The following is a 57,671-nucleotide window of genomic DNA, read 5'->3' as shown; positions in this document are numbered from 1 at the left end:
ATTGAGGAAATTGTACGTTTGCGCCGGAATGAATTAACTTTTGAAGAAATTGCAGCAACACTTCGTGGTTTTGGTCATGATGTTTCAAAAGCAACTGTACATCGAAGGTATGTAGAATATACAAAGCAATTGCTTGATAAAGAGGACTAACTATTGTATGATAATAATCAGTTTTGAGTAGAAGGGGGATTCGAGATGCCAAGTCAAGAACTCATTGAACGCATTAACTTCTTAGCGAAAAAAGCAAAAGCTGAAGGCTTAACTGAAGAAGAACAACGTGAGCGCCAATCGCTTCGTGAACAATATTTAAAAGGATTTCGTCAAAATATGTTAAACGAATTAAAAGGAATTAAAGTCGTTAACGAAGAAGGCACGGACGTTACACCGGCGAAATTAAAAGCTTTAAAAAAGCAGGATAATGCAAAATTAAATTAAAAGATGGGCATAGCCCATCTTTTTTTATTTGTTAAAATTGTTATTTAATAACTTTCCAGTTTTCATTTTTCGTTGCTTCTATCCTTTTATGCTTCAATATATAGTTAGCGATAAGTTCAGACATATCTGTTGGTATGTCTTTTACTACTGGTTTATTTTGAAACATAAAGAAGTTCCCGCCACCGCTTGCACGATAATTATTCATAACAACGTCATATTCTTCATTCATATTAAGAGGAGCGCCTTTATACTGCAAAGACTCTACTCTCTCTCCAATTGGTTTTGAAATGTTTAATACATACGAAATCCCTTCCCACATATCGTAATTATAGTGTTGTGGTTTTGGTTCTATATAGGTAGGGTTTACGATGATGGTTCCATCTGCTTTTAATGTGAAATAAGAAGCAGAGAGTTCGAGAGCATTTTTTATATCCGCTCCGGTTATTCTAATTACTTTTAATGTATTTGGATAAATATAATTAGAAACGATGTCACGCATTGTTACATGTTTAGGGAAACCTGGAGATGTATTATGAAACAAACTTGTACAAGAAATTGAAACATTAGCTATATCCATCTGTATTTTATTTATGAATTCAATAAAAGGATGGTCTTGCAAACGTGTTTGCATAGCATCGGAAATTTGCATATCCCCATAAATTATTCCAATAGGTTTATCAAGCCAATTTTGTGTTTTCTCTTCATAATTGGCAACCAAGGAAAGAACATCTTGGTCTGCCGCAATTCCTTGTACGGGCAATAACTCTGAATAACTCTCTTTTTTCACCCATTTTTGTTCTGCTTTTTCGAATGTTACTGTTACTTTTCCAACTGAGTGTCCATTGCATCCGGTCTGTAAAATTGTTACACCATTAATCACGGTGTGAGCGATTTCTCGGTGTTGGTGGCCTGTTAGTAAAATATCTATGCCTTCAATTTCATGGCACATTGCATATCCTTGGTTTTCACCTGTTAAAACTTCAGTCGGTACTCCGGTTTGTAAATCACGTTCAAATCCCCCGTGATAGGCTACGACTAGTAAATCTGGTTTTTCATGTTTACGGATGTAAGAAACCCATTTTTTTGTTGTTTCAAATGCATCTTCAAATTGTAAATCTTTAATATGATGTGCTTGTTCCCAATGGGGGATGTAATGCGTTGTCACCCCTAAAATAGCAATTTTTATGTTTGATTCAATATGTTTTATTATATATGGTTTTCCGAAATAAGGTTCTTTTCTGTTTTTATCTAAAATGTTTGCTGATAGATAAGGGGAATTTGCAGTAGCCACAGCATTATTTAATATATCCATTCCGTAATTAAATTCATGATTTCCGATAATTGCAATGTCATACTCTAAGTAGTTGGCTAATAAGGACATTGGGTTTTCCATATCTTTTTCGTATGTAGCGTAATGATAAGTAAATGGTGTTCCTTGAATGAAGTCCCCGTTATCAATCAGAAGAACGTTTGCATTTTGAGAACGTTCTTTTTTTATGAGAGTAGAAATTTTAGCTAAACCAATTTCTGCTTTGGAGTTATCTTGGTAGTGAATTGGATACACAGTACCATGTACATCGCTTGTTAATAAAATATTTAAAGTTACAATTTGATTTTGATTCAACGCCATTCACCTTTTCTATAGTTATCTTTCAATTAATCATATCAAATATATGAAAAGAATTTTAATGTGAATGTATAGAATGTGTAAAGATTCTGTAAATAAGCAATTATTTGTAAAAATATGTGATATATTTCTTCATGTTTATGGAAGGTTATTTTATAACAACGAAAAATGGAGGCATTAACATGTTGAAAAAAGTTTTTGCAATGAGCACAACAGTTGTACTAGCAGCGGGATTATTAAGTGGATGTGGAACGAAGGAATCAAGTGCAAGTAAAAATGAAGATACGAAAAAAGGTTATGTACCGAAGACACTAAATGTTCAATTTGTTCCTTCTCAAAATGCAGATACGTTAGAGGCGAAGGCAAAACCATTGGAAAAGCTATTAAGTGATAAATTAAACATTCCGGTAAAAGTTAGTATTTCAACGAATTACAATACAATTGTAGAAGCGATGGCATCTAAGCAAGTAGATGTAGGCTTTTTACCTCCAACAGCGTATGTGTTAGCGCATGAGAAAAAGGCTGCAAACGTAATTTTACAGGCGCAACGTTTTGGGGTAGATGATGAAACTGGAGCTCCCACAAAGGATTTAGTAGATGTTTATAAATCAGAGTTTGTTGTTAAGAAAGATTCTAATATTAATAGTGTAAAAGATTTAAAAGGTAAAAAAATTGGCTATCAAGATGTAACATCATCAGCGGGTTATGTATGGCCTGCGGCTGTATTGTTAAAAGAGGGAATCGATCCGTTGAAAGATGTGAAACCTGTTACATTAAAAGGTCATGATCAGTCACTTATTGCTCTTTTAAATGGTGATGTAGATGCAGCTGTTGTATTCCAAGATGCTCGTAATATTGTAAAAAAAGATTATCCGAATATATTCGATCAAACGAAAATAGTAAAATTTACGGAGAAAATTCCAAACGATACGATTTCTGTACGTTCTGATTTAGATGCAGAGTGGAGCAAGAAATTACAGGATGCTTTCATTGAAATAGGAAAGAATGAGGAAGGGCACAAAATCATTAAAGAAGTATACTCACATGAAGGATACGTTAAATCTGATGATAGTAAATTTGATATCGTTCGTGAATATGGAAAGAAAGTGAAAACGCAATAATACATATGGAAATGGCGACTAACTGGAAAGTGTGTGATTTCAGTTAGTTTGCCGTTTTTCAGTTATTGATAATACATAGAAGGTAGGTAAGATGTGTGATAGAGTTTCGAAATGTTTCCAAAGTGTATCCGAATGGTACAAAAGGATTGAATAATATAAACTTGAAAATTCAAAAAGGTGAGTTTGTTGTAATGGTCGGGCTATCCGGTGCTGGAAAATCAACACTTCTTAGATCGGTAAATCGCCTTCATGAAATCACAGAAGGAGAAATCATTATTGAAGGGGAGTCTATTACTGCTGCAAAAGGAAAAGGATTACGACGCATGCGCCGAGATATTGGTATGATTTTTCAAAGCTTTAACCTTGTGAAGCGATCAACGGTACTGAAGAATGTATTAGCTGGGCGGGTTGGATATCATTCTACATTGCGTACAACGTTAGGTCTGTTTCCGAAAGAGGATGTGGAGCTTGCATTCCAGGCGCTGAATAGAGTGAATATCTCAGAAAAAGCATATGCACGAGCTGATGAATTATCAGGGGGACAACAGCAACGTGTATCAATTGCTAGAGCATTGGCACAAGAAGCGAAAATCATATTGGCAGATGAGCCTGTTGCTTCGTTAGATCCTCTGACAACAAAGCAAGTAATGGATGATTTGAAGAAAATTAATGAAGATTTTGGAATTACGACAATTGTAAACTTACATTCTATTGATTTAGCGAGGCAATATGCTACTCGTATTATTGGATTACATGCTGGTGAAATTGTTTTTGATGGATTAGTAGAAGAGGCAACGGATGAAAAATTCGCTGAAATTTATGGGGACGTAGCTCAGAAAAGCGCATTATTAGAGGTGGCAGCTAAATGAATGAAGTGACGATATATTCGAAATCGATACCGAAGCCGCCGAGTAAATTGAAACATATGTTAACGGTTATTTTAGTTATTTTACTGTTGTGGGGTAGTAGTGTACAGGTCGACGCATCATTTTCAAAACTAGTAGTTGGTTTTCCGAATATGATGGATTTATTGAAGGAAATGGTGCCACCAGATTGGAGTTATTTTCAAATTATTACAACAGCAATGTTAGATACAATACGTATGGCGATTATTGGAACGACTTTAGGGGCGATTTTAGCCATTCCACTTGCACTATTTGCGGCAAGTAACGTATTTACTAGTGTATTTTTGTACAGTCCAGCTCGATTGATTTTAAATTTTATACGAACAATACCAGATTTATTATTAGCGGCTATTTTTGTAGCGATTTTTGGAATAGGACCACTTCCAGGTATTTTGGCTCTTACTTGTTTCTCCGTTGGACTCGTAGCGAAATTATTGTATGAGTCAATTGAATCAATTGATCCAGGTCCATTAGAAGCGATGACAGCTGTAGGAGCGAATAAGGTGCAATGGATAGTTTATGGGGTCATTCCGCAAGTGAAAGCGCACTTCGTCTCCTATGTACTTTATACATTTGAGGTGAATGTACGTGCAGCAGCTGTTCTAGGTTTAGTAGGAGCAGGTGGGATTGGATTATATTATGATCGTACACTTGGATTTTTACAATATCAACAAACTGCTTCTATTATTATTTATACCCTTGTTGTTGTATTGCTAATTGATTATATAAGTACAGCGTTGCGGGGGAAATTATAATGAGTAAAACGACAATAATCGTACCAAAACCGAAGAAACCGAGTATATATCGCTGGATTATTTTTATAGCACTTACAGTTATATATGTATGGGCCTTTTCAGGAGTCCCGTTAGAGGGAATAAAGAATACGGCGGGAGAAATTACAAAAGCAATTATGACAGGCGTATTGAACCCAGATTGGTCGTATGTATCTTTGCCAGATGGTGAAGATTTATTACACGGTTTAATTGATACGTTGGCAATTGCGATATTAGGTACATTTATTTCTGCTTTTTTATCTGTTCCATTTGCTTTTTGGGCGGCAACGAATATGAGTAGTGGAAAATTAACTTCAGGAACTGGGAAATTTGTACTTAGTTTTGTTCGTACATTTCCTGAATTAGTTATGGCTCTTTTATTTATAAAAGCTGTTGGTCCAGGCTCTTTTGCCGGAGTTCTAGCTTTAGGGTTACACTCTATCGGAATGTTAGGGAAACTATATTCGGAAGGAATTGAAAATATAGATAAGGGACCGACGGAAGCGTTAATAGCAACGGGTGCAAATCGGTTTCAAATACTTTGGTATGCCGTATTACCACAAGTGTTACCGGATTTTCTATCGTATACGTTATACAGGTTTGAAATTAATGTACGATCCGCTGCGATTTTAGGTGTTATTGGAGCAGGTGGTATTGGTACGCCATTAATTTTTGCACTTAGTTCACGTAATTGGTCTCGTGTGGGAATTATTTTATTAGGTATCATTTTAATGGTAATTATAATTGATTTTATTTCAAGTTCTATTCGTAAGCGGATTATTTAATTTGTTTTAAAAGCATCTAATTCAGATGCTTTTTTGTATTTTTAAAGGTTATCAAAAAAGAGATATATCAGAAATTAGTATATTTGTATAAATATACAGATAATTATCTTTATTTTTAAAATAAAAACAATTAAAAAGTATGTCATATTGAATGCCCATACATTCCCTGAATCACTGTATTTTTTATGAAAAATCAAAAAAACATCAACATATTTGTCGATACATGTTGTATAATCTTGCGTGGGAAGCTATCATATAAATGTATAAAACGTTTACTAACATACGCGAAGGGAAGAATAGCATGTCACATTCAATCGAACAACTTTCTATCAACACGATTCGCACATTATCCATTGATGCGATTGAAAAAGCAAACTCTGGTCACCCAGGAATGCCAATGGGTGCAGCACCAATGGCTTATACATTATGGACTCAATTTATGAAACACAATCCAAATAACCCAACGTGGTTTAACCGCGATCGTTTCGTATTATCTGCAGGTCATGGTTCAATGTTACTATACAGCCTACTTCATCTATCTGGTTATGACTTAACAATGGATGATTTAAAGAACTTCCGTCAATGGGGAAGCAAAACTCCAGGACATCCTGAGTACGGTCACACAGCAGGTGTAGACGCAACAACTGGTCCACTTGGACAAGGTATTGCAACTGCTGTTGGTATGGCGATGGCTGAAAGACATTTAGCGGCTAAATACAACCGTGATGCGTATAATGTAGTAGATCATCATACATACGCTATTTGTGGTGATGGAGATTTAATGGAAGGCGTTTCTGCTGAAGCATCTTCATTAGCTGCTCATTTACAATTAGGTCGTCTTGTAGTACTTTACGATTCAAACGATATTTCATTAGATGGCGATTTAAATCGTTCATTCTCTGAAAGTGTAGAAGATCGTTACAAAGCATACGGATGGCAAGTAATCCGTGTTGAGGATGGAAACGATATTGAAGCAATCGCAAAAGCAATTGAAGAAGCGAAAGCTGACGAAAAACGCCCAACGCTAATTGAAGTAAGAACGACAATTGGTTTCGGTTCTCCAAACAAATCAGGAAAATCAGCTTCACATGGTTCTCCACTTGGTGTAGACGAAACAAAATTAACGAAAGAAGCATACGCTTGGACTGCTGAACAAGACTTCCATGTAGCAGAAGAAGTATATGACAACTTCCGTAAAACAGTACAAGATGTTGGTGAAACGACGCAAGCTGCGTGGAACACGATGCTCGGTGAATATGCACAAGCATATCCAGAATTAGCAAACGAACTGCAAGCAGCAATGAACGGTCTTCTTCCAGAAGGTTGGGAACAAAGCTTACCAACTTATGAATTAGGATCAAAAGCAGCAACACGTAATTCTTCAGGTGCTGTAATTAATGCAATTGCAGAGTCTGTACCATCATTCTTTGGTGGATCAGCTGACCTTGCTGGTTCTAACAAAACATATATGAATAACGAAAAAGACTTCACAAGAGCTGATTACAGCGGTAAAAACATTTGGTACGGTGTTCGTGAGTTTGCGATGGGTGCAGCAATGAACGGTATTGCACTACATGGCGGTTTAAAAACTTACGGTGGTACGTTCTTCGTATTCTCTGACTACTTACGTCCAGCAATTCGCCTTGCAGCATTAATGCAATTGCCTGTAACGTATGTATTCACACATGATAGTATCGCTGTTGGTGAAGATGGTCCAACACATGAGCCGGTTGAACAATTAGCAGCACTTCGTGCAATGCCAAACGTTTCTGTTATTCGTCCAGCAGACGGTAACGAATCAGTTGCAGCTTGGAGACTAGCTCTAGAATCAACAAAAACACCAACTGCATTAGTGTTAACTCGTCAAGATCTTCCAACATTAGAAGGTGCAAAAGACGATACTTATGAAAAAGTAGCAAAAGGTGCATATGTAGTTTCTGCAAGCAAGAAAGAAACTGCTGATGTAATCTTAATTGCAACTGGATCTGAAGTAAGCTTAGCAATCGAAGCGCAAAAAGCTCTAGCAGCAGACGGCGTTGATGCAGCTGTTGTTAGCATGCCATCTATGGATCGCTTTGAAGCTCAAACTGCTGAGTACAAAGAATCTGTACTACCAAAAGCAGTAACGAAACGTTTCGCAATTGAAATGGGTGCTACAATGGGATGGCACCGTTATGTAGGTCTTGATGGAGATGTACTAGGTATTGACACATTCGGTGCTTCTGCTCCTGGTGAGAAGATTATGGAAGAGTATGGATTTACTGTAGAGAACGTTGTTCGTAAAGTAAAAGAAATGCTTTAATGATTTTAGAAAAATCTCTCCAGCATGGGGAGATTTTTCTATGTAATTGAGTTTTTTCGACAGGAAAAGTTTTTTCTCTCTCCGTAGTCAGACAATCATTGCAAATCTTCTCTTATATAATGTAGGGAAAAGGTTGTCCAGATCGGGAGGGGAAAAATGAAAACGTATGAATTGTATTTAATTCAAGAGGATATTGCGAAAGCTTACTTTGGTCGTGAATATTTGTTTTTTGATTTATTTGCTCGATTTTCAGAATCTGGGTTCCTTTCGGAGAAGAAAGTATTATATAAACAAATGACGTATATTACGATGCCGTTACAAGTAATGAAAATTCATCATAAATTAGAACAAGCTTTGCGTGTTCTTGGTAAATATGAAAGAACAAATCATACTCATACGCTTTATACAGGAGCCGAATACGGAGAAATAATGGTGAAACCACAATATATTCGAATAAATACTTCTGGAAATGTATCCATGGAAACAACTTTCTTTGAGGTGCTTAGAAAGTGTGAGTTAACATTTTTAGCGATGGATTATGAAAATAAAAAGTACGGTTGGTTAAATCCTCTCAAACAAGTACGAACATATGTGTAAAAAATGTCGAATAGTATCTTGTCTTATTGAAAAGGTTTTAGTACACTGTAAGGTAGACAACATGAAGGAGGAAAAGATATGCCAATGTGGTTAGGTATTCTAGTGGGCGTAGTAGCACTAGTAGCAGGCGTGGCGTTAGGATTTTTCATTGCCCGCAAATACATGATGAATTACTTACAAAAAAATCCACCAATTAACGAACAAATGTTAAAAATGATGATGATGCAAATGGGACAAAAACCTTCCCAAAAGAAAATCAATCAAATGATGAGCGCGATGAACAAGCAACAAACGAAATAAGCGCCAAAGGGCACTCTTACCGAGTGCCCTTTTCTTTTGGTTACAAAAGATATTTAAAACTTTTAAAAATTCTGTGTTTTTGGTAAACTGAAAACATCGCTCATTTTAAGGGAGGAGGATAAATATGAAAGTGTTTTTTAATTTAGCTTGGTTTTTTAAGCAAGAAAAACGAGCGTACATAATCGGAATTATTATGTTATTTGGTGTCGCGCTTCTTGAACTTGTAGCGCCAAGAGTACTGGGCATTGTAGTAGATGAAATTAATAATGGAACATTAACGTCTGAAAAATTGTTGAACTGGGTTATTCTATTAGTAGTTGTAGGAATTACGATGTATATATTACGTTACTTATGGCGTATTATGATTTTTGGATCTTCTTTAAAACTAGCTCGTCAACTGCGAAAGAATCTATATGAACATTTTACTAAGATGAGCCCATCCTTTTATCAATCACGTCGCACAGGCGATTTGATGGCACATGCGACAAATGATATTCAGGCGATTCAGCAAACTGCGGGGGCAGGTGTTTTAACACTCGTTGATTCATTAGCTGTTGGAGGATGTGTACTCGTAGCGATGGGATTTACAATTAGTTGGAAGTTAACGTTATTAAGTTTAATTCCGATGCCAATTGTAGCTATTTCTACAAATTATTATGGAACTTTATTGCATAGAAGATTTCATAAGGCACAGCAATCGTTTTCTGAAATCAATGATAAAGTACAAGAAAGTATGAGTGGGATGAAGGTAATTCGCTCACTTGGACAAGAGAAAGAGGATTTACAAGCGTTTCGGAAGAAATCTGAAGATGTCGTACATAAAAATATGCTAGTTGCACGTATTGACTCGTTATTCGATCCAACGATTTCCCTAATTGTCGGATTTTCATTTTTGATCGCAATTTGTTACGGATCATTATTAGTCGTACGAGGTGAATTAACTGTAGGGGAATTAGTAACATTTACAACGTACTTAGGGACACTTGTATGGCCAATGTTAGCGTTTGGATGGCTATTTAATATTATGGAGCGTGGACGTGCTTCGCATGATCGTGTGGAGAAAATACTTTCACAAACTTCAGATGTAGTGAATAGGGACAATGCTATAAATACTATAGCAAGTGGTGATGTTTCGTTTGCTGTTGATTCGTTTTCTTATAAAAAGAATGAACTATTAAACTTAAAAGATATTTACTTTAACTTAAGAAAAGGTGAAACATTAGGAGTTGTAGGGCGTACCGGTGCAGGGAAGACGACGTTATTAAAATGTTTAATTCGAGAGTATGATCATTTTAATGGTGAATTAAAAGTTGGGGAGCGGGATATTCGAGATTTAACACTTCACGGTGTGCGTTCTGCAATTTCATATGTACCGCAAGATCACTTTTTATTTTCAGCGAGTATTGGGGAGAACATTGCTTTTGGAAAGGCCGATGCTACATATAAAGAAATTAGCCGAGCTGCTGATATTGCTTGTATTCATAATGATATATTTCAATTTCCAGAAGGGTATGACACTGTAGTAGGTGAAAGGGGCGTTTCACTATCAGGAGGTCAAAAGCAGAGAATCTCTATTGCGCGTGCATTATTAACAAATGCTGAAATTTTAATATTAGATGATTGTTTATCAGCCGTAGATGCAAAAACAGAAGAAACTATTTTAACTGCATTGAAACGAGAAAGGGCAGAGAAAACGACGATTATTACTGCCCATCGTTTAAGTGCTATTCAGCATGCAAATCTTATTCTTGTTATTGATGAAGGTAGGGTTATGCAGCGAGGGACACATGAGCAATTAATGAAAGAAAATGGTTGGTATAAAGAAATGTACGAAAGCCAGCAGTTAGAGGCATTAGTAGAGAAAGGAGGCGTATGATGGCTGAGAAAAAACGGAGTGATTTAAGAAGGTTGCTTTCTTATATGAGGCCCTATAAAGGGTTATTGGCGGTAGCATTTTTATTTCTAGTTGGTGCAACTGTAACTGAAATGATGGGTCCTTTTTTAATTAAACAATTTCTTGATGAACACTTAGTGCCAGGTAACTTTGAACAATCAGCACTTGTAACCCTATTTGTAGTGTATATTATTGCTCATTTATTAAAAGTATTATTTACTTATTTAGACTTATTGTACTTTCAAAATATCGCTTTTAAGATTGTCCAAGATATGCGAGTTGAAGTGTATGAACATGTTCAAAAATTGTCATTAAGCTTCTTTGATCGTACGCCGATTGGTACGCTCGTATCTCGCATAACGAATGATACAGAAGCGATTAAGGATTTTTATGTTAGTGTACTATCAACATTCGTGAAAAATGTAGTCTTTTTAGTAGGGATTTTAGTAGCGATGTTTTTATTAGATGTAAAATTAGCGCTATTTTCGCTCATATTAATTCCGGTAATGTTTGCAATTATGGTGTTGTATCAACGGAAAAGTGCAGCTTTTTATTTAGAGGTACGTAATCAGCTGAGTATATTAAATGCAAAGTTAAATGAGTCCATTCAAGGTATGAATATTGTTCAGGTGTTCCGGCAAGAAAAGCGGATGAGAAAAGAATTTGAAGAAGTGAACAATAAACATTTTAGTGCTGGACGTCGTACATTGAAATTAGATGCATTACTTTTACGTCCAGCAACAGATCTTGTTCATATTGTAGCAATTGCGGTAGTACTTGGTTTATTCGGAATCGATGCTTTAAAGAGTCCTGTTGAAGTAGGGGTTTTATATGCTTTCGTTAACTATATTCATCGTTTCTTCCAGCCGGTAAATGAGATGATGATGAAACTATCTTTCTTCCAGCAAGCGCTTGTTTCATCATCGCGTGTATTTCATTTAATGGATGATAAAGATTTAGCTCCTGTTCAAATGGGGAGTGAACAGCCACGAGTAGCTAACGGGGAAATTCAGTTTAAAGATGTTACTTTTTCATATGATGGAAAGCGTGACGTTTTAAAAAATGTATCTTTTCACGTAAAGTCAGGGCAAACGGTTGCTTTCGTAGGGCATACTGGTAGCGGAAAGAGTACGATTATGAATTTATTAATGAGATTTTACAATATTAAATCAGGAAATATAGTAATAGACGGAGTAGATTTAGAGAAGTTCGAAGAACAAGAAATTCGAAAGAAAATTGGTCTTGTGCTGCAAGATGCATTTTTATTTGCTGGAAATGTAAAGCAAAATATTCGTATGTATAATGAAGAGATTACGGATGAAGAGATAGAGGAAGCGGCAAAGTTTGTGCAAGCGAATACGTTTATTGAAAAATTACCAGAGCAGTATGATACAGAAGTTGTCGAAAGAGGAGCTGCATTTTCTAGTGGTCAAAGGCAATTAATTGCTTTTGCTAGAACGATAGCAACCAATCCGAAAGTATTAGTGTTAGATGAAGCGACGGCAAATATTGATACAGAAACAGAGGAGGCTATCCAAACGGCATTGCAGCAAATGCGAAAAGGTAGAACAACGATAGCGATTGCGCACAGATTGTCTACAATCCAAGATGCGGATCAAATATTTGTTATGCATGAAGGGGAAATTGTAGAAAGCGGAACACATCAAGAGTTACTTAGTAAACAAGGACTTTACTACAATATGTACTTGCTACAAAATAAAGGGAGTTTGCAACAGGCCTTGTAGAATTACAAGGTCTTTTTTCTATTCTCTCAGATATTAAAATGTAATAAAATTTTCGAAATATGTGAGAGATTTGTCGTGTCCTTTAACTAGAGTTGTACATATTGTATATAGAATAACAAAATTTGATAGGAGCTTTTATATGCAAAATAGATCCAGTTCAAATATTACATTTATTGATGTGTCTCATTGGGAAGGAAACATTAATTGGAATGCTGTGAAGTCATCTGGTATTCCAGCGGCGTATGCAAAAGCGACGGAAGGTGTGAACTATATTGACCCTACTTTCGTTCAAAATGTACAAGCTGCGAGAGATGCGAATGTATTAATTGGTGCATATCATTTTGCGCACCCAGAACAAAATGATGCCATTTCAGAAGCGAAACATTTTGTGAATATATTACAGAGTAATCAGACGGACTTAATCCCTGTTTTAGATTTAGAATCGCCAACGGATACTAGCAATAGTAGTTTAACGGGTGCGACTATATCGAATTGGGCAAGAAGTTTCGTAAATTATGTGAAACAAGCTACTGGGAAAAATGTAATGTTATATACAGGAGTTTGGTATATTAATGAATTTGGAATTAGCGGGTTAAGTGACATTCCACTTTGGATTTCAAAATATTCTAGTATACCGCCTGCTGATGCTGGTGGATGGACAGAGTGGACAGCATGGCAGTACACAGATTCTGGGCAAATTTCAGGTGTAGGAAATTGTGACGTATCAGCAGCTGTTTCATTAGAAGCTTTACAAGGAAATGGAGCAAGTGGTGGAGGGAATGTTTCCACGCCTAATAATGCGACTCCAGTATACGGAGTTGCTGTAATTAATGGAGATAATGTGAATTTACGAAGTGGACCATCTTTACAGTCTAGTGTAATTCGCCAATTGAATCGTGGCGAATCATATGAAGTTTGGGGAGAACAAAATGGATGGCTCTGCTTAGGGACAAATCAGTGGGTATATAATGATTCAAGTTATATTCAGTATAAACATTATGTAGCAACTATTACTGGCGATAATGTGAATCTGCGAGATGCTCCATCATTAAACGGGAATGTTATAAGACAGTTACATCATGGTGAATCATATCGAGTATGGAGTAAGCAAGATGGATGGCTTTGCTTAGGGACAAATCAATGGGTATACTATGATTCAAGTTATATTCAGTATGGTGTACAATAAAGTGAATCTAAGAGGTATCTCGACTGAGGTGCCTTTTATGAAAAATATATAATTTTTACAAAGTATATATTGATAACATAGTATAATGTAATTGATATATGTTTAAAAATAATCGGAAATGAAATAAAGGAGTAATAATATGGAGTATGTGCTAATAGGTGGGATTTTAATATTATTAGCTGTAGTGTTTGTACTGTTTTATAAAAATAAACAGTTAGAATCAGAGAGTCAGCAAGTAGAGTTTGAAAAGAAACAAGCGATTGAAACGTATGAAAATGAGATTGCAGCTACGATTACAGGGCATAAAGAACAACAGGATACTTTAAAGAATATGGAACAGAAAAAATATAATGATTTACAAGTGAATACAGCTAGAGAACTTGAAAATATGCGTATGATGAAAAATCAATTGGCTGTTCAACATAGTAAAGAACGTAGTGAAATGCAAGATAAGCATAGTAGTGAAGTACATATGTTTCAAAATTTAATTGCGGATTTACGAGAATATACCAAAAATGGTGCTGAAGTGAATGCGCATGAAATATTACATTATATGAAGCGAGGTTTCGTTGAGCAAGGAATAATACTAGAAGAAGAGTTTCATATTATACCGAACGTTTTTATGATACGCAATAAATATAGAGATAAACGTGACATAAATGATAATCGAATTCATCACCTTATCTTATGTAAAACTGGTATTTATCTACTTGAGACGAAAGAATGGACAGGGAAATTAATCCATGGCTTAACGAAAGAAAATGCGGGTATATATTCATTTATGATTGAGGAAATTGGTAAGTATCAACATGAAATTGAAAAAGAAGAGACATTTGAATTTATTACGGATGGAACTTCATTAACTTTGCAAGTAAGAAATGAAGGGAATCCAGCGTATAAAGCGAAAATGCTATCTCAAACTTTATATAATTGTTTGGAAGAAATGCAAGTAGATATTGTAAAGGAAAAAGTAAAACCAATTGTATATTTTGAAAATGAGAGTGGAAAAGAAGTTATTGATCTTTCTAATGAAGAATTGCCGAGATTTAAAGATAGAGAGCAAATTGTAACGTTTTTCAGAAATGAAGTTTTAACAAGTAAAGTAATATATACAGCACGAGAACTACAAAAGATTAGAGATATGATTGGCCAGATGAATTATGTTGCGAAGTGAAAAATAAAGTAAAACTTTAATTAGTGGGGGTTTATGGGCAACCCGACTTCTACCCTTTACAGCCGAATTTTGAGGTGGGAGTCTAACTGCCCGCAAATAGCGGGATAAAGTAGGTGTTATTTGGGTGGAGAAAGGTAAAAGCTCTATATTGTGGGGAATGTTGTACATTTATTTTTGTTTGCATATATTAATGTACATTGCGTTTATTTTCGTTATTGATATGGTTCATGTGTCATTGAGTGTAATGAGTATTTTGGTGGTAGTAATGCCTTTTATTTTATTAGTTATTATTCAAAAGTCTATCTTACATGTTTCGGCAAGACGTGATAAAGGTAAGAAACAACTGTTCACTATAATGATGGTAGGTCTCATTCCATTGCTAGTATGCACCGTACAATTAAGTATAAATAAATACACTTCAAATTTTAATCAGGATCGGTGGTTAAATTATGAAGAAAAACGAGTACATATGGTAGATGACCTATTACAGGAGCATAAATTGATAGGGAAATCAAACGAGGAAATTACAAAATTGTTAGGGGCCCCTACGAAAACAAGCAGTTTGGAAACGGGAATTACTACACTATACTATCTTGGGAATGAACGTGGTTTCATTCCTATAGATAGTGAATGTCTTGTTTTGCAATTTGATAAAGATGGTAGAGTTATAGAGTATAAGGTACAACGAGATTGAAATAGTGAGAGGAGAAGCTATATCTTTTATAGCTTCTTTTCTATATTCCAATATAGAAAAAGTAGGCAAATAGTAGTCATTCCTATCTATACGAATGAGATAGAGTTTGTTATATTGTAAAGGGTTATTTAGTTTAGAAGTCTGCTAGATAGCCTTAAATATTTTAGATTAGGGAGGGAAGTTAACACGAATTAAGATATAAACGTGTTAAATAATTAGTATGAAAAAAGAATTTTATAATGTTTTAGCTGCATCAATTGTATTTAGTATGGTAACGATTCCAAGTTTTTCCTATGCAGACACAGTAGAAAAGACCGTAACAATTTCAACAGACGAGCAAGCATTAAAAAGTATTGAAAGCCATATGAAAGATGAAGATGGACGTGGAGAGAGCAAAGGAATAACAAATGAAGTACAAGGAGATTTTTTTGTACATATAATAGGTTCAGCATCTTTATTTGATTCTGCTGAGTTACAAAAAGCGACAGGTGTTCAGCTTTCTAATCAAGTAGTGAAAGCCGAAAAACAAAAAGGAAACGCTTACTATATACAAACAGAATCTGGAGCTGGGTGGATACAAAGTAGTGAAGGAAATGTAGAGGTTAAGGAAGTTTATCACTTGGCAAACGAAAAATTAGTAATTAATGAAGAGACAGCTACATATTCCGCACCATTTAATTCATATAAAGACGAGAAAGTGTTACAACCGCAAACAATTATTGCAATTGGACAAGTTGGAGAGTGGTTCCAAGTCCAAATAGATAATGAGGTGAAATGGATTTATGCACCTTCAGCAAAATTTGAGGGTACAAAAGCATCTCTTATTCAAAGCACAACTCCAACTCGTACGAAACGTGCAGCGGTTATGTATACTGCACCAATAGAAGAGAAAACAACGGATATTTACGGTGTACCATTAAAGGAAATGATTGTACCAACAGGTAATGAAAATATTCGTCCAGGTTATGCGATGAAACCAAAATACATTACAATTCATGAGACAGATAATTATAGTGTTGGAGCAAATGCTAGAAACCATGCACAATATTTATACAGTCAAGCAACAGGAACGACTGATCGTTCAGCATCTTGGCATTTTACAGTAGATGATAAAGAAATTTATCAACATCTACCATTAAATGAAAATGGTTGGCATGCTGGAGATGGATCAGAAGGAACCGGTAACAGAGAATCAATTGCAATTGAAATTGCTGTCAATCAAGATGGTGATTATAATAAAGCTGTGGAAAATGCTCGCAAACTAGCAGCCTATTTAATGGGGGAATTAAATATTCCTTTAGAAAATGTAAAAAAACATCAATTTTGGAGCGGAAAGAATTGTCCGGCCATTATGATAAGGAATAATGCGTGGGAGCCATTTTTACAGGGAACGAAAGCTTATTATGATGCGAATCATAAAGATGATATAACTGGCGGTTGGTATGAAGCAGATATTCGTGAATTAGATAAAAGAGGTATTATGGTTGGAGACGGGAAGGGTTCTTACTGGCCAGAACGTCTTGTAACACGTGGTGAATTTGCGAATTTAGTTTCAAGATCATTGCAATTACCAGAGGGGAAATCGAATTTCAAAGATTTAAGCACAGCTCATCCATCGCTAGTAGATGGTATTAATCGTGCAGCTAGTGCTGGGATTATAAGTGGACGAGGAAATGATATATTTGCTCCGAATGATACGATTAAACGTGATGAAGCTGTCATTATGATTGATCGTGCATTGCAATTCAAAAATATTAAAGGTAATTTAGTTCCATTACCATTTACGGATCAAAATTTAGCGTATGATAAACAGGCGGTTCAACGTGTTTATGGGTTAGGTATCGTAAAAGGGAATGAGAATAATGAGTTTATGCCAAAAGGTTCTGCAACACGTGGGGAATCGGCAGCATTTATTAATAGAATGTTAAAAGTAATAGAGAGTAAATAATGGAAAGGCATTCGCTTTGGCGAGTGCTTTTTTATTTTTCAATATGTTATAGAAAGGTGATGTGAATTTTGACTGGAATAAGGAATGAAAGCGGAGGTGATGCATATATTTAGATGCATTGGGTAGTTTTTTGTAATTTTGTATAAAATGAAAAGGAGGTAGGACGGTGAAATCAATACCGACTGAAGTCCTGAGTAAGGAATTGATGGAAAGAGAAGGGGTTATATCTATTACAGTGATGGAATTTGAAAAGATAGAAGTGGCCGGAGTAGTTGTTTCTGGTCCAGCTGTTATTTTAATTAATCAAGATTAAGTACATATTATCAATAAAGAAAAGTAGTCAGAGCATCCGTTTAGGGTGCTTTTTGTTTGTATAGAAGTGTGTATATGATAGATAATTGGGATATTGGAGGGGAATTATGTGGCAATTATTATAACAATGTTATTAATGGGAGTTTTATTAGGATTTGTCGGAGCAGGGGGAGCAGGATTTATCATCGCGATACTCACTCTAGTATTCCATATCCCTATTCATGTTGCTCTTGCAACATCTTTAACTGCGATGGCATTTACGACATTATCTGGAGTAGTAAGTCATTACCGAGAAGGGAATGTTGTGCTTGTAATAGGCGGAGTTGCTGGGGGATTTGGCGCGATTGGTTCCTTTATTGGTTCAAAGTTTGGTTCGTTAATACCAGCACATCTGTTGCATTGGTTTACAGCTGGTATGTTATTTTTATCGGCAATTTTTATGTTTATTCGGTTGATTATGTTTCAAAAAAGATCACAGTCGTCTTTAAAAGGGCATAAAGAACTTTCGAAAGATAACGTGATTAAATGTATATTCCTCGGATTGGTGACTGGAATTTTAGCAGGTGCATTTGGTATTGGCTCAGCACCTTTTATCCAACTCGGATTAATGGTTCTATTAGGTTTAACAATCCGTCAATCTGTAGGGACGACAATGCTCGTTATATTACCAATCGCAATTGGAGGTGGGTTTGGATATAGTTCGGAAGGGTATTTAGATTATGTATTATTAGTACAAGTTTTAATCGGGACAATGTTAGGAGCATATATAGGAGCTAAGTTTACAAATTATGCACCTCGCATGCTTCTAAGGTTTTCGATGATTATGACACCAATATTAGCTGGATGTATGTTGTTAGTAGATTAAAGAGAATATATAGAAATCTATTAATATATTTTACGAATGAATTATGTAAGTAATTCATATTTCTCATATAAAAGGATTTGCTTTAATATAATGAGTATAAAGTTCGAGTATTCGAAGTATTACTTGAATTATATCCCTATCCCTTTTCTAAAAATGCGAACAAGTTTTGCCCTATTCTATTCAATAGTTTATTGTATAGAAATATATTGTTCGATGACCATTATGGAACGCACATAATGGGTAAATCCCGATCCTTAAAGAGGATGCCCCTAATCTTCATGTGAAAATATGATCGGATAAGAAAGCTGGCCAATTTATGGTCAGCTTTCTTTTTGTTCAATGAGTAAGTCTTCTTTAATTTCTGTTTGCAATAATAAAGTTTTTCCGAAGCGACGTTTACATTCAGCTCGTACTTTTTGAATGGCTAGTAGCTGAGAAGTAGCAGGCACTGTGACAATGGATTGCCGAGGTTTTCGGTTTTCTTCACAAAAAACACATTCCACAACATATTTAGAAATCATAATTTCATCCTTCCGGTTTGAATTTCTAAGAAGGGACTGCTCATGAAGTTGATGTAAACTTTCGGCATCTTTTTACTTATTTCCTCTTTTTTTTCAAAGGGGAAATAAAAAAGAAGGTGAATTTTAGTAGGGGAGGGATGTATATGGAGAGATGGATAGGTACGGCAGCTATTTGTATGAATGAAAGAAATGAAATTTTAATGGTATTGCAAGGAAAAGAAGGGGAAGAAAAAAGGTGGTCTGTCCCAAGTGGAGGACTTGAAAAGGGAGAAACACTAGAAGAATGTTGTATCAGGGAAGTTTGGGAGGAAACAGGCTACAATGTGGAGGTTGTAAATAAAATATACGAAAAAGAAGGTATTACATACGGGATTCCGGTGTATGTTCATTATTACTTTGTTAAAAAAATAGGCGGTAATATGAAAATCCAAGATCCGGATGAGTTAATACATGAGATTGATTGGAAAGGGATACATGAAGTTGGAAAATTATCATTAGCTTTTCCAGAGGATTACGAGCTAATATACCGATATGTAAATAAAAAAGCAAGTGTGTAAATACTTGCTTTTTTAGTGTATCCAAGATAAGAAAAGTGGAACGATAACTAAACTAGCTCCAGCTGTTAAAAGCATTGATAAACTTGCAATTGTACCTTCTACAGGACCGATTTCAAATGCTTTTGATGTTCCGGTCCCATTCGCGCTAGTACCTAGCATTATACCTTTTGCGAGCGCTGTTTTAATACGGCATATGCGTATGAGTGTAGGACCGAATAACGCTCCAGTTAAGGCAGTTAATACAACGAAAACTGCTGTTAATTGTGACATGCCGCCAATCATTTCTGAAATAGCCATTGCAATAGGTGTTGTTACAATGTGCGGTGCTAAACTTTGTTCTATTGTAGAGTCAATTTGAAAAAAATTAGCTAGTAGTGCGGAAGTAATAACAGATAGAAAAGAACCGACAATGACATTAATTAAAATAGCAGTGCCGTGTTTTTTTAATAGATCAAAATGTTTATAGATTGGCCATGCGAAAGCAACTGTTGCAGGTTTTAATAATTCTGTTAGCCAATGACTACCAGATTCGTAGGTTTCGTATGGTGTATCTAATCCAAGTAATAAAGCTATTAAAATGATTGGGCATACAAGAAGGGGAGAAAGCAGACTCCAATTCCAGCGTTGATACATTTTTTTAGATACCCAATATGTGAATAGTGTTAATAGTAAACAAAGAAAGCCGATCATTGTGTTGATCCTTTCCGCTTTAATAGCAATTCTGTTAAAAGTCCTGTTACGAGAGTAACACAAAGTGTACTAATCACGATAATTAAAATGAGATCGATTCCATATTGTGATAATGTATCTTTGTAACGAATGACAGCGACTGCAGAAGGGATGAAAAATAAAATAAGTTCTTTTAATAAAAAGTCTGCACCGTCTTGTATCCATTCTTTTTTCACTATATTAAATTTTAATGAGATTAACAATAAAAAAATACCGATTATACTTCCTGGAACTGGGAGGTGTGCCTGTTTTGCAATCCATTCACCTGTCCAAGCGAAACAAAATAATAATAAAATTTGTCCGCTTAACTTCCACCATTTCATACAGTAACCACCTCTTTGTTTTTTACATAAAAATTGTAAAAAAGAATTAACAATTTCTACTATACGTTCATTCGAAATATTTGTCTAATATATAAATTGTATGTTATTAATATATTAGATGTATTAATCGAAAGTGAAAAGGGTGTCCAAAATGGAATTACGGCATTTGCAATATTTTGTTGTAGTGGCAGAGGAATTACACTTTGGACGAGCAGCTGCTCGTTTACAAATGACACAACCACCGCTTAGTCAACAAATTCAGCAATTAGAAAAAGAAATGGGAGTTATGTTATTTTCAAGAACGAAGAGAAAGGTTGAATTAACAGAAGCAGGAGAAATGTTTTTAAAAGAAGTAAAAAAAGCGTTTGAACAAATTGAAAAAGCAGTGGAAGTTGCACAAAGTGCTCAAAGGGGAGAAGTTGGATCACTTTCAATTGGTTTTGTAGGTGCGGCGATATATGATATTTTACCGTCAATCGTCAGAGAGTATAGAAAGAAATTTCCGAGAGTGTCTGTAGCATTACATGAATTGTCCACACCGGATCAGGTGCATGCACTTCATGATAATCGAATTGATATTGGATTTTTACGTCCGCCAATTCCAACGCAATTACTTGAGTTAGAACCAATTCAAAAACTTTCATGTACGTTATGTTTACCGAAGGCACATCCTCTTGCTGAAAAGGACGAAATACATATCGAAGATTTAAGGGATGAACCGTTCGTATTTATTACGAGACCAGTATGGCCAGCGTTATATGATACAATTTTATCGCTTTGCCGTGATGTAGGTTTTAGTCCGCACATTGTACAAGAAGCAACGGAGTATCAAACTGTTATGGGGCTTGTAGCGGCAGGTATTGGAATTACGGTAATACCTGTATCCGCAAATAAATTGTATAGAACAGAAGTTGTATATAAAGAGTTATGTGATTCTAATTTTGTTGCAGAAATGTCAGTGGCTTATAAAAAAATGAATAACAATCCAGAGTTGTTAGAGTTTTTGAAAATTGCAAGAGAGAAAAAGAGGATTGAAGTGGAAGATGCGAAGGCTGAATAGTTGATGAAGTTACAGGATAGTCATGATAATTAAGTTATATAAAGATTCACCTCGTTAAACAAAAAACGGAAATGTAACTAAAGTGCATTTCCGTTTTTTGTTTTTTATTCAATGCTAAGGAGATCAATATGCGTGGTTTCTAGGACTAAAGGCTTAGTAAAGATTCCGATTGAAGTGCGATGTTTAAAATGTCATATTTTTATACACTAGTAGTATAGAATGCGTATGTTATGAAGCAAGGTAGGGGGAAATTATGTCTTTATTTCGGTTAGCGAGAAAAAATATACAAACATTTGCTGCCCAAAGGTTAAAACAATTTATGTGGATTGCTATGAATACAATGATTTGTTTTTTTATGATATCATTCCGATTCAATGAAGCTGTAATAAGTAAAGCGGAATATACACCTATATTTGTAAAGTGGTTTTATGCTATGTTTCTATTTATAGTTTTTGTGTGTATTTTCGTTACATATAAAATGACAACCTCTCTTTTACGGGTAAGAAGAGAGGAGTTTAAATCGTATGAAGTAGTGAAGATGACAAGAAAAGAAATGTTATGTTTATTATGTCAGGAGCAATTATTAACTTACGGAGGAGCTTTTGTTTTCGGATTAATTCATGGTATGTTATTTTTGAAATTATTTATTATTATTTTTATGAAAGCAGTAGGAATCCAAGGGATAACCAATGCACCGATTACGATGTATGCGTTAGTGATAACAGCAGTTGTTATGATAACCGTCATTATAATATCAATGTGGCAATGTTGTAGGTTTACACAAAGGTTAAAGGGTGAAAAGTCATATGAAACGAGGAGAAAGGCATGAGAAATCATGGCTTTTTCTTCATTTTACACATGTTATTAATCATGATACAGTGGGAAGAACTGAAAAAAAGAGTTAAGAAGAAAGGTTGTATGGAATGATAAATGAGCAAGCGATCGTAAAAGTTGATCGATTAACAAAGCGAATTGGTTCAAAGACGTTAGTAGAAAATATTAGTTTTGAAGTGAAAAAAGGTGAAGTAGTTGGCTTATTAGGACCAAATGGTGCTGGAAAAACGACATTAATGCGAATGATGGTCGGAATGATTCGTATGACAGAAGGAGAAGTATGGATTGATGGTCAATCTGTAAAACAGCAATTTGAAAAAACTGCTGCGAAAATTGGTGCTGTAATTGAGACACCAGAATTTTATCCTTTCTTAAGCGGCTATGAAAATTTAACATATTTCGGACGAATGAATGGGAATGTGACTGAAGAGCGTATCGATGAAGTAGTGCAATTGTTAGGAATGGGACAAGTAATTGACCGTAAAGTAAAAGCATATTCACTCGGTATGAGACAGCGTTTAGGAATTGCTCAGGCACTTATACATAATCCAGATGTATTAATACTAGACGAACCGACGAACGGATTAGATCCTAGTGGTATACATGAAATGCGGATGTACATAAAGAAAATTGCGCATGAACAAGGAAAAGCTGTTCTTGTTTCTAGTCACTTACTCTCAGAAGTTGAATTAATGTGTGACAGGGTTATTATTATTCAGCATGGAGAATATGTCGCAACACAAAATATTCAAAGTGATAAAAAGGAAGAAAAAGAAGAAATACATATACGTGTAGATGATGCGAATAAAGCGGCAGAGGTTTTAGAATACGATGTTTTAGTAAAAGAAAACGAATTAATTATAAACGTGAAAGATGAAGAAGTTCCAAATATTCTTCGTACATTGATGGAGAAAAACATTCAAGTTTATCGTGTATATGAAGAAAGAAAAACGCTAGAAGAGCAGTTTTTAGAATTAACAGGAGGAAAAGATATTGTTTAATTTAGTTTATAACGAGCTGTATAAAATATTTAAGCGAAAGCGAACGATTATTCCTTTTGCAGTTATTGCGGTATTAATTATTGGATTAGGATGGGTTACGGTAAAATATTTAGAGCCAGAAACAAAAGGGTGGAAAGCGGATTATACAGAACGCACTGTAGAAATTGAGAAAAAGCTCGGCATGAAAAAAGAGGATATTTTAACAGAAAAGTCAGGAGACGAGCTTGTAAAGGAATACCAGCTTAAAATGAAGCATTTAGATACGAATACAGCGCCAGCAAGTAGTTCTCCGCTTTCATTTATGAGAGATACAGGTTTTATCGTATTTCCAATTTTACTTCCGTTTATTCTCGTATATGCGAGTACGATTTTTGCGAATGAATATAGCTGGGGAACATATAAATTTTTAACAATTCGTCCAGCGAGCCGATTTAAAATTTTAACATCTAAGTTTTTGGCAATCGTTATATTTGCGGCATTATTATTTATATTTAATATGATTTTTTCCGTATTATGCGGGTTGATTATTTATAAATTCCAACAACCAGCTTGGGCTGAATTTGTCGTTCAAAATGGAAATATAATAAAACAAAATATTTTCGTAGAAGCAAGTAAATATTATATTTTATCTTGGTTACCAACTCTTGTGTATGCTGCATTTGCCTTTATGATTTCCGTTTTAACGAGATCGAGCGGAGGTGCAATCGGGATTTCTTTATTTCTTGCATTATCAGGGGGAATAGCGCTAATTCCGGCAGCAAGATATGAATGGGCGAAATATTTATTACCAGCGAATACAGATTTATATGGGCTTTTAAAGGGTGGAAGCTTTATTGATGGAGTAACATTCCCATTTGCTTCTTGTATGCTTCTTCTATACTTAGCTGTATTTTTAGGGGTTTCCTATACTGTATTTATAAAACGAGATTTAACAGCATAAACAAAAAGCCGTTAAGGGTAACTTAACGGCTTTTTGTTTGTAATAATTGATGAATAGCTTCTTCGGCTAATAGGGCGAAATACTCTGCGCTAATAGGCAATGCTTTTTCATCTACTGTAAAAGCTGGATGATGCCATTCATGTGTACCACTTGTTCCCATAAAGACGAATGAACCTGGTATTTCTTGTTGGTAAAAAGAAAAGTCTTCTCCTGCCATTGATGGTGTAGGAGAGATAACGTTTAGATTCATTTTCTCTGCAATATGAATAGAAAAATCAGTGAGTACTTTATCGTTTTGAACAGCAGGAGGACCTGGATAAAATCGGAATTCTGTTTTTACACCTAATGCATCAGAAACGCCATTAATGATACGTTTCATTAATGCCGGAATCTTTTCACGTGTTTCAGCTTGGAATGTACGGACAGTTCCTTCTAATATTGCTTTTTCGGGAATAACGTTCCACGTATTCCCTGAATGAATGTTTGTTACACTTACGACAGCGTTATGAGAAGAACTAATATTTCGGCTTACAATCGTTTGAAGTGCCATAACGATTTGAGATGATGCAACGATAGGATCGACGCCGGCATCAGGCACAGCTGCATGTGTACCAACACCATGGATTTCAATTTCAAATCGATCAACTCCGGCCATTAGTGGCCCATCTTTAATACCGATTGTACCTACTGGTAAATCAGGTTTATTATGCATACCGAAAATAGCTTGCACGCCACGTAAATGCCCAGCTTCAATAACTTTGCAAGCACCATTACTACTTTCTTCAGCTGGCTGGAATATAAGGCGGACAATTCCATTAAGAGAAGCTTCTTTTTCTTTTAATAAGTAAGCCGCACCCAATACAGCAGCTGTATGAAAATCATGCCCACAAGCATGCATTTTACCTTGTATTTTTGAAGTGTATGGAAGGTCAGTTTCTTCCTGGATAGGAAGGGCATCGATATCAGCACGAAGCGCTACAACCGGTCCGTTTTTATTACCAGAAATTTCAGCGATAACTCCTGTTTCTAAATTGGAATCAATAATAGTGATATTGGCCTCGTCTAACCAATTTTTTATCGCTTTTGTCGTTTCAAATTCTTCGTATGATAGTTCTGGATTTTCATGTAAATGCCGACGAATGGAAATAAGTTTTTCTGTTAATTGATCAGGAATAGATGCCACTTATTATGCCCTCTTTCTTAAGTGAAGTATTTGTATTAATTATACAATAATAAAAGAGAGGATTCTCAAATGAAAATCCTCTCTCGTTTTATGCTGCAACTTTTTTATGAGTATGCTGTTTTCGATAACGCCCACGCATTGCGTATGCAATTTGCGGGATTGCGATACCGATTAAAATAAGTGATACACCGAACCATTGTGAAGATAGTACAGCTTCTTTTAAAACGAATACAGACATAATAGTTGTAACTGGTAGTTCTGCTGCACCAAGAATAGTTGCTAATCCAGAACCGATTTTTGGAATGCCAATTGTAAAGGCAATGGACGGAATAACGATACTAAATATTCCTAATCCTAAGCCGTATTTCCAAAGGCCTTGAGAGATCGCCCCGTTAAAAATAAATGTTGGCGGGAATACGATCATGACTAAAGTTAAAGCGCCAGCCATTAAAAGGACACCACGTGGTAAAGAAGGTACTTCAACGGCAACTTTCCCGCTTACGAAAATGTATGTTGCAAATGTAATAGCAGATAATAAGCCTAAAATGATTCCAGTCGTATCGAAATCACCAGCTGATGTTTCTAATAACCCACTTGATAAAAATGTACCTGCAAGTAAGAAGATTACTGAAATAACTTTTTCTCTTGAAGGTAATGTTTTTGTTGCGACTGCTTCAATGATAATTCCAACCCAAACGAACTGGAATAAAAGTATAATTGCAATAGAAGCTGGTACAGTTTTTAAAGAAGCGTAATAAAAAATTCCAGTAAAACTTGCAGACGTTCCTGCGACGAATAAAATTAACATTTGTTTTAGTGGAACACGATGTCTAGAAAATAGAAGTGTAATAGCAAGTAAAATAATCCAACCGAACAAATACTGGCTACCAATTACCTCTCCAAGTGAAAACCCTTCTGCATATGCAAGTTTAACAAAAATAGCTAAAACCCCATAACTACACGCTCCTAATAAAACTAAAAGAGAATAACGAAGCATGAAAAATTCCTCCCATCTATATGAAATTGTTCCGTAACGGACATATATAACTAGAGGGAAGTATACAAAATTAAAAATGAAGGGTCAAATGAAAGAAAAGTGCAAAATTTTATAGAATAATAATAAAAGTATGATATTTATGCATAATCTTGAAATTAATAATAATTAAAGTATTGTAAAATCAGCTTTATGTTGTATAAAGACAGCATTTGAAAAAAATTTTTAAGGCCAATAGGTGTGAAGTCAATTGTAATGTGCTAATCATTTGAGAAACTGTGGAACCTTTGTTATGTTAGTAACAATTAGAAAGAGTTTCATAATTCAATTGAGATTTTTCTATATAATAGAAGGGAATGAAAACGTTTTATTAGAAAATGTGTGAAAGGGTAGTTTTTCTTATTGTCATGTTGGAAAAGTGAATTCATGAAATGTCCATAGTATTTTCAATTGTTTTTGCTACAATATTGAAGAGGAGAGGAGTGGAATAATGCAAGATATTAGTATTTTTTTAGCGTTTGGAGCTGGGTTCTTATCATTTATATCCCCATGTTGCTTACCGCTTTATCCGGCATTTTTATCATACATAACAGGTATGTCGGTTTCTGAATTGAAAGAAGAAAATGCAATGCTTCGCAAAAGAAGTATGATACATACAGCGTTTTTCTTACTTGGTTTTTCAATTATTTTTATTGCAATTGGATTTGGTACAAGTTTTATTGGAGGCATCTTTACAAATTATAAAGATTTAATTAGACAGTTAGGCGGTATATTTATCATCGTGTTTGGTCTTATTATTGTCGGTGTATTTAAGCCGAAGTTTTTAATGCAAGACCGTAAATTTACGTTTAAAAATCGTCCGAGTGGTTATTTTGGTTCAGTTTTAATTGGATTGGCTTTTGCTGCTGGATGGACACCTTGTACTGGACCTATATTAGTGTCTGTAATTGGATTAGCTGCAACAAATCCAGAATCGGCAATGATTTATATGATTGCTTACATACTTGGATTTGCTATCCCGTTTTTCCTACTTTCATTCTTTATTACGAAAATGTCTTGGATTAAAAGAAATAGTATGAAATTCATGAAGATTGGAGGATACGTTATGATTGTCATGGGTATCTTCCTATATTTTAACTGGATGACGAAAATTATCGTATATTTCTCAAGTTTATTTGGTGGTTTTACCGGTTTTTAGTATTATTCTGTGAAAATGTTGGAAATACTAACGGAAAAGCATATAATAAAATTATATTTTGCATATAGCCACAAAAAAGGATGAGAAAATATGAACATAGTTCTGTTATCAAGTATCGTTGCTGTTTGTATGGCTGTCGGTGCGATGTTTATTCGTTTAAAAGCAGCTAAGAAACCTGCAACATTGAAAAAAATTATACTTCCCCCATTTTTTATGAGCACGGGAGCGTTGATGTTTGTTTTTCCTGAATTTCGATTAACTCCAGCAGAAATGTTAGAAGCAATTGGCGTCGGTTTGTTTTTCTCTATTTTTCTTATTAAAACATCTAAATTTGAAATTAGAGGACAAGAGATTTATTTGAAGCGTTCAAAAGCATTTGTTTTTATACTAATTGGATTACTTGTCGTGCGGATTGTATTTAAAACATACTTAAGCCAATCTCTTGATTTAGGACAACTTAGTGGCATGTTCTTCTTACTGGCGTTCGCGATGATTGTGTCATGGAGAATTGCAATGTACCGTTCCTTTACGAAATTACAGAAGGAAATGGAAAAAGAAGACGGTTTTTATAATGAAAAAGATATGAAGTTAACGTAAAGAGTGTTATATGTATAAAGAAACAACGTCTGATTAGACGTTGTTTTTTGTTAATCACTGAAAGGTAACTTCCTCAATTCTAGTTGTGATGTATAAATTGTCGACCATCGAAGAAGCAATTTAAGTTTGACGTTATGAATGGACCGATATAAGGAATACTATTTGGTTTGAAGTTTTATCACCGGTAATTGGTGGCTAAGTTAGATTAGGTTGGATCGTATAGGAGACGTTCCTTCATTAACAATTACTCCACTTGATGGTACTGATACAACATGAAAGTGGAATGTTAATGACGAAATTTCGCTTAGCTTAAGTGTCTTGAGCCGAATCTAATATTGCAAATATAAATGCAACAGGATGAATTGCTGCGAATACAACATATACCTCTGTAAATATTACAGGTACTGGTGATACGATTTATACGAGTGCTGTAGGGTTACAGATAGATTTAGCGAAAGCGAGATTAATTGCTACAAAATCAGTAACTGTAAGTTGAGCTTATAAAAAAGATTGCTATAAAATAGCAATCTTTTTTATAAGGAATAATGGGCTTACTTTGCAAGTAAAGTTTTATAGTTAGAATAATCAATCTCTTTTTCTTGTAGTTTCTTAATTAAAAATTTATGATCGCGCTTCGGTGTGGCAACGATATATCCTTGTATGATTAAATCTTGTGTAATTTTTGGAGCGTTTTCCTTTATTGCAAGTTCCCCAATTTTACCGGCAATTTTTGACTTAGCAACATCGCGAAATAATTCCGGAACGGGACTTACTAGTTCTTCTAACAATTGTTTTTGTTCGTCAGCCCATAAGTGTCTTGTTTTATTAATATAGTGATCTTCCCAATCCAAAATGGACATACCGTCTTCTTTCGGCAACCGTTTTAGGAATTTTCTGAACATGAAATATCCACCAATGGACATAAGCCCTAATAATACAACAGTCCAAACGACTATAAACCAACTAAACCATCCTTCAAGCAATTGAATGCCCTCCTTTAACGAAAGCAATATTTTGTATTTTATTTATATTATAAGCAATGAGATTCATAGAAAGCAAGAACGCTTGATCATTTTGACCAAGCGTTGTGATTTAAACGAAGTATAGTTGTTCAACACATAAAATATCATTGTCATTTTCTACATATTCAATGATGAGTGTGCCAACTTTACGATCTTTATCTTCAGTTGTGAAAATAGAGTAAGAAGTAAAACGTGTTGTTGATAGGCCGCTTATATGTGTAGGTAAAGGAATGTAGTCGTTATCGCGGAAGAATTCCATCAGTTCAATATCTTCAAATTCTTTTCGGTCAACTTGTTTGTTTGTATAGCGGCGTTGAAGTTGTTTTAAAGATGCATTCCAAGAAATTGCTTTTGTGTCGTATACCATTGTTCTATCTCCTTACTGTATGTAATTATTAAGAACATACGTTCTAATCTAGTATACTCTTTTTATAAGAAAAGGGAAAGCAAAAAATAATGTAAGCTTGGATTTCCAAGCTTACATTATTTTGCGTCCGTCATAATCTCTATTTTTTATTATAAGTTAGATAAGAATAAGAAACAAGATGATATATATCTTGTTGATAGTTTTCAAAATTCTGTTTATTATTTATGTAATACAGTACAAGGGAATGAGAGGGATGACATACGTAATTTCACTCCAAGGACCGATGGCAAGTGGGAAAACAACATTGGCAAAAAGGTTAGAGCAATATGAGCTTTCAATTATATACGAAAATCCATATCCAATTGTAGAAAAAAGAAAAGAATTACATTTAGATATGAACTCAAAAGAGGGGTTTATTACAAATCAAAAAATGTTTATTGAAGCAAAAATAAAAGAGTTTCAAAATGTGAAAAGCTCAGTCGTGATTTTTGATCGTGGACCAGAAGATATTGAATTTTATACACTCTTTTATCCGAAGATGATAGGGAAAGAGTGGGGTATAGAAACAGAATTAAAAGATGAATTGTATAAATTAAGAGAATGCCGTTCGGATGCAATTTTTTATTTAGATGTTTCGAAAGAGAGTTTGTATGATAGGAGAAATAATGATAGGACAAGAAATCGAAGTACATTTGAGGAACAATTTAAATTAGTAGAAGTTGAAAAAGAATGGTATAAACAATTTCCCGTAACTTATGTGGACACTAATATATTATCAGTGGACGAATTAGAGGCATATTTTATAGGGTGGCTAAGGGAGAAAAGGCTATGAAAAAAATATTATTATTCGTATACCCGACATTTGCAGAGTTTGAAATAACGGTAGCAACAGCATTGCTGAAAAAGAAATATGAAATCATTACAGCGGGTTTAACAAAAGAAATGATTATAAGTGAAACAGGCTTACAAGTACAGCCGCATATAGAATTAAGTGAAGTGCGTGTAGAAGAATATGAGGGGATTATCATTCCGGGCGGAGATGAAATACATATGAAAGAGGCGAAACTGCTTTTTTCAGTTATTCGTCAATTTTCTGAGCAAGGAAAATTAGTGGCAGCGATTTGTGCTGGACCGTATGCGTTAGCAAGGGCAGGTTTACTAAAAGAAATCTCTTATACAGTGACCATAGATTATCAAAAATTAGATTGTTTTCCAGTAGAAAATTTTGTGTATACAGAAGTTGTACAGCACGCAAATATTATTACAGCACAAGGACATGCATTTGTGCCATTTGGACTAGCGATTGCCTCCTATTTTGGAGTAGTGAATGAACATAATACAAATTTTTATAGTGGAAAGGGCAATATAATGATGGAGAATCTTTTACCGGAAAACGTGTAAAAACTAGCGAATGCTAGCTCTTTTCTTTTTTACATCGATAAATCACTAACGTTTTCGGATCGCGCCATATACCGTTATGAAATGATAAATCATTTTCTATTTCTTCTTTTAGCCATTCCTTCATTTCGGTGTGAAGGGACATATTATCAGGTATATTCAACGACGGGAACATGCTAGAAATATAGTTAACGATTGGAGTGGCATGATGAAAAACAAGTGCATTATGAATAATTGTTTCTTCAACAGTTGAAAAAACAGAGTGTAATAGATCTTTACCATTTTCTAAACAAAATGGAGCTACTGACGGTGATGTTTTTGGTAAATCAAATGTGACTAACATTTTGTTACACATTTCATCTATACGAGGTAATGAAACTTTAGAATTTGTTGTAGCTAAAAGGGCGCCGCCAGGACGAATTATCTTATGGAATCCTTGAATAGTTTTTTCGACATCTTTCATGTGGTATAACATATGCCTTGCGATTAGCAGGTCATAACAATTAGCTTCGAAAGGAAGTTTACTAGCGTCACCGAGTTTCCATTCAATCATATTATTCGTTATAGCAGCTTCAGAAAGCATAGTTTCGGATTGATCAAAACCAGTTAGATGTCCTTTATGACCATTAGTTTGCAAAAGGGAAAGAAATTTTCCGTTAGCACACCCGACCTCTAATATTTTTTCTTCCCCTTGGAGCTGTAAATGTTCAGTGACGACTTCATCTACATTCACTTGTTTTTCTTCGTAATGTTTATGCGTATCGATACGTGTTTGTAAATGGTTACTTACGTTGTATTGGCGTTTTACATCATTCATTTTTTCACATTCCACCTTTATGCAAAATTGCTGAATCGCATGTGTTAATACATCTGTTTTATTTAAACCTTCGTAATGGAGTGCGTCTTCAAACCTTGTAAGTAATTTTTCTTCAATTCGAAAATGAATATCTTTTCGCTTCGCCACTGAAATTTCGCCCCTTTGCATCTGTTAGTGAGACTATAGCACGTCTGAAAAAAATCTGTAAATAAATTGTGTACACAAGTACAAGTATGAGAGGGATAAAAAATTGCTTGAATAATATTTTAAACTATTGACGATTTAACCGTTTTCATATATTCTTAAATTAAGTAATATTCAAATAATTCAAAAGAAATGAGAGAGTCACATGCTTCTTCAAGGAACACATCGAATTGGTCGTATGGCCATGCTGTTGGCACTTGCGGATGAGAATGAAAGTCCCGTATTATCTATTCCGAAAGGTTGGAAATATTGTACTGGGAAAGTTGGTTCTATGAATTCGCAAAAAGTAGTAGCAGCAATGGAAACAGCGGCTAAGAGCAACCGAGTTATTGAAACAGATGTTTACAGAGAAACACATGCACTTTATCATGCAATTATGGAAGCTTTGTACGGAGTGACGAGAGGTCAAATTCAGTTAGCAGACGTTCTTCGTACAGTAGGACTTCGCTTTGCGATTGTGCGCGGTACACCATACGACGGAAAAAAAGAAGGCGAATGGGTTGCTGTTGCACTTTATGGAACGATTGGTGCACCTGTAAAAGGATCTGAGCATGAGGCGATTGGTTTAGGAATTAATCACATATGATTTGCCCATAGTCTATTAGTTAGAAGGGGGCCTTATTTTTTAGGACAGAAGTCTGTCTTAAAAAGATAAGGTCCCCTTTTGCCTTTATAAGGAGGAAAAAGAATGATTACGTTAACAGGACACACATTGACAGTTGAAGAAATGAAGAGGTTGTTACTTGAAGGTGAAGGTGTAACAGCTTGCCCAACTAGTATGCAAAAAGTGGCAGAGTGCCGCGAAGTTGTCGAGAAAATTGTAGAGGACGGAAAAGTCGTTTACGGTATTACAACTGGATTTGGAAAGTTTAGTGATGTACTTATTCAAAAAGATGATGTAAAAGCACTTCAACACAACTTAATTCAGTCACATGCGTGCGGAATAGGCGATCCATTCCCTGAAGAAGTATCACGCGGTATGTTGATTTTACGAGCTAATACGATGTTAAAAGGAGTATCGGGTGTTAGACCACTTGTTGTAAACATGCTTCTTGAGTTTGTAAATCGTAAAATTCATCCAGTCGTTCCGCAACAAGGATCACTAGGAGCGAGCGGTGATTTAGCACCTTTATCTCATCTTGCTCTCGTTTTATTAGGTGAAGGTGAAGTGTTCTACAAAGGAAAACGAGTTCATGCGATGGTTGCTCTTACAGAAGAAGGACTTGAACCTATTGAACTTGAAGCAAAAGAAGGTCTTGCGTTAATCAATGGTACGCAGGCAATGACAGCGCAAGGGGTTCTTTCTTATATAGAAGCTGAAGCAAGTGCTTATCAATCAGAATTAATTGCATCGATGACAATGGAAGGATTACGCGGCATTATTGATGCATTCGATGAAAATGTTCATAAAGCGCGTGGTTATAAAGAGCAAGTCGAAGTGGCAAGCAGAATTCGTGATATTCTTCATGATAGTAAACTTGTGACAAAACAAGGAGAACTTCGTGTACAAGATGCATATTCACTTCGTTGTATCCCGCAAGTTCACGGTGCTTCTTGGCAAGTTTTAAATTATGTGAAAGAAAAATTAGAAATTGAAATGAATGCAGCAACAGATAATCCACTTATTTTTGATGGCGGTGAAAAAGTAATCTCTGGTGGTAATTTCCACGGACAACCAATTGCATTTGCAATGGACTTCTTAAAAGTAGGGATGGCGGAGCTTGCAAATATTTCAGAGCGCCGTATTGAACGCCTAGTAAATCCGCAATTAAATGACTTACCACCATTTTTAAGTCCAGAACCAGGACTTCAATCAGGTGCCATGATTATGCAATATGCAGCGGCTTCACTCGTTTCAGAAAATAAAACGTTAGCACATCCAGCGAGTGTAGATTCAATTCCGTCTTCAGCTAACCAAGAAGATCACGTAAGTATGGGAACAATCGCTTCACGTCATGCGCATCAAATTATTCAAAATGCAAGACGTGTTCTTGCAATTGAGATGATCTGTGCGATGCAAGCAGCAGAATATCGCGGAATTGAAAACATGAGTACAGTTACAAAAACGTTCTATCATCAAGGTCGTCAGCAAGTGCCTTCTATTACAAATGACCGTATATTCTCAACGGATATTGAAAATATCGCGCATTGGTTAAAAACGAATTATTCAATAAAGGAAAGATTGGATGTAAATGCAGCACTATAAAACGAGAAAAGGGAGAGATTGAAATGGAAAAAGTACAACAAACAATTCGTGCGGCAAGAGGTACTGAGTTACAAACGAAAGGATGGGTTCAAGAAGCTGCACTTCGAATGTTAATGAACAATTTAGATCCTGAAGTAGCTGAAAAACCAGAAGAATTAGTTGTATATGGCGGAATTGGCCGTGCAGCTCGTAATTGGGAAAGCTACCATGCAATTGTTGATTCATTAAAAACGTTAGAAAACGATGAAACGTTACTTGTTCAATCAGGAAAACCGGTAGCAATTTTTAAATCACATGAAGATGCGCCTCGCGTTCTTTTAGCGAACTCAAACTTAGTACCGAAGTGGGCGAACTGGGATCACTTCCGTGAACTAGAGAAAAAAGGTCTTATGATGTACGGACAAATGACAGCGGGTAGCTGGATTTACATTGGGACACAAGGGATTTTACAAGGAACATATGAAACATTTGGTGAAGCGGCACGTCAACATTTCGATGGTTCATTAAAAGGTACTGTAACGATTACTGCTGGTTTAGGTGGCATGGGTGGCGCACAACCGCTTGCTGTAACGATGAACGGCGGTGTTGTAATTGCTATTGATGTAGATAAGCGTAGTATCGATCGTCGTATTGAAAAGAGATATTGTGATAAGTATACAGAATCATTAGAAGAAGCATTGGCTATTGCAAACGAATATAAAGAGAAGAAAGAGCCTATTTCAATTGGATTATTAGGTAATGCAGCAGAAATTTTACCTGAGTTAGTAAACCGTAATATTATCCCTGACTTAGTTACGGATCAAACTTCTGCCCATGATCCATTAAACGGTTATATTCCAGTAGGTTACACAGTAGAAGAAGCAGCGAAGCTTCGTGAAGAAGATCCAGAACGTTACGTACAATTATCAAAAGAAAGTATGAAAAAACATGTAGAAGCAATGCTTGCAATGCAAGAAAAAGGCGCGATTACATTTGATTACGGAAATAACATTCGCCAAGTTGCTTTCGATGAAGGATTAAAAAATGCTTTCGATTTCCCGGGATTCGTTCCAGCATTTATCCGTCCATTATTCTGTGAAGGAAAAGGACCATTCCGCTGGGTAGCACTTTCTGGTGATCCAGAAGATATTTATAAAACAGACGAAGTTATTTTACGCGAGTTCGCGGATAATGAGCATTTATGTAATTGGATTCGTATGGCACGTCAGCAAGTTGAGTTCCAAGGTCTTCCATCACGTATTTGTTGGCTTGGTTATGGCGAGCGTGCGAAATTTGGCCGCATTATTAATGAAATGGTGGCTAATGGTGAATTATCAGCACCGATCGTTATCGGCCGTGACCATTTAGATTGTGGATCAGTAGCATCTCCAAACCGTGAAACAGAATCTATGAAAGACGGTAGTGATGCAGTAGCAGACTGGCCAATTTTAAATGCATTAATTAACAGTGTAAACGGTGCAAGCTGGGTGTCTGTTCATCACGGTGGTGGCGTTGGTATGGGTTATTCACTTCACGCTGGAATGGTTATCGTTGCAGATGGAACAGAAGCAGCGGCAAAACGTATTGAACGCGTATTAACTTCTGACCCTGGTATGGGTGTTGTTCGTCACGTTGATGCAGGCTATGACTTAGCGGTTCAAACTGCAAAAGAAAAAGGCGTTAACATTCCAATGATGAAATAAGGAGGAAGAAACATGCTGGACACTTTACTAATAAATATCGGTCAATTACTAACAATGGATCAAGAAGATGGCTTGTTAAGACGGGAAGCGATGAATACGCTTCCTGTTATTGAAAACGGTGCGGTTGGAATTGAAAATGGTGTAATTACTTTCGTTGGAACAGCGGAAGAAGCTAAAGGATTACAAGCGAAAGAGGTTATTGATTGCGGTGGGAAAATGGTTTCTCCTGGTCTTGTTGATCCGCATACTCATCTTGTATTTGGTGGATCTCGTGAAAATGAAATCGCGCTAAAACTACAAGGAGTTCCGTACTTGGAAATTTTAGAACAAGGTGGAGGTATTCTTTCAACTGTAAATGCAACGAAACAAGCGTCGAAAGAAGAACTTGTTCAAAAAGCTAAATTCCATTTAGACCGTATGCTATCTTTCGGAGTTACAACTGTAGAAGCGAAGAGTGGTTACGGATTGGATGATGAGACAGAATGGAAACAATTAGAGGCAACTGCACAATTACAAAAAGAGCATCCAATCGATTTAGTTTCAACATTTTTAGGTGCTCATGCAGTTCCGAAAGAGTACAAAGGAAAATCGAAAGAATTTTTACAATGGATGCTAGATCTATTGCCAGAAATGAAAGAGAAGCAATTAGCTGAGTTCGTTGATATTTTCTGTGAAACAGGTGTGTTCTCTGTAGAAGAATCAAAAGAATTTTTATTAAAAGCGAAAGAGCTTGGCTTTGATGTGAAAATTCATGCAGATGAAATCGACCCTCTTGGTGGTGCGGAAGCAGCGGCTGAAATTGGTGCAGCATCAGCGGACCATTTAGTTGGCGCTTCTGATAAAGGAATTGAAATGCTTGCGAATTCTAATACAGTAGCAACTTTATTACCAGGAACAACTTTCTATTTAAATAAAGAAAGCTTCGCACGCGGCCGCAAAATGATTGATGAAGGTGTTGCAGTTGCTTTAGCTACAGACTTTAACCCAGGTAGCTGTCCAACTGAAAACATTCAGCTTATTATGAGCATTGCGATGCTGAAACTGAAAATGACACCAGAAGAAGTTTGGAATGCGGTAACAGTGAACTCATCTTATGCCATTAATCGAGGCGATGTAGCTGGGAAAATTAGAGTTGGTCGTAAGGCGGATTTAGTTTTATGGGATGCTTATAATTACGCTTACGTACCGTACCATTACGGCGTAAGTCATGTAAATACAGTATGGAAGAATGGGAATATCGCATATACAAGAGGTGAACAATCGTGGAGCACGGCCACTATTTAAAGAAAAATGCAAAGTTTATCGATCGTGAAGTGACGAAGTGGAGCGAAATGATTAAAAATTGGGAGGAAGGTGTGGAAATATTCGGTGCTGCCTTAATTGGAGCGCCCCTTTCTAAACCATCTATTAGTCATTCAGGAGCATGTTTTGCACCAAAAACAATTCGTTCAATGTTGGATGCATATAGCACGTACGCAATTACAGAAGAACACGATATGAAAGAAAGTGTTCTTCATGATTGTGGTGATATTACGATGCATGTGACAGATATAAAAGAGAGTCATAACCGAATTGCGAAAACAGTTGGTCACTTGACGAAAGTAAATCCGAAAATGATACCAATCGTTCTTGGTGGTGACCACTCGATTAGTTTTCCGAGTATAACTGGTTTTGCAAATAGTAAAGAGAAGGTCGGTATTATTCAATTTGATGCCCATCATGATTTACGTAATTTAGATGATGGTGGTCCATCAAATGGTACACCGTTCCGTAGTTTGCTAGAAAATGATGTGATTACAGGAAAACAGCTCGTTCAAATTGGGATTCGTAATTTTTCAAATGCACGAGCGTACCATGAATATGCAAAAGAGCATGGCGTGACAGTGTATACAATGAAAGATGTAAGAGAGCGAAAAATAAAAGATCTTATTTCAGAAAGTATTGAAGTATTAAGAAAACAAGATGTGACTTCTATTTATATTTCTCTTGATATGGACGTACTAGACCAAGCGTTTGCGCCGGGCTGTCCAGCAATTGGCCCTGGTGGGATGGATAGTACAACTTTACTTGATGCAATTGAATTCCTTGGTAAAGAGCCACTCGTTCAAGGGATGGATATAGTAGAGATTGATCCAACTCTTGATTTTAGGGATATGACGAGTAGAGTAGCTGCGCAAGTGATTATGAGTTTTCTTTTAGCGCGAGAAACGATTAGTAAACAGGTTAGTATATAAGCGAAGGATCGTGTGTGAAGTTTTGAAGCAACCGTTTTTGTCATTATATAAAAATACATCGCTACTTATATGTAGTGATGTGTTTTTTTTGTTTTACAAGGTATATAAAATTGGAGAAAATGGGTGTAGAAATGTAACAAAATCGCGGGTTTTTTAGTGTTTCTGTACAGCCTGAATTTTTATGTGTAAATAAATTGACATAGAAAATAATTGTGTGATATTATAAAAATTTTGCTAAAAAAATAAATGTGTGTTAAGATTGAGAAGGTTACCATATATGGAGGTGGATTATTTGTTTCAAATTGGCGATAACATCGTTTATCCAATGCACGGAGCAGGTATAATTAAAGCCATAGAAGAAAAGGAAATCTCAGGAGAAAAAAGACAGTATTATGTTATAAAAATGTCGGCTAGTAATATGGAAGTAATGATTCCTATGGGGAAAATATTGAGTTCAAATATACGACCAGTTACAGATATAAAGGCATTAACAAACATAATAGATATTTTTCAGCATGGGGAATCAGATAGATTACTTACGTGGAAACAAAGGTATAAATTGAACACTGATAAAATAAAAACGGGTAAAATACAAGAAGGTGCTGAAGTTGTACGTGATTTATTACGTATGCAGAAAGAAAAAGCACTTAATGCAAGCGAAAAGAAAATGTTAGATAACGCACATGAATTTTTGATTAGTGAGCTGGGATTAATTGAAGGTATCACAGAAAATCAAATAAAAAGCTTTTGTTAAGATTCATTGTAGATAATGTATTACATCCCAAAAAAGATCTTGAATTTTTTGGGAATATAATTATAGAAAATCAATCATTTCAAAGACATTCAACTCTTTCAAACCACTTTTAGAGCATTAACCTCTTTTGTTATTACTACAATTTAATCCATTTTTATTTTTTAATTTCTTTTACGAATGTTCGAAGTTTAATTAAATAACTCGATAAAATAGTTACTTGATTTTTGCAATCCTGATTCACACTGGCACGGACGAGGAGCCGTAAGGATGAAAGAGAGGTAGGGCTTTCATTGTTTTAGGTATATAAGTTATTATTTTTAGAAGAATACTGAACCACTCCCACTTCTATTGTTAAGAGATTTTCCATATGTGAGGAGATAATAATTGTTTATTTTCTTTATTTAAAAGAGATAAACGAATTGTTAGCCTTATATGGTCAACTAAAAAAGGTTTCCTACTTAGGAAACCTTTTTAATTTTATTTATTCCATTTCAGGATATTTTTGTTTTGTTAGTTATCGGGAAAAAGTAAACAAATGTTACTCCATTACGATAATAGGTTTAATCGTTTTTCCTGTTTTAGAATCTTCAAATGCTTGAGCAATTTCTTCAAAAGAATAGAATTGTACAAACTTATCGAATGGGAATAGTCCTTTTTGATAGAAATTAATTAATTTTGGAATGAATAGTTGTGGTACTGCATCACCTTCAACTACCCCTTTAATTGTAATAGCTTTTACGACAATTTCATTTGTTACGTTTAAAGTTAAATCCTTTTTACCAACAGCAACAGTTGCCATTGTACCTTTTACTCGTAAGCATTGAATGGATTGCAGTGTAACAATATTTACGCCAGTTGTTTCAAATGAGTAATTAGCTCCACCGTTTGTAATTTCTTTAATTTTGGCAACTGGATCTTCGTTTAAGCTATTAATCGTGTGTGTAGCCCCTAATTCCTTCGCTAATTCTAAACGACTATCATGAATATCAATGGCAATAATTGTAGTACATCCAGCAATTTTAGCTGCCATTAAGCCACTAAGGCCAACAGCACCGGTTCCAAATACAACTAGGCTACTACCTGGTTTTGGCTGTAATGAATTTAGGATCGTACCGCTACCAGTCATAATTCCACAACCAAGTGGTCCTAATAAACGTATATCAACATCTTTTGGTACTTTTACAGCATTATTCTCATTAACAACGGCATGGTATGCGAATGAAGATTGGCCGAAGAATTGAGAAATGTCATTATTGTTAAGATCGTGTATAGGTGTTACATGGCGTTTGTTTTTTCCAGAGAAGTTTAATTCAATCATATTTTCGCAAGCGGCAGCATTACCATCTAAGCAATTTTCACAATGACCACAGTAAGAAAATCCAAGTACAACATGGTCACCAGGTTTAACCGATGTTACATTACTTCCCACTTTTTCCACGATACCAGAACCTTCATGTCCTAAAACAACTGGTTTTGGTGTTGGCATTGTACCGTCTAAAACTGTTGCATCTGTATGACATATACCCGAAGCGATAATTTTTACTAATACTTCATCGTCTTTAATCTCGTCTAAGTATACTTCTTGCATATTAAAATTTTTTTCAGGTGTAGAAACGATAGCTTTTGTTTTCAATGTTATCCTTCTTTCTAAAAGTTAAATAAGAAAAAATACTTTCAACTATCTAGGAGTCTTTTATTAGTTCCTAAAATTTCGTTGGTATAATTAAAAAACAAATGAATTATTGAAACCTCGTTAGTGTAAGTTTGAACATAGTACATTGGAAACAGGTTCTTTTTGGTTAGTAAATAGTTAAATAATTAATTACCAATATATTCTATAGTAATAAAACTAGAAAAAAAGAAAACATCCACTTAATAAGTATTTTCCTCATCCACTTACTGGACATTAGAATAAACAGTAGATTCTTGAATTTCAGAACCCTTAAAGTTAAAAACGGTTAGTTTTATTATACGAATATTCCTACGTAAGAGCGTATAAATTGACGTTACTATCTAAAAGTAAGTATGATGCGATTATAGTTAGATTTTTTTAGGGGGAAGAAAAATGACAAGTTCGAATAATAAAGCGGCAAGTATTTATGAAGGAACAAATATAAACGCTTGGGGGTCTTTTGAAAATATTGAAGAAACGAAGTTATTTCATCCGATTCAAATTGGATCTTGGTCTCTTCGTAATCGCATAGCGATGGCACCGATGACGAGATGTTTTGCAAATAATGAGACTGGAGTCGTTGGTGCTGACGTAGTCGAATATTACCGAAAACGTGCTGCTGATGGGATTGGACTAATTATTACAGAAGGAATTGTCATTAGCCCGAGAGCAAAAGGGAATCCAGGAGTACCAGGTATTTATACACAAGCGCAAGTCGATTCTTGGAAACCTGTTACAGAGGCAGTACATAAAGAAGGCGGAACGATTATTGCTCAAATATGGCATGTTGGACGTATGAGTCATCACGAAATAATTGGTGATCAAATGCCGCAAGCACCTTCTGCTATTGCTGCGGAGGGGAATGTTCCGCGTTTTCGTAAACCGTTTGATACACCAGAAGCAATGACAATAGAAGAAATAAAAGAAGTTATCGGTCAATATGCACAAGCCGCAAAGAATGCGATAGAAGCTGGATTTGATGGTGTAGAAATTCACGGTGCACACGGATATTTAATTGACCAATTTACTTATGAATTTGCGAATAAGCGTATTGATAAATACGGCGGTGACTTAAAACAAAGGTTAACGTTTATGAAAGAAGTTGTTCAGGCTGTAATTGAAGCAGTTGGAGCTGATAAAACGCTTCTTCGCTTCTCTGCCTTTAAAGGTGATAATCCTACTTATATGTGGGAACATCCTGAACTTGCAATTGAAACGTTTGTAAATATGTTTAAAGAAGTTGGATTAACGATGATTCACCCTTCAACGATGAATTATACGCAAGTTATTGCTGACGGCAAGAATTTTCATCAATTAGTAAGAAAGTATTGGGATAGTACTATCGTAGGAGTAGGTAATTTGAATCCGAAAGAGGCAGAAGAAGCACTGCAAGAAGGAACAATTGATGTAGCGGCGTTCGGAAGACCAGTAATCGCTAATCCAGATTTTGTTCAGCGAATTAAAAATGCTGAAAGTTTGGTTGAATATGACGCGAAAGAGCATCTTGCTACGTTAGTGTGAATAAGGATAAAAAGAGAACACATGGAGTGTTCTCTTTTTATTATGGAATTTCATATATAGGGGGAAGCGGAATGAGTGAAGCGCTACTCATTATTATTAGTATATTGCTCTTTTTGATGCTACTTTTAATTGTCTTTTTTATCATTACATTTTTTATTAAAAAACGGACGCATCATTCTATATTAAAACTGCATCCATACTTAGGTAGAATGCGCTATTTACTCGAAAAAATAGGCCCGGAATTTCGGCAATATTGGTTTGATCATGATACTGACGGAAAGCCCTTTTCGCGCTACGATTTTCAAAGTGTTATGTTTCTAGCAAAATACCGTTCTGAAATACTTGGTTTTGGATCAAAACGAGATTTTGAGGAATCTGGCTATTATATTGCTAATACATTATTCCCCACATTAACAGATGAATTAAGTGTGAATCTCACGCAAGAACGTGAGGGGAAAAAATATATGATTCATAAAGAAGGGTTATTTTCAAGAAGAGAAAAATTGACAGCGGATACAACAAACCTTTGGTTGTATGAAGAAGAAGATGCAATTATAGTGGGCGAAAATCGTAAATATCCATGGAAACTGTATGGGATGTTTGGAGCGTCAGCGACATCTTACGGTGCGATTGGAGAAAATTATATTTTATCAGCTGGGTTTGGTGCAAAAATGGCAGGTGGTTCGTGGATTAATACTGGGGAAGGGGGCGTCATTCCAGAACATTTACATACGGGTGCAAATATCGTTGCCCAAATTGGTCCGGGATTATTTGGATACCGTGACGAGGACGGGAATTTTTCGATGAAGGAATTTATGGAGAAGGCGAAAGAAAGTAATATTAAAGCGTTTGAATTGAAATTTGGGCAAGGAGCAAAAATACGTGGTGGTCATTTAGAAGGACAGAAGGTAAATGAGAAAATCGCTTCCGTTCGGAAAGTACGAGAAGGAGAAACGATTAATTCGCCAAATCGTTTTTCATTTATTAGTAGTGCCGCAGAGGCTTTATATTTTATTCAAGATTTACAAGAAAACGGTGGTAAACCAGTGGGCATGAAAATTGTAATTGGTCAACAGAAGCCTTTGGAAGATTTATTAAAAGCAATGAAAGAATTAAACATCTATCCAGATTTTATTACAATCGACGGTTCAGAAGGTGGATCAGGGGCAACATATAAATCGATGGCAGATAGTATGGGGCTGCCGCTTATACCGGCATTACTTACATTTATTGATACAGCAAATCATTACGGTGTCAGGGATAAATTAAAGGTGTTTGCCTCCGGGAAATTAATCACGCCAGATAAAGTGGCGATTGCTTTAGCTATCGGTGCAGATGCCGTAAATTCAGCACGCGGATTTATGATGGCAAGCGGTTGTATTATGGCACTTCAATGTAATTCAGGGCAATGCCCATCTGGGGTTGCAACCACGAATCCACACTACCAAAAAGCATTAGATCCGTATGAGAAAAAATGGCGAGTAATGAACTATGTTATTAGTATGAGATATAGTTTGTTTTCATTAGCGGCAGCAGCAGGGGTAAAGAGCCCGCGCCATTTAACGAGAGAGCATATTGTGTTTAAAGATGAGATGGGGAAAGTAGTTCCACTTTCGGAATTGTTTCCTTCCGTAATTGGGAAGTGAATATGTAGCTGAACAAAAAATAATCAAAAAAGTCATACATTTGTATGGCTTTTTTGGTTATGGGAAAAGTAGAAATTTATTACATGGATGTTCCCGTTTTTCGGTTGCTCTTTTTCAAACAAATTATTTGATGGAGATGAGTTGTCAGAATATTGTTTTTGATGAAAAAATGAAACGATATCTGCATTGACAATAAAAACTAATTAGACTATAATAAATCTCGAATTCAAGATATTTTTTGAAGGATAGTCAAAATCATAAAATCAATATTTAAAATATAATCATAAGAACTGTAGTTTTTTTTGTGAATTATCTCGAATTCGAGATAATTTTTGAACTAAATGAAATGTGTTAGTTTTTTAGAGAGATACCTCAATTTTGTAAAAAATAGTATTGCGGATTGAACTTTATCATATGGACAAAATGAATAATGAATTTTAGCGAATAAACGTTTTTTGTAATGAAATAAAAAAAGGGGTGGAGAAAGTGGAAAAGAAAACGATGGGAATTCATCACATTACAGCAATCGTAGGTCACCCACAAGAAAATGTAGATTTTTATGCAGGTGTATTAGGATTGCGTTTAGTAAAACAAACAGTGAATTTTGATGATCCAGGTACGTATCATCTTTATTTTGGTAATACAGGAGGAAAGCCTGGAACAATTATTACGTTTTTTCCATGGGCAGGTGCTCGTCAAGGTATTATTGGGGACGGTCAAGTAGGCATTACGTCTTATGTCGTACCAAAAGGTACAATGGAGTTTTGGGAAAATAGATTAGAAAAATTCGACGTACCGTATACAAAAATGACTCGGTTTGGAGAACAGTATATAGAATTTGATGATCCACATGGTTTGCATATAGAATTAGTTGAAAGAGAAGAGGGCGAATTAAATAATTGGACTTTTGGGGAAGTTACGCCAGAAGTAGCAATTAAAGGATTTGGCGGTGCTGTTCTTTTATCTGCACAACCTCAAAAAACTGCTGAATTGTTAGAGCATGTTATGGGTCTTGAGAAAGTAGGAGAAGAGGGAGAGTTTATGCGGTTCCGTTCTTCTGCTGATATTGGAAATATTATCGATTTGAGATTATCAACAATTGGACGTGGGCAAATGGGTGTTGGTACAGTTCATCATATTGCTTGGAGAGCGAGTGATGATGCTGATCAATTAGACTGGAAAGAGCATGTGTCTCGCTTTGGATATGGTGTAACCCCTGTACAAGACCGAAACTATTTTAACGCAATTTATTTTAGAGAACACGGCGAAATCTTATTTGAAATTGCAACAGACCCTCCTGGTTTTGCCCATGACGAATCTTTAGAGACGATGGGTGAGGAGTTAAAATTACCGGATCGATATGAACAACATAGAAAACAAATTGAACAGACACTCTTACCATTTGAAGTGAGAAATCTAGATTAAAGTGATTGAAAGGGGAAAAGGAATATGATGAAACATGTTTTTCAAAAAGGAAAAGATACGTCAAAACCAGTGTTGTTATTGCTTCATGGTACAGGAGGAAATGAATTAGATTTATTACCGCTTGCAGAAAGAATTGATCGGGAAGCTTCTGTATTAAGTGTTCGTGGAAATGTATTAGAAAATGGGATGCCTCGTTTCTTCCGCCGATTAGCAGAAGGTATTTTTGATGAAGAGGATCTTGTTTTCCGTACGAAGGAATTAAATGAATTTTTAAATGAAGCAGCAAAAACATATGAATTTGATAGAGATAATATCGTAGCTGTTGGGTATTCAAATGGAGCAAATATTGCGGCGAGCTTATTATTCCATTACGAAAATGCATTAAAAGGTGCAGTCCTTCATCACCCAATGGTGCCTAGAAGAGGAATACAATTACCTAATTTAGCAGAGAAATTCGTATTTATCGCTGCTGGAACAAATGATCCAATTTGTTCACCTTCTGAGTCAGAGGAATTGAAGATGCTATTAGAAAATGTAGATGCTAATGTAACAATGCATTGGGAAAATAGAGGACATCAATTAACGATGAATGAAGTAGAGAAGGCAACAGAATGGTATGAAAAAATATTTTCACATGCATAAATAGTAGACTAAATCGAGTGTAAAATCATAAAGATTTTATACTCGATTTTTTTGTTGTAATTTAAGGGGTTAAAAGAGAATAGGAAAGTTATGTTAAAATATAAAGAAAATGTAGAATAATGGAGGGGGACTATTAGATGTCAAACTACGAAAATGAAGAAATGCTAACGGGAGGGAATGTCTCAAACGTATATCGTTCGGAAGATACTGTTCGACGAGAATTAAAGAAAGGCAGTACCCGAATTCATAAGCTATTAAACCATTTGGAAAACAAAGGTTTTAGTTATGCACCAAAGTTTTTAGGTATTGATGATAAAGATAGAGAGATATTATCATTTATTGAAGGAGAAGCTGGTAATTACCCTTTAAAAGAGTACATGTGGTCTAATGATGTTTTAAAAGAAATAGCGAAGATGCTCCGTCTTTATCATGATGCTGTGAGTGATTTCCCGTTATCAGATGATTGGAAACCGATGGATAATACTCCAAATAAAATAGAGGTTGTATGCCACAATGATTTTGCAATATACAACATTATTTTTAATAACGAAAAACCAGTAGGTATTATTGATTTTGATGTTGCTGGTCCTGGACCAAGACTTTGGGACATAGCCTATACTCTTTACACTTGTGTCCCATTAAGTAGAGTTTATTATAAGGAAACAGGTGCGGCGGTTTATTATAATTCATTACAGCATGCAGACCGCATAAAGCAAAGAGTTAAATTGTTTTTTGAGTCCTATAAAAGTGATGGCATCGCCGAGGATTATTTGGAGATGGTACTTCTACGATTAGAAGGATTATGTAAATACATGAAAAGAAAAGCACTAGAAGGCGATATGAACTTCCAAAAGATGATAGATGAAGGGCATCTTGAACATTATGAAAATGATATTCAGTTTATTCGTAAACATGGAAAAGAGTGGATTTAATAAAATAAATCGTATACAAAAATAAAGCTCAGAGTCATATAGGGACTTTGAGCTTTTTAACGTATTAGTGTAGATGTTTTCCACAATAACCCGACTACTTATAACAGATGTCTTTTACTATATTAATGTAGCATAGTTAAGAGTTTGTTACAGGCTGAGCTGTAGCAATCGGTAATTGGATATCGACAGTTGTTCCTATGTTTAATTCACTGGAAATGAATAATTTTCCGTGATGCTCTTGAATGATTTTATAGCACATCATTAAGCCAAGGCCAGTTCCTTTTTCTTTCAAGCTATAAAAAGGTTCGCCAAGACGAGCCATGCGCTCTTCAGGAATCCCACAACCTTCATCCATAATGCGTATTGAAACAAAATCATTTTCTAACGAAGCTGTTTGAATGAATATGTTACCACCAGCAGGCATCGCCTCGATTGCATTTTTTAATATGTTAATCAAAACTTGTTTTAATTGATTACTGTCACATTGAATGTCAGAAATATAATCGAAATGATCCATGATGATATGAACGCTATGCATAACTGCTGTTGGTAAAATAAAAGTTACAACTTCTTCAATTAATGTTTGTACGTTGCATGTATGAATAGATAACACTTGTGGTTTAGACATCGCCATAAATTGGCTTGTTATAGATTCCATTTGTGAAATCTCACTCAACATAACGTCCACATACCATTTATTTTCCTCATTTATTTCTGGATGTAATAACGTTAAAAATCCTTTTAATGAAGTGAGCGGGTTTCTAATTTCATGGGCAATTCCGGCTGTCAGTTGTCCTACTACTGCAAGTTTTTCGGATTTCCGTAATAACTTTTCAGTTTCTTTTAGTTCGGTAACGTCTCTTCCCATCACTATAAGACCTTTGCGTGAGCCATCAGGATGGAAGAGTGGGACTTTTGAAATGCTTAAAACTAAGTCGAAATCATTTCTATGTATAATAAATTCCTCTCCGTGAAGAATTTGTCCTTTTTGCCATGTTAGTTCATCGACTTCTTCACAATGCAAAAAAGATTCGCGGTATGCTTCGTTATATTGAATGAGTTCATTATCTTTTTTTCCATGATAAGGAACGTTATGGAAATTGAAACAAGAAAGCGCATAGTCATTCGCTTCAAGCCAGCGTCCTTCATGATCCTTAAAAATAACAAATGCAGGCATTGAATTCATTAATGTGCGTAATCGTTTCTCACTCTCTTGTAATACTTTCTCAATTCTTTCTGATTTTTCAAGGGGTTTCATAATGGCGTATACACCTGTTAAACGGTTTTTAACAAAAATAGGAACTAATTTTGTTACGACATCTAGTAAATATCCGTCTTTATGATAAATAGAGACGATATACTCTTTTTGATTGTCAGCTGCAGCATTTTTTATGTATTGTAGCACTTGATCAGAAATATGTGCTTCTAAAATAGAAGTGATTGTTTTTCGCTCTAATTCGTTAGAAGTATAACCTAATATTCTTTCCGCAGAGGGGTTAATATGTAAAATAACTCCTTCTAAATTCAATGAAATAATACTATCAGGGTTATGTTCAAAAAGAGATGCATACATTTCTGCTAAAGAACGATTTTGTATATGGTTTCGCAGGCGTCCAGATACGTTCGGATGACGCTTTTTTTGAGTAGATGAATATTTTTTACGACTCATAATATTTCCTCCGTACAATTAGCATCTAAAAAAGATGGATCTATTAATAACTATAATATAGGTGTGACGTTTATTTCTATAAAAAATGGAAATTACAGAATAAATTTTCTTTTTTTATTATTAGTGGAAGGTATAAAAGGTAGTAATAAGAGAATCTTATATTGCTTAATTAATTTTCTGTAAGTTACATGAATGTGTTTTCGTTATACGATTAGACTAGAAGAGGGGGAAGGAATATGAAAAATTATATTCAAGGAATTGATCATGTACAAGTAGCTGCGCCCGTAGGATGTGAAGAAGAAGCGCGAGAATTTTATGGTAATAAAATTGGAATGGAGGAAATTCCAAAGCCGGAGGAATTAAAGAAGCGTGGTGGGTGTTGGTTTAAGTGTGGAAATCAAGAGATTCATATCGGAGTTGAGCAAAACTTTAATCCAGCTAAAAAAGCGCATCCAGCTTTTTATGTTTTAAAAATTGATGAATTTAAACAAGAGTTAATAAAGCAAGATGTTGAAGTAATAGATGATCATGCGCGACCAGATATAATCAGATTTTACGTGTCAGATCCGTTTGGAAATCGAATTGAATTTATGGAAAATAAAAACTAGGTGAAGGTCCACCTAGTTTTTTACACTTTTCTAAACAATCCTAATACTTCAACAGTCTCCGTAATATTAACGAATGCATGAGGATCAATTTCCGAAATCGTTAGTTTCATACTTGCTAATTCTTCACGTGAAACGACTGTCATAAGTACACGTTTTTTCTCGTTTGAATAAGCACCTTCACCATCAAGTAACGTAATTCCACGTACTACAGTTGAAAGAAGCTTTTTTTTCATTTCTTCTGCTTGATTTGTTACAATCATAAGTGTAACTTTACGATGTTTCGTATGAACGGCATCAATTACTTTACCAGTTACATAAATTGAAAGTAAGCTTGTAAGGGCAACATCCCAAGTGAAGAAAAATCCTGCAATGACAACAACAACAGTGTTTAATGCAATAAGGAATCCACCAAGTTTAATATCTCGCTTACGAGATAACAACATACCGATAATATCAAATCCACCAGTTGAACCATGGCAGTTAAAGACAAGACCAATACCAGCTCCGGCGATGACACCGCCAAATACAGATGATAAAAGTGGATCTGTTGCTACGACTTTTACTGGAACATAGTATAATGCAACAGATAATACAATTACAGAAACAACCGTGTTAAAAATTACTTTTTTTCCAAGACCTATGTATCCTAAAATAAGGATAGGTAAGTTCAATACAAAGTTAATAATACCTGTGTTTACAGGGGTTACAATCCCTAAAATAATAGCAATTCCGCCAATTCCACTACTTAAAATTTTATGGGGGATAAGGAAAAGATTAAAGGCAATTGCGATAATAATAGAACCAAAAATAACACCAAGAAATCTGACCATCTCTTTCCCGTCCTTCACTAAATAATCATATTATTTCAAGATTATATATGAAATTGAAAGTTTTTTGGGAAAACAGTTTATTTTGGAAAATTAGATTAATCTAAATAGTTCGAGTGTTTGATAAATTGGGAGGGGATACAGATATGAAGATAGCGACGTATCAACAGAAGAGTCCTTTAAAACAAGAGTGTGAGGATTCATTTTTTTGTAATGAAGATAAAATGATTTACGGTGTATGCGATGGAGCAACACCGTTAGTTCCATTTTGTGATGAAGAAGGACATAATGGAGCATACATCGCTTCACATTTATTTGCAAGTCATTTTACTTCGCTACGAGAGATCAATAGTTTACAAGGTGAAGTTGCAAAGGCGAATGAATTATTGCAAAACAAGATGCTAGAGTACAAGGTTGATACGAGAAAAAAAGACCATCTGTGGTGTACATGTATTGCAGCAGTTCAAATAGAAGGCGATAAACTTGAATATGCACAATTAGGTGATTGTATGATCGTTGCAATACTTCAGGATGGAGCGATAAGAGTATTAACGAAAGATACAGTTAAGGGAATTAGTAAACGCGCAAAAAAGAAGAGGGAAGAGGATCGTAAAAAAGGATTACCAGTCCCGGAAGAACACGTTTTTCAAGATGTTCGGGAGCAGTTAAAATACAATCGCTATCTTGCAAATATGCCAAACGGCTATTCAGTTGCAAATGGGATGAAAGAAGCTATGGATTATTTACAATATGGTGAATTACAGGTAGCTGAAGTAAGTGGGATTTTTATTTGTTCAGACGGATTGTTTCACCCAGAATGGTCGTTAGAACAAACTGTAGCATATATAAGAAAGAATAGTATAAAAGAATATGTAGCAATCATTGAAAGGTTAGAAGGAGAAAATAGAATAAGACCAGATGATAAAACAGTTATTATGATCGATTTGTAAGAGGAGGATGTTCATATGGAAATTAAATGTGCAAATTTAACGTTTCAAAATGAGTTAGTTCCTTTAGAAAAAGTAAATAAACTGATTATCCACCATACGTCAGAAGATGGCTGGGATGTGTATAAAACTCACGAATTTCATCAAAAGGTAAGAGGATGGAGCGGGATTGGTTACAATTATTTTATTGAAGAAGATGGAACTGTAGTCGAAGGACGAGGTTTACATATTGGAGCACATGCGAAAGATAATAATAGTAATACAATTGGAATATGTATGACGGGAAATTTTGATAAATATGATCCAACTACTGCACAAATGAATTCATTATATTCTTTATGTAAAATGTTTATGAAGCAGTTTGCCATAGAGAAAGGGAATATACTCGGCCATAGGGAGTTAGAAGGGGTTACAAAAACTTGTCCAGGAAATCGCTTTTCTATGGTAGAGTTAAGAAAAGTATTATCTTAAATATAGAGGAGTAACTCATGATGATGAACATAAAAATACCGACTGATAAAAAAGAAGAGCTTGTAGCACAAATTCAGCAATTTTTCGTTGAAGAAGATTTAGATGAAATTGGACGTTTCCAAGCAGAACGTTTAATAGAGGAAATGATTAAATTAGTTGGACCATTTGCATACAATCAAGCAATTGGAGATGCAAGAAAGCTTGTAAGTGAGAAATTAACGAATATTGAAGAAGACTTGTATGTGTTAGAGAAGAATGAAGGGAAGTAAAAAGAGCTATTTTGGTCGTCTTCCGTCAATTATAAAATAAGTATATGCCACGGCTTTTTTCCGATGTTTTGTTTGGAAAAGACCGTGAAATTGTTTTTGGACATATAAAATAAACCTCTTTTTTTCCAAAAGGGACCCTAGAATTAAAAAAACGTTATTCTTTCTTAACAAGCTAGATGAGAAAGAATAACGTTTTTTTTGATTGAGATTAAAAATATATTATCTTAATTTTATCTTTTTTTAATAATTTATTTATGGGCAATTTATAGTTGCTATTTATAATTCCTATATATAACAGCTATGGATACTACGAAAAAGAACTTTGGAGGTGTAACCAATTAGCTGTAATCAAAATTTAAAACATGAATTGCTCACATAGAATCTTCTTTTGGAAGATAAGTGGTGTAATTCTTTGTTAAATGAAGGAAGGGATTGGGAAGCTATGAATAAAACAATTTTAAAAACATGTATCATATCAGCAGTTTTAGGTGGAAGCCTATTAAGTGAAAAAAATGGAGAGGTGAAAGCAGAGGAGGTTACACCACAAACGAATCATACTGGTGTATTCAAAGATGTTCCAAAGGGGCACTGGTCATATGAGGCGATTCATCAATTAACAGGTGAGAAAATTATTTTCGGCTATGACGATGGAAGATTTGGTTTTGGAGATAACGTAACACGCGAACAAGTTGCAGCTTTAATGTATCGTTATTTTAATATGGCAGAAAACAAAAATTATCAGAACCCATATGGGGACGTAAGCGAAGATTCGACAAGCTATATAAAGGAAATCTTGTCTTTAACAGAAATGGGTGTTTTTAAGGGTGATGAGTATGGGAACTTTAGACCGAAGGCATCCTTAACACGTGCAGAAATGGCACAGGTTCTTACAAATGCTTTTCATTTAAAGGCAAAGAGTGATCATACTTTTAATGACGTTTCAACGAACTCATGGGCAAGAAATGCAATTAGTGCTGTTCAAACAAATAATATTGCAAAAGGAGTAGGAGGAGGGGAATTCGCTCCAAGTATGGATGTGACGCGTGAACAGTATGCACAATTTTTATACAATGCAATACAAGAAACTCAACAAGCGAAAGGGCAGCTACTAGCTAGTATACTTGGTGAAACAAACTGGAAAGGGACAAAAGTCTATGACAAAGATCATAATGATTTAACGAAAGAAAATCAAAATTTCATCGGGCTTGCAAAATATGATGCTAAAACTGCAAGGTATGAATTTTTTAATGCAAATACAGGAGAGAGTCGTAATGATAGCGGTACCTTTTTTATAACCAACGATGGAAAGAAAAGAGTGTTAATTTCTGAAACGCAAAATTATCAAGCAGTTGTTGAATTAACGCAATTAGACAAGGAGAAATTTACATATAAAAGAATGGGGAAAGATGCAAAAGGGAACGATGTAGAAGTATTTGTTGAGCATGTTCCTTATCAAGAAAAAGAGCTTTCTTTTACCCGACCTGATAAAAATTTAGAAAGCTCGACGGGTAAAATAGTTACAGACGTTGATGGAGATGAAATCTTATCTAGTACTCTATGGAACGGAACAGTGGTATTAGATGAACAGGGTAATAATGTAACAAACTACAACTCTAACTTAATCAGTCTAGCAAAATATGATAAAAATACAAATAAATATGAGTTTTTCAATATGAATACAGGGATAAGTCGTGGGGATTATGGTTTCTTCGATGTTGTACATGACAATAAAATAAGAGCTCACGTTTCGTTAGGAAATAATAAATATGGTGCGGTCCTTGAACTTACAGAGTTAAATAAAGATAAATTTACGTATACAAGAATAGGGAAAGATGCGAATGGAAAAGATATAAAAATCTTTGTTGAGCATGAACCGTATACAGGTGACCTAAAACCAAATTTCACAAAATAAGATGTAAAAGTAATCTTATACTCTAGTAAAGGCATTATGTTAGAAAATGTTAGTAAGGAAAAACCTGAGTGATTAGGATTAGGTAATTATACAATAGAAGTAAAATAGTTCTTTATAGACAAATAGATGCCTTGAGGCATCTATTTGTCATTTTAAAATGATCTTATGGGTAAATGTAAAATACAAACTCTCTTACTTTCTCGGTTGTATTTTCATTTTTGAGTAGCTGACAATCTTCTCAGATCTAGTAACTTACTACTTGCACGACCATACATCGTGGCTCTTTTTTATTTGTTCTCTTTATATTCATGTATTTTCTCTTTTACATTACCGACAGTATCTTTAGCAGTGCCTTTCACCTTATCCCATTTTCCCTCGGCTTGTAATTTTTTATTGTCAGTTACTTTCCCGACAACTTCCTTTACTTCACCCTTTACCTTATCAATGGCACCTTCTACTTTTTCTTTTAAACCATGATCATGTTTAGTCATACATTTCTCCTCCTTGTAGTTTGAGTAGAATTCTCTTTTCATATTGCAAGTTGAATGATGTATCTAGTAATAGCGTAACAAATTTATTTCGAATATTCAAATGAGTAACAGGATAGAAAGGTAATTGTCATAAAATGTATACATTCGTAATGGAAAGAAAAAGAAAGTTAATTATATGTCTTTCGCAGTCCATATTGATTTTGTATAAGCAATTTTCATATGGGCACGTTCCATATTATTTTGACTGCCGCTACCAAATCGAGCTTGTCCAACTATTAAATTGCAATTGGATGCAACAGCGGTCTCAATTCGTTTTTGAATTAATGCGGTATGACAACCTTTACGTTGAAATTCTGGCAAAGTAGCAGAAGCAGCTAATGAAGCAACACCTTTATTTATATAAAGTACCCCTATACTAGCAGGAGTGTTTTGAACTTCGGCTATGAAAAAATACCATCCTGGTTTATTGTAAAGAATTTCGTTATTTTGGTGCACACCATATTTTGTAAAGGATGGCATGTTAAATCCACGTACATATATGTCTGCAAAAATATCAAATTCATTTTCTTTTAGTTGGCGTACTGAAATGTTAGAAGGCAGCAGCGATGAGTCTTCTCTTGGTAAACTATATAAAGCGGTATGGAAGTTAGATTGATAAAAATTTTTTTGAGATAAGTATTGAAATAATTCAGTTGTACCTTGCGCTGGTGTAATTTCAAAACGGCAAGGGATTTGTAGTGATTGATAATAAGCGATGATTTCATCTATCTCATCTGTATTTGTAAATGTAATGCCCTTTACTGTATTAAAAGCAGGACCAGCAATTACTTTTGATGAAAAGGCAGTGGCACTCCCGAACTTTTTCGTTTGTACTTGCATTGGGTTGCCGCTTATTGTTTGTAGTGCCTCTAATCTAGAAGAAAGCATATGTATTTCTGCGTTTTCAATTTCTTGTGCTGTATTGACTGTCATAATTGTACTCATACGATTCCTCCGTCAATTAATATAGTTCATAGTACATATACGATTTTTCTTCTGAGATTCCTGTTGAAATGTAAGAGAATAAGAGGTTTTTTGGAAGGGAAATGGAAACGAACTGTCGAAGGGAGTGGAAACAGATTAAAGGTGGTGCTCTCATGAAACAGAAAGACGTGCAGACATGCTCTCATTGCGGTTCTCAAAACATAGGAGAAGGTGAGTTTATCGGTTATGCACAAATACGGAAAAAGGAAACGATGTTCACATCTTCACCAGTGGATGCTTATATTTGTACAGATTGCGGGAATATCCTTTCATTAAAGGTACGGAATTATGAAAGGTTTAAGCAGAAGCCGCTATGATTGTTGAGAAGTGGTCATATCCAGCGTTGTATACGAAACGTCTTATATTAAGGGAAATTAATATGAGTGATATTTTACATATATATGAGTATGCCTCAGATAAAGAAATGTCAACGTATACAGTATGGGATGCTCATCAATCGTTACATGACACACAAAAATATATAGAAGAAATTGTGAGTCAATATGAGAAAGAAAAGGTAGCTCCCCTTGGAATTGTATTAAGAGAGGAACAAAAACTCATAGGGACTTGTGGATTTATAAAATATGATGTAACTGAACATAAAGCGGAAATTGCATACGCCTTATCACGAAAATATTGGGGTAGAGGATTAGCTACCGAGGCGGCTTCAGCTTTTTTTAGCTATGGTTTTAATGAGTTACGTCTTAATAGTATTGAAGCAGGATGTAATTCAGAAAATGAAGCATCTGAAAAATTAATGAAACGTTTGAATATGGAATACGATTGTACAATTCAAAAGGATTTGTTCATTAAAGGTAAGTATCGTGATACGAAAAGGTATTGTATATCTAGGAAAAGATATATGAATCAATGAAATATTTTATATTGAAAACTCCTTTAATTGAATAAGGGGGTTTTTGTTTTACGTATAATAATAATTACCTTTAATTGTTATAATTGGTTATTGAGAAATATTGTTTTTCTTAATACCACAATCATAGAAGAAAACTAGCTAAATCGTATACAAAACCGCTATATAACACAATCGCAACCGTAAGTTGACAAAGTGCAACCACAGGAAGATAGAGATAAGAGCAATGTTTACATACAATTTAGTTAAGAAAACAAAGGGGGACACACATATGGAATTTGGTGAGAAGCTTTTTAAATTAAGAAAGGAAAAAGGCCTTTCTCAAGAAGCGTTAGCTGAGAAATTAAACACAACAAGACAAGCGGTTAGTAAATGGGAAAATGGTCAAGGTTTTCCTGAAACCGAAAAACTAATAATGATTGGAAATGTATTTGAAGTATCTCTTGATTACTTATTAAAAGAAACTGCTGAGCAAAGTAATGAAAAGGAAAATGGTTATTATGTAAGTAAGGAAATGGCGGAAGGGTATATAGTGTATGGGTAAAAAAATTCTAAATATATCGCATTAGGATTTAGCTTGCTTATTTTATCTACAATACCGTATTTATTATTTAAAGAAAATGCAACAATGTCTACATTCCTTGTCATTATCATTGTCCTTGGAATTGGAGCGATGATGGTACCTGTAACGATAGAAGAGAGTCGATACAATGTATTAAAAAAAGAAGAATTACTATTTGATCAAAACTTTCTAAAAGAATTGACAAAAAGATATGAAGTAATTAAGAAGAAGTATGCTGCAGTAATGATCGTTGGATTTTGTTTTATAGCAGCAGGAGCGATACCATTTTTATTTGAGAAAAAGCATATCACTTCAGGAGAATTAGTGCAGTATTATCCGTACTGTGTTGTACTTATTGCTATTGGAGTCTATCTTTTTGTTCGTGTTGTAGGAGTGTGGGAGATGTATCGAATTTTAGTAGAAAATAAGGAATACAGTAATCGTTTTATTTTTAAAATGAAAAAGAAAGTAAGAAAAAAGGTAGATAGTTTATAAAAAATAAAAAACATGTTTCGAATCAATGTATTCAAAACATGTTTTTTATCGTTCTGAATTATTTCCAAAGAAATAATTCAGAAAATACAGAAAAAACATCGTAATTATTTGTAGAAGTCTGTTATAATATACAGAAATGAAAACGCTTTAAAGGGGGATATAACCAATATGATGATGAATGTACCGCTAACAATTAGTTCTATGATGGAAAGAGCAGAAAAACTGTTTTCAAAGAAAGAAATTGTTTCACGGACACATGACACAGTTACGACATTAACGTATAAGCAGTTAGGTGAAAGGACGAGAAGGCTTTCTAGTGCGTTAAAAAAATTAGGAATTAAAGAAGGCGAGCGTATAGGAACGTTAGCGTGGAATCATCATCGACATGTGGAAGCGTATTTTGC

General features: G+C 35.1%; 59 protein-coding genes and 1 pseudogene (2 of these 60 running past the window's edge). 46 read left to right on the top strand and 14 right to left on the bottom strand.

Annotation, left to right across the window (positions count from 1 at the left end; translation table 11 throughout):
• Positions 1-150: the 3' end of a YneB family resolvase-like protein gene (locus LCF45_RS17780; protein ID WP_002128580.1), read on the top strand. The gene continues 507 nt to the left of window position 1, outside the view; only the last 150 of its 657 coding nucleotides appear in the window; its start codon lies off the left edge, out of view; the stop codon is at positions 148-150.
• A 45-nt stretch (positions 151-195) separates the two neighbouring features.
• Entirely contained in the window at positions 196-435 is a 240-nt protein-coding gene (locus LCF45_RS17775; RefSeq protein WP_002014431.1) for a DUF896 domain-containing protein, read from the top strand.
• 40 nt (positions 436-475) lie between these two features.
• Here the strand turns inward: LCF45_RS17775 and LCF45_RS17770 are convergent, their stop codons facing one another.
• Positions 476-2,059, bottom strand: coding sequence for a bifunctional metallophosphatase/5'-nucleotidase (locus LCF45_RS17770; protein WP_002167808.1), 1,584 nt, complete (start codon positions 2,057-2,059; stop codon positions 476-478).
• Between the two features lie 185 nt (positions 2,060-2,244).
• Here LCF45_RS17770 and LCF45_RS17765 point away from each other — a divergent pair, with 185 nt between their 5' ends.
• The 15 genes from LCF45_RS17765 (at position 2,245) to LCF45_RS17695 (ending at position 18,663) form a co-directional block, all read left to right on the top strand.
• Positions 2,245-3,183 (top strand): phosphate/phosphite/phosphonate ABC transporter substrate-binding protein, encoded by a 939-nt coding sequence (locus tag LCF45_RS17765; protein ID WP_002137777.1) that lies wholly within the window; start codon positions 2,245-2,247, stop codon positions 3,181-3,183.
• Between the two features lie 95 nt (positions 3,184-3,278).
• Positions 3,279-4,052 (top strand): phosphonate ABC transporter ATP-binding protein, encoded by a 774-nt coding sequence (phnC, locus tag LCF45_RS17760; protein WP_002033479.1) that lies wholly within the window; start codon positions 3,279-3,281, stop codon positions 4,050-4,052.
• Positions 4,049-4,843 (top strand): phosphonate ABC transporter, permease protein PhnE, encoded by a 795-nt coding sequence (phnE, locus tag LCF45_RS17755; RefSeq protein ID WP_002137773.1) that lies wholly within the window; start codon positions 4,049-4,051, stop codon positions 4,841-4,843. The genes phnC and phnE (LCF45_RS17755) overlap by 4 nt, the downstream gene beginning before the upstream one ends.
• The gene (gene phnE, locus LCF45_RS17750) at positions 4,843-5,646 is read left to right on the top strand and encodes a phosphonate ABC transporter, permease protein PhnE (protein ID WP_002066554.1); all 804 of its coding nucleotides are present in this window, start codon (positions 4,843-4,845) and stop codon (positions 5,644-5,646) included. Before phnE (LCF45_RS17755) ends, phnE (LCF45_RS17750) begins: the two co-directional genes overlap by 1 nt.
• Positions 5,647-5,947: 301 nt before the next feature.
• Positions 5,948-7,948 carry a transketolase gene (gene tkt, locus LCF45_RS17745; RefSeq protein WP_016092115.1) on the top strand — a complete coding sequence of 667 codons (2,001 nt, stop codon included), beginning with the start codon at positions 5,948-5,950 and terminating at the stop codon, positions 7,946-7,948.
• Between the two features lie 156 nt (positions 7,949-8,104).
• Positions 8,105-8,545, top strand: a complete 441-nt coding sequence (gene sirA / locus LCF45_RS17740) for a sporulation inhibitor of replication protein SirA (RefSeq protein WP_002014415.1) — start codon at positions 8,105-8,107, stop codon at positions 8,543-8,545.
• 78 nt (positions 8,546-8,623) lie between these two features.
• Positions 8,624-8,845, top strand: a complete 222-nt coding sequence (locus LCF45_RS17735) for a YneF family protein (RefSeq protein ID WP_001132292.1) — start codon at positions 8,624-8,626, stop codon at positions 8,843-8,845.
• Between the two features lie 124 nt (positions 8,846-8,969).
• On the top strand, positions 8,970-10,721 hold the full coding sequence (locus tag LCF45_RS17730) for an ABC transporter transmembrane domain-containing protein (protein WP_263893027.1): 1,752 nt from the start codon (positions 8,970-8,972) through the stop codon (positions 10,719-10,721).
• A complete protein-coding gene (locus LCF45_RS17725; RefSeq protein WP_002185129.1) occupies positions 10,721-12,484 on the top strand; it encodes an ABC transporter ATP-binding protein in 1,764 nt (587 codons plus the stop codon). Before LCF45_RS17730 ends, LCF45_RS17725 begins: the two co-directional genes overlap by 1 nt.
• 139 nt (positions 12,485-12,623) lie before the next feature.
• Entirely contained in the window at positions 12,624-13,670 is a 1,047-nt protein-coding gene (locus tag LCF45_RS17720) for a GH25 family lysozyme (protein ID WP_002190411.1), read from the top strand.
• A 139-nt stretch (positions 13,671-13,809) separates the two neighbouring features.
• A complete protein-coding gene (locus tag LCF45_RS17715; RefSeq protein ID WP_002185132.1) occupies positions 13,810-14,844 on the top strand; it encodes a nuclease-related domain-containing protein in 1,035 nt (344 codons plus the stop codon).
• A gap of 124 nt (positions 14,845-14,968) precedes the next feature.
• Positions 14,969-15,538: a hypothetical protein gene (locus LCF45_RS17710; RefSeq protein WP_002167814.1), complete on the top strand. Its 570-nt coding sequence runs from the start codon at positions 14,969-14,971 to the stop codon at positions 15,536-15,538.
• A gap of 220 nt (positions 15,539-15,758) precedes the next feature.
• Positions 15,759-17,486 (top strand): S-layer homology domain-containing protein, encoded by a 1,728-nt coding sequence (locus LCF45_RS17705; RefSeq protein WP_002167815.1) that lies wholly within the window; start codon positions 15,759-15,761, stop codon positions 17,484-17,486.
• A gap of 166 nt (positions 17,487-17,652) precedes the next feature.
• Positions 17,653-17,799 (top strand): BC1881 family protein, encoded by a 147-nt coding sequence (locus LCF45_RS17700; protein WP_002014405.1) that lies wholly within the window; start codon positions 17,653-17,655, stop codon positions 17,797-17,799.
• Positions 17,800-17,907: 108 nt separating this feature from the next.
• Positions 17,908-18,663, top strand: a complete 756-nt coding sequence (locus LCF45_RS17695; protein ID WP_016120640.1) for a sulfite exporter TauE/SafE family protein — start codon at positions 17,908-17,910, stop codon at positions 18,661-18,663.
• Positions 18,664-18,983: 320 nt separating this feature from the next.
• Here the strand turns inward: LCF45_RS17695 and LCF45_RS17690 are convergent, their stop codons facing one another.
• Positions 18,984-19,184 carry a DUF3903 domain-containing protein gene (locus LCF45_RS17690; protein ID WP_002167816.1) on the bottom strand — a complete coding sequence of 67 codons (201 nt, stop codon included), beginning with the start codon at positions 19,182-19,184 and terminating at the stop codon, positions 18,984-18,986.
• 143 nt (positions 19,185-19,327) lie between these two features.
• Here LCF45_RS17690 and LCF45_RS17685 point away from each other — a divergent pair, with 143 nt between their 5' ends.
• Complete coding sequence (locus tag LCF45_RS17685; protein ID WP_002137764.1) at positions 19,328-19,741, top strand: NUDIX hydrolase; 414 nt, start codon at positions 19,328-19,330, stop codon at positions 19,739-19,741.
• Positions 19,742-19,753: 12 nt separating this feature from the next.
• Here LCF45_RS17685 and LCF45_RS17680 read toward each other — a convergent pair whose 3' ends face one another.
• Together LCF45_RS17680 and LCF45_RS17675 are read right to left on the bottom strand one after the other, a co-directional pair.
• Positions 19,754-20,431, bottom strand: coding sequence for an LrgB family protein (locus LCF45_RS17680; RefSeq protein WP_002137763.1), 678 nt, complete (start codon positions 20,429-20,431; stop codon positions 19,754-19,756).
• Complete coding sequence (locus LCF45_RS17675; protein ID WP_000872360.1) at positions 20,428-20,793, bottom strand: CidA/LrgA family holin-like protein; 366 nt, start codon at positions 20,791-20,793, stop codon at positions 20,428-20,430. Before LCF45_RS17675 ends, LCF45_RS17680 begins: the two co-directional genes overlap by 4 nt.
• 151 nt (positions 20,794-20,944) lie before the next feature.
• On the opposite strand from LCF45_RS17675, the gene alsR reads away from it, so the two are divergent.
• The 4 genes from alsR to LCF45_RS17655 all read left to right on the top strand — a co-directional run bounded on the left by alsR (position 20,945) and on the right by LCF45_RS17655 (position 24,628).
• Entirely contained in the window at positions 20,945-21,853 is a 909-nt protein-coding gene (gene alsR / locus LCF45_RS17670) for an acetoin biosynthesis transcriptional regulator AlsR (RefSeq protein ID WP_002128558.1), read from the top strand.
• A 253-nt stretch (positions 21,854-22,106) separates the two neighbouring features.
• Positions 22,107-22,682 carry an FtsX-like permease family protein gene (locus tag LCF45_RS17665; protein WP_078203419.1) on the top strand — a complete coding sequence of 192 codons (576 nt, stop codon included), beginning with the start codon at positions 22,107-22,109 and terminating at the stop codon, positions 22,680-22,682.
• A gap of 94 nt (positions 22,683-22,776) precedes the next feature.
• Entirely contained in the window at positions 22,777-23,688 is a 912-nt protein-coding gene (locus LCF45_RS17660) for an ABC transporter ATP-binding protein (RefSeq protein ID WP_002167820.1), read from the top strand.
• A complete protein-coding gene (locus LCF45_RS17655; RefSeq protein ID WP_002128553.1) occupies positions 23,681-24,628 on the top strand; it encodes an ABC transporter permease in 948 nt (315 codons plus the stop codon). Before LCF45_RS17660 ends, LCF45_RS17655 begins: the two co-directional genes overlap by 8 nt.
• Positions 24,629-24,650: 22 nt before the next feature.
• Here LCF45_RS17655 and LCF45_RS17650 read toward each other — a convergent pair whose 3' ends face one another.
• Positions 24,651-25,811 (bottom strand): M20 peptidase aminoacylase family protein, encoded by a 1,161-nt coding sequence (locus LCF45_RS17650; protein ID WP_002128552.1) that lies wholly within the window; start codon positions 25,809-25,811, stop codon positions 24,651-24,653.
• 88 nt (positions 25,812-25,899) lie between these two features.
• The gene (locus tag LCF45_RS17645; protein WP_002128551.1) at positions 25,900-26,808 is read right to left on the bottom strand and encodes an EamA family transporter; all 909 of its coding nucleotides are present in this window, start codon (positions 26,806-26,808) and stop codon (positions 25,900-25,902) included.
• A 487-nt stretch (positions 26,809-27,295) separates the two neighbouring features.
• Here LCF45_RS17645 and ccdA point away from each other — a divergent pair, with 487 nt between their 5' ends.
• Positions 27,296-28,003 carry a cytochrome c-type biogenesis protein CcdA gene (gene ccdA, locus LCF45_RS17640; protein ID WP_033729854.1) on the top strand — a complete coding sequence of 236 codons (708 nt, stop codon included), beginning with the start codon at positions 27,296-27,298 and terminating at the stop codon, positions 28,001-28,003.
• 90 nt (positions 28,004-28,093) lie between these two features.
• Positions 28,094-28,600: a CcdC family protein gene (locus LCF45_RS17635; protein ID WP_002014224.1), complete on the top strand. Its 507-nt coding sequence runs from the start codon at positions 28,094-28,096 to the stop codon at positions 28,598-28,600.
• A gap of 551 nt (positions 28,601-29,151) precedes the next feature.
• Here LCF45_RS17635 and LCF45_RS17630 read toward each other — a convergent pair.
• Together LCF45_RS17630 and LCF45_RS17625 are read right to left on the bottom strand one after the other, a co-directional pair.
• The gene (locus LCF45_RS17630) at positions 29,152-29,583 is read right to left on the bottom strand and encodes a DUF2621 domain-containing protein (protein ID WP_002142746.1); all 432 of its coding nucleotides are present in this window, start codon (positions 29,581-29,583) and stop codon (positions 29,152-29,154) included.
• 109 nt (positions 29,584-29,692) lie between these two features.
• A complete protein-coding gene (locus LCF45_RS17625) occupies positions 29,693-29,989 on the bottom strand; it encodes a hypothetical protein (protein ID WP_002033506.1) in 297 nt (98 codons plus the stop codon).
• 253 nt (positions 29,990-30,242) lie between these two features.
• On the opposite strand from LCF45_RS17625, the gene LCF45_RS17620 reads away from it, so the two are divergent.
• Both LCF45_RS17620 and LCF45_RS17615 read left to right on the top strand, forming a co-directional pair.
• Positions 30,243-30,821 (top strand): AAA family ATPase, encoded by a 579-nt coding sequence (locus tag LCF45_RS17620; RefSeq protein ID WP_002128548.1) that lies wholly within the window; start codon positions 30,243-30,245, stop codon positions 30,819-30,821.
• A complete protein-coding gene (locus LCF45_RS17615) occupies positions 30,818-31,390 on the top strand; it encodes a DJ-1/PfpI family protein (protein ID WP_002167821.1) in 573 nt (190 codons plus the stop codon). The genes LCF45_RS17620 and LCF45_RS17615 overlap by 4 nt, the downstream gene beginning before the upstream one ends.
• A 13-nt stretch (positions 31,391-31,403) precedes the next feature.
• On the opposite strand, the gene LCF45_RS17610 is transcribed toward LCF45_RS17615, so the two are convergent.
• Positions 31,404-32,351, bottom strand: a complete 948-nt coding sequence (locus tag LCF45_RS17610; protein WP_078203418.1) for a class I SAM-dependent methyltransferase — start codon at positions 32,349-32,351, stop codon at positions 31,404-31,406.
• 202 nt (positions 32,352-32,553) lie between these two features.
• Between LCF45_RS17610 and hutP the strand changes: the two genes are divergently transcribed.
• From hutP to LCF45_RS17580, 6 genes are all read left to right on the top strand, one after another.
• On the top strand, positions 32,554-32,994 hold the full coding sequence (hutP, locus tag LCF45_RS17605; protein ID WP_000926519.1) for a histidine utilization transcription antiterminator HutP: 441 nt from the start codon (positions 32,554-32,556) through the stop codon (positions 32,992-32,994).
• Between the two features lie 102 nt (positions 32,995-33,096).
• Complete coding sequence (hutH, locus tag LCF45_RS17600) at positions 33,097-34,614, top strand: histidine ammonia-lyase (RefSeq protein WP_002033511.1); 1,518 nt, start codon at positions 33,097-33,099, stop codon at positions 34,612-34,614.
• A gap of 23 nt (positions 34,615-34,637) precedes the next feature.
• Positions 34,638-36,296: a urocanate hydratase gene (gene hutU / locus LCF45_RS17595; RefSeq protein ID WP_002033512.1), complete on the top strand. Its 1,659-nt coding sequence runs from the start codon at positions 34,638-34,640 to the stop codon at positions 36,294-36,296.
• A 12-nt stretch (positions 36,297-36,308) separates the two neighbouring features.
• Positions 36,309-37,580 carry an imidazolonepropionase gene (hutI, locus tag LCF45_RS17590; RefSeq protein ID WP_002128543.1) on the top strand — a complete coding sequence of 424 codons (1,272 nt, stop codon included), beginning with the start codon at positions 36,309-36,311 and terminating at the stop codon, positions 37,578-37,580.
• The gene (hutG, locus tag LCF45_RS17585; protein ID WP_263893020.1) at positions 37,559-38,530 is read left to right on the top strand and encodes a formimidoylglutamase; all 972 of its coding nucleotides are present in this window, start codon (positions 37,559-37,561) and stop codon (positions 38,528-38,530) included. Before hutI ends, hutG begins: the two co-directional genes overlap by 22 nt.
• A 292-nt stretch (positions 38,531-38,822) precedes the next feature.
• Positions 38,823-39,284 carry a CarD family transcriptional regulator gene (locus LCF45_RS17580; RefSeq protein ID WP_170935206.1) on the top strand — a complete coding sequence of 154 codons (462 nt, stop codon included), beginning with the start codon at positions 38,823-38,825 and terminating at the stop codon, positions 39,282-39,284.
• 538 nt (positions 39,285-39,822) lie between these two features.
• Here the strand turns inward: LCF45_RS17580 and LCF45_RS17575 are convergent.
• Entirely contained in the window at positions 39,823-40,917 is a 1,095-nt protein-coding gene (locus LCF45_RS17575) for an NAD(P)-dependent alcohol dehydrogenase (RefSeq protein WP_050000640.1), read from the bottom strand.
• Positions 40,918-41,349: 432 nt separating this feature from the next.
• On the opposite strand from LCF45_RS17575, the gene LCF45_RS17570 reads away from it, so the two are divergent.
• The 5 genes from LCF45_RS17570 (at position 41,350) to LCF45_RS17550 (ending at position 47,122) form a co-directional block, all read left to right on the top strand.
• Positions 41,350-42,477 carry an alkene reductase gene (locus LCF45_RS17570; RefSeq protein ID WP_078203417.1) on the top strand — a complete coding sequence of 376 codons (1,128 nt, stop codon included), beginning with the start codon at positions 41,350-41,352 and terminating at the stop codon, positions 42,475-42,477.
• A 71-nt stretch (positions 42,478-42,548) separates the two neighbouring features.
• Positions 42,549-44,123 (top strand): FMN-binding glutamate synthase family protein, encoded by a 1,575-nt coding sequence (locus tag LCF45_RS17565; protein WP_002128539.1) that lies wholly within the window; start codon positions 42,549-42,551, stop codon positions 44,121-44,123.
• A 486-nt stretch (positions 44,124-44,609) separates the two neighbouring features.
• The gene (locus LCF45_RS17560; RefSeq protein ID WP_002167825.1) at positions 44,610-45,548 is read left to right on the top strand and encodes a ring-cleaving dioxygenase; all 939 of its coding nucleotides are present in this window, start codon (positions 44,610-44,612) and stop codon (positions 45,546-45,548) included.
• Positions 45,549-45,575: 27 nt separating this feature from the next.
• Positions 45,576-46,190: an alpha/beta hydrolase gene (locus tag LCF45_RS17555; RefSeq protein ID WP_002128536.1), complete on the top strand. Its 615-nt coding sequence runs from the start codon at positions 45,576-45,578 to the stop codon at positions 46,188-46,190.
• Positions 46,191-46,327: 137 nt separating this feature from the next.
• A complete protein-coding gene (locus LCF45_RS17550) occupies positions 46,328-47,122 on the top strand; it encodes a phosphotransferase (protein ID WP_033729858.1) in 795 nt (264 codons plus the stop codon).
• A 136-nt stretch (positions 47,123-47,258) separates the two neighbouring features.
• Here the strand turns inward: LCF45_RS17550 and LCF45_RS17545 are convergent, their stop codons facing one another.
• Positions 47,259-48,791 carry a BA3702 family sensor histidine kinase gene (locus LCF45_RS17545; protein WP_078178571.1) on the bottom strand — a complete coding sequence of 511 codons (1,533 nt, stop codon included), beginning with the start codon at positions 48,789-48,791 and terminating at the stop codon, positions 47,259-47,261.
• Between the two features lie 236 nt (positions 48,792-49,027).
• On the opposite strand from LCF45_RS17545, the gene LCF45_RS17540 reads away from it, so the two are divergent.
• Complete coding sequence (locus LCF45_RS17540; RefSeq protein ID WP_002128532.1) at positions 49,028-49,399, top strand: VOC family protein; 372 nt, start codon at positions 49,028-49,030, stop codon at positions 49,397-49,399.
• 20 nt (positions 49,400-49,419) lie between these two features.
• Here the strand turns inward: LCF45_RS17540 and LCF45_RS17535 are convergent, their stop codons facing one another.
• Complete coding sequence (locus LCF45_RS17535) at positions 49,420-50,229, bottom strand: YitT family protein (RefSeq protein WP_000251329.1); 810 nt, start codon at positions 50,227-50,229, stop codon at positions 49,420-49,422.
• Positions 50,230-50,372: 143 nt separating this feature from the next.
• Between LCF45_RS17535 and LCF45_RS17530 the strand changes: the two genes are divergently transcribed.
• From LCF45_RS17530 to LCF45_RS17515, 4 genes are all read left to right on the top strand, one after another.
• On the top strand, positions 50,373-51,176 hold the full coding sequence (locus LCF45_RS17530; protein WP_078203416.1) for a protein phosphatase 2C domain-containing protein: 804 nt from the start codon (positions 50,373-50,375) through the stop codon (positions 51,174-51,176).
• A gap of 15 nt (positions 51,177-51,191) precedes the next feature.
• Entirely contained in the window at positions 51,192-51,644 is a 453-nt protein-coding gene (locus LCF45_RS17525; RefSeq protein WP_002146292.1) for a peptidoglycan recognition protein family protein, read from the top strand.
• Between the two features lie 17 nt (positions 51,645-51,661).
• Positions 51,662-51,913 carry a DUF2164 domain-containing protein gene (locus LCF45_RS17520; RefSeq protein ID WP_002087817.1) on the top strand — a complete coding sequence of 84 codons (252 nt, stop codon included), beginning with the start codon at positions 51,662-51,664 and terminating at the stop codon, positions 51,911-51,913.
• A gap of 442 nt (positions 51,914-52,355) precedes the next feature.
• Positions 52,356-53,825: a DUF4822 domain-containing protein gene (locus LCF45_RS17515; RefSeq protein WP_142292279.1), complete on the top strand. Its 1,470-nt coding sequence runs from the start codon at positions 52,356-52,358 to the stop codon at positions 53,823-53,825.
• Positions 53,826-54,112: 287 nt separating this feature from the next.
• Here the strand turns inward: LCF45_RS17515 and LCF45_RS17510 are convergent, their stop codons facing one another.
• Both LCF45_RS17510 and LCF45_RS17505 read right to left on the bottom strand, forming a co-directional pair.
• Positions 54,113-54,316, bottom strand: a complete 204-nt coding sequence (locus LCF45_RS17510) for a CsbD family protein (protein WP_002033531.1) — start codon at positions 54,314-54,316, stop codon at positions 54,113-54,115.
• Between the two features lie 171 nt (positions 54,317-54,487).
• Entirely contained in the window at positions 54,488-55,300 is an 813-nt protein-coding gene (locus LCF45_RS17505; protein WP_002128520.1) for a GNAT family N-acetyltransferase, read from the bottom strand.
• Positions 55,301-55,452: 152 nt separating this feature from the next.
• Here LCF45_RS17505 and LCF45_RS17500 point away from each other — a divergent pair, with 152 nt between their 5' ends.
• The 4 genes and pseudogenes from LCF45_RS17500 to LCF45_RS17485 form a co-directional block, all read left to right on the top strand.
• The gene (locus tag LCF45_RS17500) at positions 55,453-55,656 is read left to right on the top strand and encodes a hypothetical protein (RefSeq protein ID WP_033708017.1); all 204 of its coding nucleotides are present in this window, start codon (positions 55,453-55,455) and stop codon (positions 55,654-55,656) included.
• The gene (locus LCF45_RS17495) at positions 55,653-56,213 is read left to right on the top strand and encodes a GNAT family N-acetyltransferase (protein ID WP_002014262.1); all 561 of its coding nucleotides are present in this window, start codon (positions 55,653-55,655) and stop codon (positions 56,211-56,213) included. The genes LCF45_RS17500 and LCF45_RS17495 overlap by 4 nt, the downstream gene beginning before the upstream one ends.
• 268 nt (positions 56,214-56,481) lie before the next feature.
• A pseudogene (locus LCF45_RS17490) lies at positions 56,482-57,267 on the top strand (helix-turn-helix domain-containing protein).
• A 168-nt stretch (positions 57,268-57,435) separates the two neighbouring features.
• Positions 57,436-57,671, top strand: the start of a protein-coding gene (locus LCF45_RS17485; RefSeq protein ID WP_002128516.1) for a long-chain fatty acid--CoA ligase. Its footprint extends 1,378 nt past the window's final position; only the first 236 of its 1,614 coding nucleotides appear in the window; its start codon is at positions 57,436-57,438; its stop codon lies off the right edge, out of view.

The sequence above is a fragment of the Bacillus sp. 41-22 genome, assembly GCF_025809295.1.
GTDB lineage: Bacteria > Bacillota > Bacilli > Bacillales > Bacillaceae_G > Bacillus_A > Bacillus_A mycoides.
Note: the sequence above shows the minus strand (reverse complement) of the source record. Positions and strands in the feature narration are given on the sequence as shown.

What these genes read in the sequence shown, in the direction of transcription:
- LCF45_RS17775 (WP_002014431.1), top strand. Translation starts at nt 196, where the DNA reads ATGCCAAGTCAAGAACTCATTGAACGCATTAACTTCTTAGCGAAAAAA.
- LCF45_RS17765 (WP_002137777.1), top strand. Translation starts at nt 2,245, where the DNA reads ATGTTGAAAAAAGTTTTTGCAATGAGCACAACAGTTGTACTAGCAGCG.
- phnE (WP_002137773.1), top strand. Translation starts at nt 4,049, where the DNA reads ATGAATGAAGTGACGATATATTCGAAATCGATACCGAAGCCGCCGAGT.
- phnE (WP_002066554.1), top strand. Translation starts at nt 4,843, where the DNA reads ATGAGTAAAACGACAATAATCGTACCAAAACCGAAGAAACCGAGTATA.
- tkt (WP_016092115.1), top strand. Translation starts at nt 5,948, where the DNA reads ATGTCACATTCAATCGAACAACTTTCTATCAACACGATTCGCACATTA.
- sirA (WP_002014415.1), top strand. Translation starts at nt 8,105, where the DNA reads ATGAAAACGTATGAATTGTATTTAATTCAAGAGGATATTGCGAAAGCT.
- LCF45_RS17735 (WP_001132292.1), top strand. Translation starts at nt 8,624, where the DNA reads ATGCCAATGTGGTTAGGTATTCTAGTGGGCGTAGTAGCACTAGTAGCA.
- LCF45_RS17730 (WP_263893027.1), top strand. Translation starts at nt 8,970, where the DNA reads ATGAAAGTGTTTTTTAATTTAGCTTGGTTTTTTAAGCAAGAAAAACGA.
- LCF45_RS17725 (WP_002185129.1), top strand. Translation starts at nt 10,721, where the DNA reads ATGGCTGAGAAAAAACGGAGTGATTTAAGAAGGTTGCTTTCTTATATG.
- LCF45_RS17720 (WP_002190411.1), top strand. Translation starts at nt 12,624, where the DNA reads ATGCAAAATAGATCCAGTTCAAATATTACATTTATTGATGTGTCTCAT.
- LCF45_RS17715 (WP_002185132.1), top strand. Translation starts at nt 13,810, where the DNA reads ATGGAGTATGTGCTAATAGGTGGGATTTTAATATTATTAGCTGTAGTG.
- LCF45_RS17705 (WP_002167815.1), top strand. Translation starts at nt 15,759, where the DNA reads ATGAAAAAAGAATTTTATAATGTTTTAGCTGCATCAATTGTATTTAGT.
- LCF45_RS17690 (WP_002167816.1), bottom strand. Translation starts at nt 19,184, where the DNA reads ATGATTTCTAAATATGTTGTGGAATGTGTTTTTTGTGAAGAAAACCGA.
- LCF45_RS17685 (WP_002137764.1), top strand. Translation starts at nt 19,328, where the DNA reads ATGGAGAGATGGATAGGTACGGCAGCTATTTGTATGAATGAAAGAAAT.
- LCF45_RS17680 (WP_002137763.1), bottom strand. Translation starts at nt 20,431, where the DNA reads ATGATCGGCTTTCTTTGTTTACTATTAACACTATTCACATATTGGGTA.
- LCF45_RS17675 (WP_000872360.1), bottom strand. Translation starts at nt 20,793, where the DNA reads ATGAAATGGTGGAAGTTAAGCGGACAAATTTTATTATTATTTTGTTTC.
- alsR (WP_002128558.1), top strand. Translation starts at nt 20,945, where the DNA reads ATGGAATTACGGCATTTGCAATATTTTGTTGTAGTGGCAGAGGAATTA.
- LCF45_RS17665 (WP_078203419.1), top strand. Translation starts at nt 22,107, where the DNA reads ATGTCTTTATTTCGGTTAGCGAGAAAAAATATACAAACATTTGCTGCC.
- LCF45_RS17660 (WP_002167820.1), top strand. Translation starts at nt 22,777, where the DNA reads ATGATAAATGAGCAAGCGATCGTAAAAGTTGATCGATTAACAAAGCGA.
- LCF45_RS17645 (WP_002128551.1), bottom strand. Translation starts at nt 26,808, where the DNA reads ATGCTTCGTTATTCTCTTTTAGTTTTATTAGGAGCGTGTAGTTATGGG.
- ccdA (WP_033729854.1), top strand. Translation starts at nt 27,296, where the DNA reads ATGCAAGATATTAGTATTTTTTTAGCGTTTGGAGCTGGGTTCTTATCA.
- LCF45_RS17635 (WP_002014224.1), top strand. Translation starts at nt 28,094, where the DNA reads ATGAACATAGTTCTGTTATCAAGTATCGTTGCTGTTTGTATGGCTGTC.
- LCF45_RS17625 (WP_002033506.1), bottom strand. Translation starts at nt 29,989, where the DNA reads ATGGTATACGACACAAAAGCAATTTCTTGGAATGCATCTTTAAAACAA.
- LCF45_RS17620 (WP_002128548.1), top strand. Translation starts at nt 30,243, where the DNA reads ATGACATACGTAATTTCACTCCAAGGACCGATGGCAAGTGGGAAAACA.
- LCF45_RS17615 (WP_002167821.1), top strand. Translation starts at nt 30,818, where the DNA reads ATGAAAAAAATATTATTATTCGTATACCCGACATTTGCAGAGTTTGAA.
- hutP (WP_000926519.1), top strand. Translation starts at nt 32,554, where the DNA reads ATGCTTCTTCAAGGAACACATCGAATTGGTCGTATGGCCATGCTGTTG.
- hutH (WP_002033511.1), top strand. Translation starts at nt 33,097, where the DNA reads ATGATTACGTTAACAGGACACACATTGACAGTTGAAGAAATGAAGAGG.
- hutU (WP_002033512.1), top strand. Translation starts at nt 34,638, where the DNA reads ATGGAAAAAGTACAACAAACAATTCGTGCGGCAAGAGGTACTGAGTTA.
- hutI (WP_002128543.1), top strand. Translation starts at nt 36,309, where the DNA reads ATGCTGGACACTTTACTAATAAATATCGGTCAATTACTAACAATGGAT.
- LCF45_RS17570 (WP_078203417.1), top strand. Translation starts at nt 41,350, where the DNA reads ATGACAAGTTCGAATAATAAAGCGGCAAGTATTTATGAAGGAACAAAT.
- LCF45_RS17565 (WP_002128539.1), top strand. Translation starts at nt 42,549, where the DNA reads ATGAGTGAAGCGCTACTCATTATTATTAGTATATTGCTCTTTTTGATG.
- LCF45_RS17555 (WP_002128536.1), top strand. Translation starts at nt 45,576, where the DNA reads ATGAAACATGTTTTTCAAAAAGGAAAAGATACGTCAAAACCAGTGTTG.
- LCF45_RS17550 (WP_033729858.1), top strand. Translation starts at nt 46,328, where the DNA reads ATGTCAAACTACGAAAATGAAGAAATGCTAACGGGAGGGAATGTCTCA.
- LCF45_RS17545 (WP_078178571.1), bottom strand. Translation starts at nt 48,791, where the DNA reads ATGAGTCGTAAAAAATATTCATCTACTCAAAAAAAGCGTCATCCGAAC.
- LCF45_RS17540 (WP_002128532.1), top strand. Translation starts at nt 49,028, where the DNA reads ATGAAAAATTATATTCAAGGAATTGATCATGTACAAGTAGCTGCGCCC.
- LCF45_RS17535 (WP_000251329.1), bottom strand. Translation starts at nt 50,229, where the DNA reads ATGGTCAGATTTCTTGGTGTTATTTTTGGTTCTATTATTATCGCAATT.
- LCF45_RS17530 (WP_078203416.1), top strand. Translation starts at nt 50,373, where the DNA reads ATGAAGATAGCGACGTATCAACAGAAGAGTCCTTTAAAACAAGAGTGT.
- LCF45_RS17525 (WP_002146292.1), top strand. Translation starts at nt 51,192, where the DNA reads ATGGAAATTAAATGTGCAAATTTAACGTTTCAAAATGAGTTAGTTCCT.
- LCF45_RS17520 (WP_002087817.1), top strand. Translation starts at nt 51,662, where the DNA reads ATGATGATGAACATAAAAATACCGACTGATAAAAAAGAAGAGCTTGTA.
- LCF45_RS17515 (WP_142292279.1), top strand. Translation starts at nt 52,356, where the DNA reads ATGAATAAAACAATTTTAAAAACATGTATCATATCAGCAGTTTTAGGT.
- LCF45_RS17510 (WP_002033531.1), bottom strand. Translation starts at nt 54,316, where the DNA reads ATGACTAAACATGATCATGGTTTAAAAGAAAAAGTAGAAGGTGCCATT.
- LCF45_RS17505 (WP_002128520.1), bottom strand. Translation starts at nt 55,300, where the DNA reads ATGAGTACAATTATGACAGTCAATACAGCACAAGAAATTGAAAACGCA.
- LCF45_RS17500 (WP_033708017.1), top strand. Translation starts at nt 55,453, where the DNA reads ATGAAACAGAAAGACGTGCAGACATGCTCTCATTGCGGTTCTCAAAAC.
- LCF45_RS17495 (WP_002014262.1), top strand. Translation starts at nt 55,653, where the DNA reads ATGATTGTTGAGAAGTGGTCATATCCAGCGTTGTATACGAAACGTCTT.